Origin of the sequence: Gordonia jacobaea (assembly GCF_965344965.1) — a bacterium.
Taxonomy (GTDB): Bacteria; Actinomycetota; Actinomycetes; order Mycobacteriales; family Mycobacteriaceae; genus Gordonia; species Gordonia jacobaea.
In genome coordinates, this window is the sequence record NZ_CBDRLS010000009.1 from 1 (window position 1) to 57,671 (window position 57,671).

General features: G+C 65.5%; 48 protein-coding genes and 1 tRNA gene (1 of these 49 running past the window's edge). 10 read left to right on the top strand and 39 right to left on the bottom strand.

All coding sequences use genetic code 11. The annotated features are described in order from the left end of the window. The first annotated feature begins 645 nt into the window (after positions 1-645). Positions 646-1,536: a mycofactocin oligosaccharide methyltransferase MftM gene (gene mftM, locus ACRVY7_RS22270; protein WP_431818682.1), complete on the top strand. Its 891-nt coding sequence runs from the start codon at positions 646-648 to the stop codon at positions 1,534-1,536. Between the two features lie 63 nt (positions 1,537-1,599). On the opposite strand, the gene ACRVY7_RS22275 is transcribed toward mftM, so the two are convergent. The 12 genes from ACRVY7_RS22275 to murA all read right to left on the bottom strand — a co-directional run bounded on the left by ACRVY7_RS22275 (position 1,600) and on the right by murA (position 13,851). Continuing rightward, positions 1,600-2,220 (bottom strand): MadR family response regulator transcription factor, encoded by a 621-nt coding sequence (locus tag ACRVY7_RS22275; RefSeq protein WP_200903301.1) that lies wholly within the window; start codon positions 2,218-2,220, stop codon positions 1,600-1,602. Positions 2,221-2,255: 35 nt separating this feature from the next. Then, positions 2,256-3,668 (bottom strand): MadS family sensor histidine kinase, encoded by a 1,413-nt coding sequence (locus ACRVY7_RS22280; protein WP_235434482.1) that lies wholly within the window; start codon positions 3,666-3,668, stop codon positions 2,256-2,258. A gap of 65 nt (positions 3,669-3,733) precedes the next feature. Beyond that, positions 3,734-4,948, bottom strand: coding sequence for an iron-containing alcohol dehydrogenase (locus ACRVY7_RS22285; RefSeq protein ID WP_431818683.1), 1,215 nt, complete (start codon positions 4,946-4,948; stop codon positions 3,734-3,736). Positions 4,949-5,010: 62 nt separating this feature from the next. Beyond that, positions 5,011-6,534, bottom strand: a complete 1,524-nt coding sequence (locus tag ACRVY7_RS22290) for a VWA domain-containing protein (protein WP_431818684.1) — start codon at positions 6,532-6,534, stop codon at positions 5,011-5,013. Positions 6,535-6,549: 15 nt separating this feature from the next. Next, a complete protein-coding gene (locus ACRVY7_RS22295) occupies positions 6,550-7,815 on the bottom strand; it encodes an AAA family ATPase (RefSeq protein WP_049700964.1) in 1,266 nt (421 codons plus the stop codon). A 147-nt stretch (positions 7,816-7,962) separates the two neighbouring features. Then, complete coding sequence (gene mdo / locus ACRVY7_RS22300; protein ID WP_049700965.1) at positions 7,963-9,255, bottom strand: NDMA-dependent methanol dehydrogenase; 1,293 nt, start codon at positions 9,253-9,255, stop codon at positions 7,963-7,965. Between the two features lie 187 nt (positions 9,256-9,442). Further along, on the bottom strand, positions 9,443-10,201 hold the full coding sequence (locus tag ACRVY7_RS22305; RefSeq protein ID WP_431818685.1) for an energy-coupling factor ABC transporter ATP-binding protein: 759 nt from the start codon (positions 10,199-10,201) through the stop codon (positions 9,443-9,445). Next, entirely contained in the window at positions 10,198-10,974 is a 777-nt protein-coding gene (cbiQ, locus tag ACRVY7_RS22310) for a cobalt ECF transporter T component CbiQ (protein WP_431818686.1), read from the bottom strand. The genes ACRVY7_RS22305 and cbiQ overlap by 4 nt, the downstream gene beginning before the upstream one ends. Positions 10,975-10,976: 2 nt before the next feature. Continuing rightward, positions 10,977-11,372 carry a PDGLE domain-containing protein gene (locus ACRVY7_RS22315; RefSeq protein ID WP_049700968.1) on the bottom strand — a complete coding sequence of 132 codons (396 nt, stop codon included), beginning with the start codon at positions 11,370-11,372 and terminating at the stop codon, positions 10,977-10,979. Then, complete coding sequence (locus ACRVY7_RS22320; protein WP_049700969.1) at positions 11,369-12,079, bottom strand: energy-coupling factor ABC transporter permease; 711 nt, start codon at positions 12,077-12,079, stop codon at positions 11,369-11,371. Before ACRVY7_RS22320 ends, ACRVY7_RS22315 begins: the two co-directional genes overlap by 4 nt. A gap of 202 nt (positions 12,080-12,281) precedes the next feature. Beyond that, the gene (locus ACRVY7_RS22325) at positions 12,282-12,590 is read right to left on the bottom strand and encodes an ArsR/SmtB family transcription factor (RefSeq protein WP_049700970.1); all 309 of its coding nucleotides are present in this window, start codon (positions 12,588-12,590) and stop codon (positions 12,282-12,284) included. A gap of 4 nt (positions 12,591-12,594) precedes the next feature. Then, the gene (gene murA / locus ACRVY7_RS22330) at positions 12,595-13,851 is read right to left on the bottom strand and encodes a UDP-N-acetylglucosamine 1-carboxyvinyltransferase (protein WP_049700971.1); all 1,257 of its coding nucleotides are present in this window, start codon (positions 13,849-13,851) and stop codon (positions 12,595-12,597) included. Between the two features lie 70 nt (positions 13,852-13,921). Between murA and ACRVY7_RS22335 the strand changes: the two genes are divergently transcribed. Continuing rightward, the gene (locus ACRVY7_RS22335) at positions 13,922-14,518 is read left to right on the top strand and encodes a cob(I)yrinic acid a,c-diamide adenosyltransferase (RefSeq protein ID WP_431818687.1); all 597 of its coding nucleotides are present in this window, start codon (positions 13,922-13,924) and stop codon (positions 14,516-14,518) included. A gap of 57 nt (positions 14,519-14,575) precedes the next feature. On the opposite strand, the gene ACRVY7_RS22340 is transcribed toward ACRVY7_RS22335, so the two are convergent. The 15 genes from ACRVY7_RS22340 to rpmE form a co-directional block, all read right to left on the bottom strand. Beyond that, the gene (locus ACRVY7_RS22340) at positions 14,576-15,019 is read right to left on the bottom strand and encodes a DUF2550 domain-containing protein (RefSeq protein ID WP_431818688.1); all 444 of its coding nucleotides are present in this window, start codon (positions 15,017-15,019) and stop codon (positions 14,576-14,578) included. Between the two features lie 237 nt (positions 15,020-15,256). Continuing rightward, complete coding sequence (locus ACRVY7_RS22345) at positions 15,257-15,634, bottom strand: F0F1 ATP synthase subunit epsilon (RefSeq protein ID WP_049700974.1); 378 nt, start codon at positions 15,632-15,634, stop codon at positions 15,257-15,259. Positions 15,635-15,643: 9 nt separating this feature from the next. Beyond that, complete coding sequence (atpD, locus tag ACRVY7_RS22350; protein ID WP_049700975.1) at positions 15,644-17,092, bottom strand: F0F1 ATP synthase subunit beta; 1,449 nt, start codon at positions 17,090-17,092, stop codon at positions 15,644-15,646. A gap of 51 nt (positions 17,093-17,143) precedes the next feature. Beyond that, a complete protein-coding gene (locus ACRVY7_RS22355; RefSeq protein WP_049700976.1) occupies positions 17,144-18,079 on the bottom strand; it encodes a F0F1 ATP synthase subunit gamma in 936 nt (311 codons plus the stop codon). A gap of 62 nt (positions 18,080-18,141) precedes the next feature. Further along, positions 18,142-19,770, bottom strand: a complete 1,629-nt coding sequence (gene atpA / locus ACRVY7_RS22360; protein ID WP_431818689.1) for a F0F1 ATP synthase subunit alpha — start codon at positions 19,768-19,770, stop codon at positions 18,142-18,144. Between the two features lie 93 nt (positions 19,771-19,863). Then, positions 19,864-21,216, bottom strand: coding sequence for a F0F1 ATP synthase subunit B/delta (locus tag ACRVY7_RS22365; RefSeq protein WP_049700978.1), 1,353 nt, complete (start codon positions 21,214-21,216; stop codon positions 19,864-19,866). Between the two features lie 2 nt (positions 21,217-21,218). Beyond that, complete coding sequence (locus ACRVY7_RS22370; RefSeq protein ID WP_270486935.1) at positions 21,219-21,722, bottom strand: F0F1 ATP synthase subunit B; 504 nt, start codon at positions 21,720-21,722, stop codon at positions 21,219-21,221. A gap of 49 nt (positions 21,723-21,771) precedes the next feature. After that, positions 21,772-22,029: a F0F1 ATP synthase subunit C gene (locus tag ACRVY7_RS22375; RefSeq protein WP_005179417.1), complete on the bottom strand. Its 258-nt coding sequence runs from the start codon at positions 22,027-22,029 to the stop codon at positions 21,772-21,774. 86 nt (positions 22,030-22,115) lie between these two features. Beyond that, entirely contained in the window at positions 22,116-22,886 is a 771-nt protein-coding gene (gene atpB / locus ACRVY7_RS22380; protein ID WP_270486936.1) for a F0F1 ATP synthase subunit A, read from the bottom strand. Further along, positions 22,883-23,299: an ATP synthase subunit I gene (locus ACRVY7_RS22385; RefSeq protein ID WP_005205734.1), complete on the bottom strand. Its 417-nt coding sequence runs from the start codon at positions 23,297-23,299 to the stop codon at positions 22,883-22,885. The genes atpB and ACRVY7_RS22385 overlap by 4 nt, the downstream gene beginning before the upstream one ends. Before the next feature lie 339 nt (positions 23,300-23,638). Beyond that, complete coding sequence (locus tag ACRVY7_RS22390; protein WP_049700981.1) at positions 23,639-24,856, bottom strand: MraY family glycosyltransferase; 1,218 nt, start codon at positions 24,854-24,856, stop codon at positions 23,639-23,641. After that, entirely contained in the window at positions 24,856-25,509 is a 654-nt protein-coding gene (locus ACRVY7_RS22395) for an L-threonylcarbamoyladenylate synthase (protein ID WP_049700982.1), read from the bottom strand. The genes ACRVY7_RS22390 and ACRVY7_RS22395 overlap by 1 nt, the downstream gene beginning before the upstream one ends. A 35-nt stretch (positions 25,510-25,544) precedes the next feature. Continuing rightward, complete coding sequence (gene prmC / locus ACRVY7_RS22400; protein WP_431818710.1) at positions 25,545-26,402, bottom strand: peptide chain release factor N(5)-glutamine methyltransferase; 858 nt, start codon at positions 26,400-26,402, stop codon at positions 25,545-25,547. A gap of 26 nt (positions 26,403-26,428) precedes the next feature. Further along, positions 26,429-27,535, bottom strand: a complete 1,107-nt coding sequence (gene prfA, locus ACRVY7_RS22405) for a peptide chain release factor 1 (RefSeq protein WP_049700984.1) — start codon at positions 27,533-27,535, stop codon at positions 26,429-26,431. A gap of 99 nt (positions 27,536-27,634) precedes the next feature. Continuing rightward, positions 27,635-27,862, bottom strand: a complete 228-nt coding sequence (gene rpmE / locus ACRVY7_RS22410) for a 50S ribosomal protein L31 (protein ID WP_049700985.1) — start codon at positions 27,860-27,862, stop codon at positions 27,635-27,637. A gap of 399 nt (positions 27,863-28,261) precedes the next feature. Between rpmE and ACRVY7_RS22415 the strand changes: the two genes are divergently transcribed. The 4 genes from ACRVY7_RS22415 to ACRVY7_RS22430 all read left to right on the top strand — a co-directional run bounded on the left by ACRVY7_RS22415 (position 28,262) and on the right by ACRVY7_RS22430 (position 37,284). Beyond that, a complete protein-coding gene (locus ACRVY7_RS22415) occupies positions 28,262-33,682 on the top strand; it encodes a glutamate synthase-related protein (protein ID WP_431818690.1) in 5,421 nt (1,806 codons plus the stop codon). A 1-nt stretch (position 33,683) separates the two neighbouring features. After that, positions 33,684-35,534: a sulfite reductase subunit alpha gene (locus ACRVY7_RS22420; protein WP_431818691.1), complete on the top strand. Its 1,851-nt coding sequence runs from the start codon at positions 33,684-33,686 to the stop codon at positions 35,532-35,534. Between the two features lie 35 nt (positions 35,535-35,569). Beyond that, entirely contained in the window at positions 35,570-36,559 is a 990-nt protein-coding gene (locus ACRVY7_RS22425) for a ChuX/HutX family heme-like substrate-binding protein (protein ID WP_431818692.1), read from the top strand. 194 nt (positions 36,560-36,753) lie between these two features. Beyond that, positions 36,754-37,284 (top strand): CGNR zinc finger domain-containing protein, encoded by a 531-nt coding sequence (locus ACRVY7_RS22430; RefSeq protein ID WP_431818693.1) that lies wholly within the window; start codon positions 36,754-36,756, stop codon positions 37,282-37,284. 33 nt (positions 37,285-37,317) lie between these two features. Here ACRVY7_RS22430 and rho read toward each other — a convergent pair whose 3' ends face one another. The 7 genes from rho to ACRVY7_RS22465 all read right to left on the bottom strand — a co-directional run bounded on the left by rho (position 37,318) and on the right by ACRVY7_RS22465 (position 47,228). After that, the gene (rho, locus tag ACRVY7_RS22435; protein WP_431818694.1) at positions 37,318-39,354 is read right to left on the bottom strand and encodes a transcription termination factor Rho; all 2,037 of its coding nucleotides are present in this window, start codon (positions 39,352-39,354) and stop codon (positions 37,318-37,320) included. Between the two features lie 399 nt (positions 39,355-39,753). Then, positions 39,754-40,692 (bottom strand): homoserine kinase, encoded by a 939-nt coding sequence (gene thrB, locus ACRVY7_RS22440; protein ID WP_174273049.1) that lies wholly within the window; start codon positions 40,690-40,692, stop codon positions 39,754-39,756. 19 nt (positions 40,693-40,711) lie between these two features. Then, positions 40,712-41,806, bottom strand: coding sequence for a threonine synthase (gene thrC, locus ACRVY7_RS22445; RefSeq protein WP_005205757.1), 1,095 nt, complete (start codon positions 41,804-41,806; stop codon positions 40,712-40,714). Next, a complete protein-coding gene (locus tag ACRVY7_RS22450) occupies positions 41,799-43,106 on the bottom strand; it encodes a homoserine dehydrogenase (RefSeq protein ID WP_431818695.1) in 1,308 nt (435 codons plus the stop codon). The genes thrC and ACRVY7_RS22450 overlap by 8 nt, the downstream gene beginning before the upstream one ends. A gap of 78 nt (positions 43,107-43,184) precedes the next feature. Further along, positions 43,185-44,603 (bottom strand): diaminopimelate decarboxylase, encoded by a 1,419-nt coding sequence (lysA, locus tag ACRVY7_RS22455; RefSeq protein ID WP_431818696.1) that lies wholly within the window; start codon positions 44,601-44,603, stop codon positions 43,185-43,187. Further along, positions 44,600-46,252, bottom strand: a complete 1,653-nt coding sequence (gene argS, locus ACRVY7_RS22460) for an arginine--tRNA ligase (RefSeq protein ID WP_431818697.1) — start codon at positions 46,250-46,252, stop codon at positions 44,600-44,602. Before argS ends, lysA begins: the two co-directional genes overlap by 4 nt. Before the next feature lie 82 nt (positions 46,253-46,334). Further along, the gene (locus ACRVY7_RS22465; protein ID WP_331436525.1) at positions 46,335-47,228 is read right to left on the bottom strand and encodes a class II glutamine amidotransferase; all 894 of its coding nucleotides are present in this window, start codon (positions 47,226-47,228) and stop codon (positions 46,335-46,337) included. A gap of 69 nt (positions 47,229-47,297) precedes the next feature. On the opposite strand from ACRVY7_RS22465, the gene ACRVY7_RS22470 reads away from it, so the two are divergent. Beyond that, complete coding sequence (locus tag ACRVY7_RS22470) at positions 47,298-47,681, top strand: cupin domain-containing protein (RefSeq protein ID WP_331436524.1); 384 nt, start codon at positions 47,298-47,300, stop codon at positions 47,679-47,681. Between the two features lie 50 nt (positions 47,682-47,731). Here ACRVY7_RS22470 and ACRVY7_RS22475 read toward each other — a convergent pair. The 5 genes from ACRVY7_RS22475 to ACRVY7_RS22495 form a co-directional block, all read right to left on the bottom strand. Further along, a tRNA-Arg gene (locus ACRVY7_RS22475) sits at positions 47,732-47,804 on the bottom strand. 188 nt (positions 47,805-47,992) lie between these two features. Next, positions 47,993-50,974: an AAA family ATPase gene (locus ACRVY7_RS22480; protein WP_431818698.1), complete on the bottom strand. Its 2,982-nt coding sequence runs from the start codon at positions 50,972-50,974 to the stop codon at positions 47,993-47,995. Next, positions 50,971-52,182: an exonuclease SbcCD subunit D gene (locus ACRVY7_RS22485; RefSeq protein ID WP_431818699.1), complete on the bottom strand. Its 1,212-nt coding sequence runs from the start codon at positions 52,180-52,182 to the stop codon at positions 50,971-50,973. Before ACRVY7_RS22485 ends, ACRVY7_RS22480 begins: the two co-directional genes overlap by 4 nt. A 65-nt stretch (positions 52,183-52,247) precedes the next feature. Continuing rightward, on the bottom strand, positions 52,248-53,783 hold the full coding sequence (locus ACRVY7_RS22490; protein WP_431818700.1) for an MFS transporter: 1,536 nt from the start codon (positions 53,781-53,783) through the stop codon (positions 52,248-52,250). Next, the gene (locus ACRVY7_RS22495) at positions 53,780-54,469 is read right to left on the bottom strand and encodes a PadR family transcriptional regulator (RefSeq protein WP_431818701.1); all 690 of its coding nucleotides are present in this window, start codon (positions 54,467-54,469) and stop codon (positions 53,780-53,782) included. Before ACRVY7_RS22495 ends, ACRVY7_RS22490 begins: the two co-directional genes overlap by 4 nt. 97 nt (positions 54,470-54,566) lie before the next feature. Here ACRVY7_RS22495 and ACRVY7_RS22500 point away from each other — a divergent pair, with 97 nt between their 5' ends. The 3 genes in view from ACRVY7_RS22500 to ACRVY7_RS22510 are tightly spaced (each overlapping or abutting the next) and all read left to right on the top strand, a layout consistent with a single transcriptional unit that may run on beyond the window. Beyond that, entirely contained in the window at positions 54,567-55,694 is a 1,128-nt protein-coding gene (locus ACRVY7_RS22500) for a glutathione S-transferase family protein (RefSeq protein WP_431818702.1), read from the top strand. Then, complete coding sequence (locus ACRVY7_RS22505) at positions 55,691-56,431, top strand: hypothetical protein (protein ID WP_064869974.1); 741 nt, start codon at positions 55,691-55,693, stop codon at positions 56,429-56,431. Before ACRVY7_RS22500 ends, ACRVY7_RS22505 begins: the two co-directional genes overlap by 4 nt. Then, positions 56,428-57,671, top strand: the 5' portion of a protein-coding gene (locus ACRVY7_RS22510) for an ABC transporter ATP-binding protein (RefSeq protein WP_431818703.1). 2,662 nt of this gene lie beyond the right edge of the window; the window shows 1,244 of its 3,906 coding nt (coding positions 1-1,244); it begins with the start codon at positions 56,428-56,430; the stop codon falls past the right edge of the window. The genes ACRVY7_RS22505 and ACRVY7_RS22510 overlap by 4 nt, the downstream gene beginning before the upstream one ends.

Here is a 57,671-nt window from a genome sequence, read left to right on the forward strand (position 1 = left end):
AACAATTCATCACACACTATCGAGTTCTCAAAGAACGCACACCCACTGGCGCTACCCTTAAAAGGGCTTGACCAGCAAGCTTGTTCCGTTTGGAGGATGTTGACCCCGTCTCCGGAGCAACTCTTCCAGCCTACCAGATGATCTCTGCGATCCGCAACTCCGTGTTGTTTCTCGTTTGGGAGTCATCTGGTTCCCGCGATCTCGCTCCGGGCGCCGAGGCACCCGGTGTGATTTCTCGGGGGTTGGTCTGCGCTGAACCCGGTTTCCCTTCCCCGTTGCTCTCCCTCTCAGGAGGCCGTCCGGGGCGGCGCCGTGGCGCGCTGACTCGAAGAAAGTTACGCAATGCGTCGGCGAGGGTCAAATCGCCTGGTCAGCATGTGCGCCCATGGACGTTTCCGCAGGTGACGGGCGGTCAGGCCCTGCCCCGCAGCGTCGAAATCTCGCCTGAACCCCCGAAATCCACGAATGTGATCTGCGTCATTCTGCGCTGGTGGGCTGTCTCCTGGCGTCCTCGTGGACCTTGCGCGAGGCGCCTACCAGGGAGTTCATCGCTCGGCGTCCGAGACGGAAACCCATACTTTCGGTCAGTGACCTCGTCTGACAGGTCAGTTACGCGTGCGGGGGTCGGCTCCTACCGTTCGAGGTATGACCATCGCCCCAGAGATCAGGAGCGCAGCCACCAGGAGCGCGGGCACCCCGACGACCAGCACCATTACGGTGCGTCGGTCCGATCCGGCTACCGGGGAACTCACTGCTGAGGGCTTCCGACGATGCGGCTCGCTGTCGTGGCGTCGGACCACTACGCAGGACGGAACCACGACGGTCGACATCCGCCATCCGTTCACCAGCGACCTGATCTCCGACGATGTCATGGTCTCGGCCCTGGTCTGTCTCGTCGAAGACGGAGCGCTCGCGGGTCAGTGGGAGTTCGAGGAGGCCGCGGTCGGACTGATTCGCTCGTCCGCAGCTTCCGAGGACCTCGCGTGGTCGTCGTTCTATGACAACTCGCTGCGAGATCTCGTCACGGGTATCGCCTCGTTCAGTCCCGTTCATCGTCGAGCTCGCATCCTGGTGCAGGGCACCGAGGTGTTGGAGGTCGGCTGTTGCTTCGGGCTTTTCGCGCTGCAATGCGCCGAAGCTGGGCTCAGGGTCAGCGCGTGCGACATCTCGGCCGGCGCGATCAACCTTCTGCGGGCGGCAGCTGCGCGACGTCGGACTTCTGTCGACGCGATCGTCGCGAACGCGACCGATCTCCCCTGCGCCGACGACTCGGTCGACACCGTCACCCTCATTCACCTACTCGAACATTTGTCACGTGACGAAAGAGATCGTGCGCTTGCAGAAGCCCTACGGGTCGCTCGCAGGCGCGTGATCGTCGCCGTGCCCTACGAGGAGGAGCCGAGTCCACACTTCGGGCACCTGAGCTGCCTGCGTGAGCACGACCTGATCGACTGGGCGCAACACGTCGACCATGCGGGCGCGGAGATACTCGACGACCACGGCGGCTGGTTGATCCTGACACCTCGGGCCGGCTAGCGCCGACCACACAAATTCACGAGCGGCCATTCACAAGCGACCTCAACTCACGAGCGCCGCGATTCAGATGAGGCCTCGTTTGCTGGCGATGTAGACCGCGTCGGTGCGTTTGGTGACCCCGAGTTTGCGAATGATGTTGCGAATGTGGAACTTCACCGTCGACTCCGAGATGAACAGGGTCTCGCCGATCCGCTTGTTGCTCAGTCCGTCGGCCAGCAGTCGGAGTACCTCACGCTCACGCTCGGTCAGTGCCTCGGGACTCTCGCCACCGCCCGACACCGTCCGCAGCACGATTGCCGCGCTTCGCGGATCGAACGCACTGCCGCCACCCGACACCGCTTGGATAGCCCGCACGAGTTCTGTCGTGTCGACGTCCTTGACCACGTATCCGCGTGCTCCGGCTTTCACCGCGCGCACGACGAGATCATCGTCGAGGAAGGTGGTGAGCACCAGACTGGCCACATCGCTGTGCCGCTGCGCGATCTCGGTGATGAGTCGCAGCCCCTCGTACTCGGTGCCTGCCGTCAGCTTGAGATCGACGACGACCACGTCCGGGCGGCACCGAGCAACTTCTGCGAGCGCGTGATCGAACGAACCAGCTTCTCCGACAACGGATATCGTGTCCTCGCGTTCGAGCAGTGATCGTATGCCCGCCCGTAGTAGCGCGTGGTCGTCGACCAGCATGGTTCGTATCGAGCCGGCACTGACCTCTGTGGAATTCACCGCACAACCTCCTCGTGTCGAGGCCCTGACTCGCTCCTCGAGTAACTCGTCGACGCCGATCCGACGTCGGGCAATGTGGCCGCAATGCGTATCCCACCGAGTCGCGAACGACGTACCCGGACCTCGCCACCCAACTGATCCGCACGCGCGGCCATGTTGGCCAGTCCCCGGTGCCTGCCGGCGAGGTCGCCGAGCATCGCCGCACGCATCACCCGCCGAAGATGCCCTGGGTCTCCCCCGCCGTCGTCGTCGACAGCCAGGCCGACGTGGTCGTCGGCGTAGGTGAGGACCACGCGCGCAGTCTGTGCCCCAGCGTGCACCGCGGTGTTGAACAGCGCCTCGCCCGCGATCCGCAGTACCGCGTGTTGAACGTCGTCGGGGACGTCACGCGGGCGTCCGACGATGCGGACGTCGGTGTCGAGATCGGCGGGCATGTGCATCGAACACAGTTCGTCGAGCACCTCGCCGAGACTCAGCCCCTCGACCGACGGCGACTGGTTGAGCGCGTAGATGACCGACCGCAATTGTTCGACGGCGTCACGGGTCAGCTTCCCCGCGACCTCGAGGCGCGCAGCCGTCGCGGCGTCGGACTCCATCCGACACACCTCGATCTGGACGCCGGCCGACAGCACCGACTGCGTGACGGAGTCGTGGAGTTCGCGGGCGATGCGTTCGCGTTCCTCTGTGACGAGTCGCTGGCGCATCACGGCGGACAATTCTCGTTGTGTCCGTTGAAGTTCCGCGTTTCTGACGGCAAGATCGGTCGCCTGCTCGCGCGCCTTGGCGTAGGCATCCTCGGCACGCGCGAGCTGATGTCGGCTCTCCTCGAGCAGCGACGCGTTCAGGAGGGCGACCATCGCCTGTCTGGCAAGAATGCGCATCACGACGAGATCGGCGGAGTCGACGACGTGATGATCCGGGGTCCATGCCGAGAGTCCGCCGACGACGCGGCCGTCGAGGTGCACCGGCACGTGAAGGTGATGCTCGGCGACCACCGGTCGGCTCAGCTCGCCCATCTGATTGCGGAGGACGTCGTTGAGCCGGTTGAGCACCTCGTCGGGAAGGTGACTCGGTGTGCGCGCGGCCTGCACGCCCTCGAAGGCGTAGATGGTTCCGTCGCCGCTCATCATCAGATGTCGGGGCCCCGTGCGCTCGAGTTCGCCGTCGCTGAGGGCAAAGACCACCCAGTCGGCGTCGAGGTGTTCCCGCACGGCACGCACCACCGAGAGGACCAGGTTCTCGGGGCCCTCGGCGGTTTGCACGAGCGCGCGCGAGATCCTGTCGAGCGCGCCCACCACGCGCGTGAGCCGCTGCTCGACGCCCCGATACTGCGCATAGTGCGAGCCCTTGACGGAATGCAGCCCGACCAGCGAGTCCAGTTCAGGTCCGTACTGCCCAGACCCGTTCACCCCAGATCCGCTCACCCCCGGTACGTCGATCCCAGGCCCGTATCCCTCGGGCTGGGCGCCCCCGGTCACAGTGCCTCGCGATAGATGCGGGCGACGTCGTCTGCGGTCGGTTTTCGCGGGTTGGTCGTCATGCAGGCATCGAGCAGCGCGTTCGCGGTCAGCACCGCGACGTGCTCGTCGCGCACGCCGAGCGATCTGAGGTCGGCGGGCAATCCGACCCTGCGCGACAACGACGCGACCTCGTCGGCGAGTTGCTCGGCAACAGCATGGGGCGAGCCGCCCCGAACACCCACTGCGTCGGCGAGTTCGACATAGGGCGTCGGGTCGATCTCCGCGTTGAACCGGATGACATGCGGCAGGAGGACAGCGTTGATCGCACCGTGCGCGGCGTCGCACAGTCCGCCGACGGGGTGGCTCATGGCGTGGGTGGCCCCGAGGATCGCGTTCGTGAACGCCATGCCCGCCTCGAGCGCGGCGTACGCCATGTCGGTTCCGCTGTCGGGATCCGACGGGTCGTCGACAAACCTCTCGATGCTGCGCCACGCGGTGCCGATCGAGCTCAGCGCCGCACGATCGCTGAGCCGATTGTGCGCGAGCGATGCGTACGCCTCGAGGCAGTGGGTGATGGCGTCCATGCCCGACTGCGCGGCCACCTCGGCGGGAAGCGAGGCAAACGTACGCGGGTCGACCACGGAGACGTCCGGCACCAACCCGCGACCGATGATGGTCACCTTGGTCATGCGGTCGACGTCGTTGACGATGCAGAACTGCGAGACGTCCGAACCACTTCCGGCCGTGGTCGGTGCCGCGATCAACGGGGGCAGCGGCCGTCGGGCGCGATCGATCCCCTCGTACTCCAGGATGTGTCCACCGTTGGCGGCCAGAATCGCGATCCCCTTTGCCGCGTCGATCACCGAGCCACCGCCGAGGGCGACGATGCCATCGGCACCGCTCTCCTCATACCGCGCAAAGCCCGCAACGATCTCCGGAGCCCGCGGATTGACCGATATGTCGGTGAACGACGACACAGACAGTCGATCGGAGTGAAGTGCCTGTGCCAGTTGGGGATACCACGGAGTCGCCACCAGTCCGCGGTCGGAGACGATCAGCAGGCGACGCATGCCGAGACCCGCGGCCGCGCGCGGTACCTCGGCGAGCGACCCGGGCCCGATGATGATCTCCGGTGTGTGGAACTTGGCGATGTGCACGCCGCCGCCGCGCGCAGCCCGCGTATCCCGAACGGTGCTGGGCGCGCGGGTGTCGACGACGTCAGTCCCCACGCCTGTCACCTACCCATCGCAGCGTTGTCTTCCGGCCCGAATCCTACGCGCGATGCCACCACTCACGCGCCCGAAGCCGCAACCGAGACCTGCTCCAATTCGGCAAGATCGTGCACGACGTTCACACGGTCGCAGTAGGTGGCGTATGCGGGGAGATCGCACGAACCCAGGCCCCAGGAGTAGGCGGGCTCGGGTGTCAGCCAGATGGTTTCGCGCGCACGTCGACTGATCTCCTCGAACGCACCGAGGTTCGGATCCTTCCCGTTGTTGCGACCGTCGCCGAGCACGATGACCGTCGTCCGCCTGGTGATGGCGCCGCCGTACTCGTCGAGGAACGTCTGCAGCGCGTTGCCGTAGTCCGAATCGGCGTCGACGTCGAGCACGCCGCCCGCCGGCAGGCCCGACACGACCAGCGACAGCGCCTCCTCGGCAGGGTGCTCGGCGAAGAGGTCGGTGATCTCGACGAGGTCGGACACGAAGGCGAAAGATCGGACGTGCGCGACCATGCTCTGCAACCCATGGACGAGTTGCAGGGTGAACCTCGTCGTCGTACGCACCGACAGCGAGACGTCGGCGAGGATCAACAGGCTCGGTCGGTCCTCGACCTTGGCGACGGTGATCGGCCGGAACGGAACGCCGTCGAATCGAAGGTTGGCGCGCATCGTGCGCGCGGCGTCGACCGTGCCCCTCGCGGCCACCTTCCGTCGCGATCGTGGCGCGCCGTGCAGGCTGCGGATGAGTCGTCGCACGGACTCCTCGAGGCTTGCGCGCTCCTGCTCGCCGATTGCGTCACGAACACTCGCCTTGATCTCGCGGTCTTCGAGCTCGTGGTCGGTGGCCATCAGTTGCTCGAGGTGATCGCGAAGTTTCTCGGGCAGGCCGTCGAGCAGGCCCGCGAGCGCGCTGCGCAGTGCTGCGAGTTCCTCCGGGTCGGGCTGCGCTCCTTGCGCCTCGGTGTCGTCGAGCCAGTCGAGCAGCGCCATCTCCTGGGCAACCGACAGTTCGGCGTCGAGTTGTGTTGCGTTGCCGCTCACCAACTCTCCGGGCCGACCCGGATTGTGCAGCCGGGACACGGTGAGCTGGACACGCGCCGCCTGCTCCGAGTTCGGAACCGAGTCGGCCGACAGGACGATCTCGTCTGTTAAGGACGCCATGTCGAGTTTGTTGGCCTCCTGGTGGAGGTTGTACTGCTCGGCGAGGTCCTCGGGATCGAAGTACTGCCTGATGTTCGACGGCGGTCCGTGACTGTGTCCCTGCGCGGGAGTCTTGCTGACCTCGTCCGACAGCGTGTACTCCTCGAGGTCACCCTCGTCGGAGAGATCGTCGTGGGTGTGCGAATGACCGTGTCCCCCATCGTCTTCCACAACGGGGCGCAGTGCGAAGAACCTGTCGAAGACCCGCGCGAACGTGTCCTCGTCCCGACGATCCTTGATCAGACAGGCCTGCAGCGCAGAGCGGAGCAACTCGCGATCGGCGAGGATCTCCGCCGTGGCAACGGCAGCCATCGCGTCCATCGCCTCCGACACCCCGATCCGCACGCCGTGCAGGCGGAGCAGACGGATGAAGCGGTGTACGGCACCTTCCATCAGCGCACTCCCCCGCTAGACCGGCCGCTTGCGCGCACCGCGCGCGTTGAACGACCTGCTGCCCTGCGACGCGCTGACGGTGCGCGTTCCGGCGTCGCTCTTCGCCCCGGGCGACCCGTAGTACTCGTCGCCGTGGCGGCCGGGCTCGTCCTTCGCCGCGCGGCGTGCCTTTCCGGACCGGTCGGCGGACGCGTGGTCATGATCGTGGTCGTGATCATGATCGTCGTGACTGTGCGAATGCCCCGGCCCGTGGGAGTGGCCGTGCGAATGTCCGTGGGAGTGAAGGTGATCGGGCACCTGGGCGTTCGGGTCGACGAGTCGCGGTAACGCGTCGAGTGCGCGGGTCAGGTCTCTGTCGTACTTCACGACGACATTGGCCGTGGCCGACAGCAGGTCCGCACTGAGTTCGTCGGCGCCGAGCACGGCAAGGGTGCGCGCCCAGTCGATCGTCTCGGAGATGCTCGGCGCCTTGCGCAGATCGAGATCTCGTAGACCGCGGACGATCTCGACGAGTTTGGCCGCGAGGACGTCGGCGAGGCCGGTGTCCTTGGACTTGATGATGTCGAGTTCGCGTGCGGCGTCGGGGTAATCGAGCGACAGGTGCAGGCAGCGTCGTTTGAGTGCTGCGGACAGATCGCGAGTGTTGTTGGAGGTCAACACAATCATCGGCTGGTGAGTGGCCACGAAGGTACCGATCTCGGGAACCGACACCTGGTACTCGGCGAGGAGTTCGAGGAGCACCGCTTCGAGCGCCTCGTCGGCACGGTCGACCTCGTCGATCAGCAGCACGACGGGCTTTTCGGATCGCACCGCTTCCAGCAGCGGGCGGGGTGCGAGGAATCGCTCGGAGAAGAAGACGCTCTCCTCGGCACCGATCCGATCGACTGCCTCCGACAACGACGCGGCGTCGGCGACCACCTGACTGATCTTCTCGCGCAACACCTGCGTGTAGAGGAGCTGCTTGCCATAGTCCCACTCGTAGAGCGCCGTGGTCTCGTCCTGACCCTCATAACACTGCAGCCGCAACAGTTCTCGCCCCGTGACGTCCGCGAGAGTCTTGGCGAGCTGTGTCTTGCCCACTCCCGCGGGCCCCTCGAGCAGCACGGGCTTGCCGAGTCTGCTTTGCAGAAAGACCGTCGTCGCCAGGCGTTGGTCGGCGAGGTAGCCGGCGTCGGCGAATCGGGTCACCACGTCGTCGACGTCGGCGAAGTGTGAATGGTCAGCGGGGTCGGCCCCCGCGGCGGATGTGCTGTCGTCGGTTGCGGCGAAGTGCACGGACATCGGCGTCTCCTGTGCTCGGAAGGGAGGTGGTGCGGTGACGGGCTTGCGTAGGGGGTGGAGCCGGATGACGGATTCCGCTTTGGGGCAGCGGAATCCGTCATCCGGGGCCGTGCCCGCACGGTCGCGCCGTGCGGAGTTCTTCCCGACCTACGGCAGAAGCTCGTCGAGGTCGCCGTTGACGCAGTGCTCGACGACCGGCCGGACCGTCTCGAACGTGCACTCCTTGGGGTTGCCGGGCGTGCACGCATCACCGAGGACGTGGTTGGTCAGCGCGTCGATGGTCGCGGCATCGGTGGTGATGTCGGGACGACCCTCGTAGAACTTCGTCGGGCCCTGGCCGAGACGGTTCTTCGGGTACGAATCCTGCTTGACGTCGGCGAAACGCTCGACGATGCCCACGTCGCGGAGCAGTCGAATCGCAGCGCCGAGCGCGGCGTCTGCTGCCTGCACCTTGGTCATGCCGTGCGTGTCGACGCCCATGGCCTGTGCCATGTCTGCGAAACGCTCGTACATGGTGGGCATGTTGAACGCCCACACGCGCGGCAACGCGATGGCGTTGTTCAGGCCGTGGTGGGTGTCGAAGAACGCCGAGACCGCGTGGCTGATCGAGTGGATGATGCCGAGACCGCCGGAGTTGAAGGCCTGCGCCGCAATGTATTGCGCGTACATCATGCCCTCACGACCCTTGAGGTCCGTCGGGTTCCAGGTGGCCTCGCGCAGGTTCTCCGCAGTCATCTTCACCGCGTAGAGCGCGTTACCCATCGACGGCGGGAAGTTCAGCCGCGAGACGTAGGGCTCGGATGCGTGCGCGAGCACGTCGAAGCCGCACTGCGCGGTGTAGGCCACCGGGCAGTCGTAGTACAGCACCGGATCGTCGATCGCCAGCGTCGTGACGGCGGCGTCGTCGAACGCGACATACTTGTGCGGCTTGTCGGGGTCGGTCGTCGTGTCGGTGATGACGTATGCCCACGACGTCTCCGAACCTGTTCCGGCAGTGGTGGATACGGCGATGTGCGGCGGATTCTTGGGATTCTCGCTCTTGTTGAATCCCTCGAACTCGTTGACGCTGCGGCCGTCGTGCGCGACCGAGATGCGTGCACCCTTGCAGGCGTCATGCGCGGAGCCGCCGCCGATCGAGATGAACGAGTCGCACTGCTCGGAGTTGTAGAGCGAGACCGCGTCCATGACGTTGTAGTCCTTGGGGTTGGACTCGACCTTGTCGTAGAGCACAACCTCGAGTCCGTGGTACTTGCACGACTCGACGATCTTGTGGACCGTGTCGCTGCCACGCAGGCCGGTCGTCATGATGAGCGTCTTCTTGAAGCCCAGCTTGAGAGCCTCCGGCCCGATCATCTCGTGCGCACCGGGACCCATCATGGCGCGCGGGAACGGGTGGAACTCCTTGATGGGGAACGGCTTGAGTAGTTCGTCTACCTGCATTTCTGACCTGACCTTCTCGTGCTGCCGACACACGTGGCGTCGGGAGTGGGTGAGCGATCGAGACGTTACGCGCGTCACACCCGGCCTCAGAAGTGCTTTGCGACCGAACCGTCCGATACTGCCGCCAGTACTGACCCGCGGTCGGGTGAGCACCTGACCTTCCGGACAGGTACCCACCGCGGCGGTTTCAGCGTTGGCACACCCTCGCACGCCGCAGGGTCTCGGCGTCGAAACCCCACGGCAGCTCGAGCCGATGTGCGGCGAGCAGTGCGGTGTCGGCAAGGATCGCGTCGACGGAATCGTCGGCGACGACGCGCCCGTCATCGACGATCACCGCTCGGTCGCACAACTGGGCCGCATAAGGCAGGTCGTGCGTGACGACGAGCATCGTCGTGTCGAGGGTGAGCAGGGTGTCGGCGAGTTCGCGCCGTGCCACCGGGTCGAGGTTTGCCGATGGCTCGTCGAGCACGAGTATGTCTGGGCGGCAAGCCAATACAGTCGCGAGGGCACCTCGTCGGCGCTGTCCCCCGGACAGATGGTGTGGACTGGCACTCGCGTGCTGCGTCATCGACACCGCCTCGAGCGCCTCCGCGACCCGCTGCGCGAGTTCGGGGCCGTCGACACCGAAATTCGCGGGACCGAAGGCGACGTCCTCGGCGAGAGTCGGCATGAACAACTGGTCGTCGGGATCCTGGAACACCAGGCCGACGCGTCGTCGTACCTCGCGCAGCGTCGATTTCCCCACCGGTGAGTCGTAGATCGACACCGACCCCGAGGTCGGCAGAAGCACACCGTTGAGCGCGAGCATCAAGGTCGTCTTGCCCGCCCCGTTGGGACCGAGCACTGCCACCCGCTCACCCTCGGCGACCGACAGGTCGATGCCGTCGAGCGCGACATGGCCGTCGGGATAGGCGAATCGGAGTTCTCGGATGTCTATCGCGTTCATGACAGGCTCCACGCTGCGGCCGCAACGGCGACGGCAGCGGCCGCGGGAAGCAACACCAGCGTCCACTGTGCAGACGTCGCACGCGGCGACGTCGCCACGCCGGGCATGTCAGGGATCGTTCCGGTGAACCCCCGCGACATCATCGCGAGGTGCACCCGCTCACCACGTTCGTAGGAGCGCAGGAACACCGATCCGACGCTCACGGCAACAGCTTTCGCCTGATGCAGTGCGCGCGGAGAGTCACCGCGTGCGGTACGCGCGATCTGCATGCGCTTGACCTCCGCGGACAGCAGATCGACGTACCGCAGCATCATCACGAAGATCGGGGTGATGGTCCGGGGAACCCCGAGCCTGCTCAGTGCGACGGGCAACTCGCGGGCCGGGGTGGTTGCCGCGAAGGTCAACGACGCCGCGACACCCAATGTGCCCTTGACGACGATTCCCCATGCAGCGTAAAGCCCTGCCACGGAGAGGGATACGCCGACGACGTCGACGCGATGCCCACCTTCGGCGAACGGCAACAACACGGCGAGGACGACGAACGGAACCTCGATCAACATCCGCGGAACGATCCACCGAAGCGGAACGCGGGCGAGCTGCCACACGACGAGCACGATGACCGCGAAACCCAGGTAGGGCCAGAACATCTCGCGCGGCGTGGCGACCACGGCGAAGACGAACACCACGAGACAGACGAGTTTGACCTCGGTCGGCGCGCGGTGCACACGCGAGGTGACGTCGCGGTAGAGCGGATGTGCGTGCCCGGCGCCCATCGTCAGTCGTCTGCCTGAACTGCGGCGCCGCTCGTTCGACGTGCGCGGGCGATCAACCAGAACGCGCCGACCGCCACCGCGAGAGTGACGAGCACCCCGATGATCCCCGCGATGCCGTTGGTGTACTGGGCACCCTTCACCGCGTACTCGGCGAGCGGCGACGACGACATCGCGTGATCGGTGGCGTGCTGTGCGATGCAGGTGCCCTTCAGCTCCTCGACACCGTTGACCGTGACGGTCTGACAACCCTGCAGAGTGGCCGAATCGAGACCGTCTGGCGAACTGCTCGCGAAGTAGGACAGCAGTCCCGCGATCAGTAGCGCGACCACGGCGAACCCGATGAGGAAGTGTCGACGCCGCACTCGTGGCGGGCGCGACTCGGACGCGGCGATACTCATGCCGCCACCTCGATTCGCTCGGAGGCAACGCGTTCGCGCCGCAGCAGGTAAACGAGGTCGGGACGCGCTTTGGCAACGGCGACGACAGTCACCGCGGTGATCAGCCCCTCACCGATCCCGATCAGGATGTGTGTGCCCCACATATAGCCAGCGACCGTCGTCAGGGATGTCGTCGCTGCACCGCCGATTGCGTACTCGATGACGAAACCTGTTGCAGCGGAGACGGTTCCACACAACGCCGCAATGAACGAGATCGCGCCGAGCCGCGACACCCCGCGGCGTCGGGAGCGCAGGAGTCGCGACAACCCGACCGCGACGCCGTACCCGACGAACGTCGAGATCAGGGCCATGTTGGTGATGTTGGCACCGAGCGCGGTGACGCCGCCGTCGGCGAACAGCAGACACTGCACGACGAGGACGATCGCGATGCACAGCGCACCGGTGTACGGCCCGACCAGGATGGCGGCGAGTGCACCACCGAGCAGGTGTCCGCTGACGCCGGGCAATATCGGGAAGTTGATCATCTGGACGGCGAAGATGAACGCGGCAACGAGGCCGGCCATCGGTACGGCCTTCTCGTCCAGATCGGTCCGAGCGCGCCACGCACAGAATGCGAGTCCCACTGCGGCGACGACACCGAACAGGATCGACGTCTGTGCGTTGATGATTCCGTCGCTCATATGCATGGCGACGACGGTGGTGGACATTGAGCGGTGTCCCTTCAACGGGTGAGCACGTGCGTGCCGTCAGACCCCGGGATGCGCAGTCCGCACGAACACGATGCGACAGACGTTAGGTCCAGCGCCGACATCTGTCCACTTATTCAGATGTTGAAGCGGGCAGACTATCCAAAGGGTCAGGTGTGACACTGACCACACGATGCTCTGAGGTGGCCGGCCAGTCTGTTGCCTAGGAGGGCGGGTTGTGTCCTGCACCGATCCAGTGCAGAAGATCGTGCACCGTCTCGTCGTCGAGTCGATAGCTCACCGATCGTCCGACCCGCGTCGACGTGACCCATCCCTGATGACGCAGCACACGTAGCGCCTGCGAGACCGCTGTCTCGGTGCGTCCGACCTCAGCGGCGATATCGCCGACGATGATGCCCGGATGCCGGTGCAGCACCAGCAGGATCTCCAGGCGGTGCGGGTCCGACAGCAGGTCGAACCGGGTGGACCACTCGGCGATGTCGACGCCGCGAGCGTGCTCGATGTCGGCCATGCGCTTACCCTGTGCGGCGTTCGATCTCGCCACCGAGGCTCCGAAGATTCTCGACGAAGTGCGGATATCCCCGGTCGATGTGCTCGACGTCGTGCACCTCGGTCACTCCGTCGGCGACGAGCCCCGCGAGTACGAGACCCGCGCCCGCGCGAATGTCCGAGCACCACACGGGTGCGCTGGAGAGCTTCTCGATGCCACGGATGACCGCATGATGGCCGTCGGTACGTGCGTCGGCTCCGAGGCGAACCATCTCCTCGACGAAGCGGAATCGCGCCTCGAAGACGTTCTCAGTGATCACCGACATCCCCTCGGCAATCGACGCCCAGCCGATCGCCATCGGCTGCAGGTCCGTCGGGAATCCGGGGAACGGCAGCGTCGAGACGTTGACGGCGGTTGGTCTGCGGTCATGGCTGACGCGGAATCCGTTCGGATGCGTCTCCACGCGGGCTCCGGTGTCGACGAGCTTGTTCAACACCAACTGCAGATGATGAGGATTGACACCGTTGACCGTGACGTCGCCGCGGGTCATCACCGCGGCGATACCCCACGTCGCACCGACGATCCTGTCACCGACGACCCGGTGGGTGGTCGGATGCAGCCGCTCGACGCCGGTGACCGTCAACGTCGACGTCCCCGCGCCCTCGATCCGCGCGCCCATCTGTTGAAGCATCACGCACAGGTCGACGATCTCGGGCTCACGGGCAGCGTTGTCGATGACCGTCTCGCCCTCGGCGAGAACCGCGGCCATCAGGATGTTCTCGGTGGCGCCGACGGAGGGAAACTCGAGTGCGATCGGGGCGCCGACGAGCGCGTCGGCCTCGGCGACCACACAGCCGTGCTCGATCGAACTGTGAGCGCCGAGCGCCCGCAGCCCCGCCTGGTGCATGTCGAGGGGTCGGGAACCGATCGCATCGCCACCGGGGAGCGCGACCACAGCGCGTCGGCACCGCGCCATCAGCGGTCCCAGCACGCACACCGACGCGCGGAACTGCTTCACGGCGTCGAAATCGGCGTGGTACTTGGGTTCCGCGGGCGCTTCGATCGTGACCGTCTCACCGTTGATCTCGACGACAGCACCCAGACCGCGCAGGACGTCGGCCATCAGCGGAACGTCGGCGATCTCGGGCGAATTTGTCAACGTGGTCGTGCCCTCGGCGAGCAACGACGCAGCCATCAGTTTGAGGACGCTGTTCTTGGCCCCACCGACCGACACCTCGCCGTGCAGGCGTGCTCCCCCGGACACCAGAAACCGATCACTCACGTCAGATACCTTATCCGCCTCGCGGCAGTGCTCAACGCACAGCACTGGACCTGCGGTTACATTTGGGTCCATGGCCGTGCATCTGACTCGTATCTACACCCGTACCGGCGACGACGGCACCACAGGGCTCAGCGACTTCTCCCGCGTACCCAAGACAGATGCGCGCGTTGTCGCCTATGCCGACTGCGACGAGGCCAACACCTTCATCGGCACGGCCCTCGCGCTCGGTGGCGAGATCCCAGAAGCGATCACAACCGTGCTCACGACGGTCCAGAACGACCTCTTCGACGCCGGAGCGGACCTCTCGACGCCGGTCGTCGACGACCCCAAATATCCGCCGCTGCGCATCGAACAGAGCTACATCGACGCCCTGGAGTCATGGTGCGACGCCTTCGGTGCCGATCTCCCCGCGCTGAACTCCTTCGTCCTGCCCGGTGGCACACCATTCGCCGCACTTCTGCACCAAGCACGCGCGGTCACTCGTCGAGCGGAACGTTCGGCGTGGGCCGCGGTCGACGCCGACCCCGACCACACGTCTGTCCTGCCTGCCCGGTACCTGAATCGGCTGTCGGATCTGCTCTTCATTCTGTCCCGAGTAGCCAATCGGGGGCCGGGCGGAGATGGCGACGTGACCTGGGTTCCCGGAGGGGATCGTCACCGCCCCTGAGTACCGGCCTCAGGCGTGAACAGCTCCGGAGCGACGGGCTCCCGGGACGGAAGGATTTCAGGCGCTTCGACGCCGCTGTGACCGCTGCGGAGCGCCCGCCTCCAGCCACGCTTGGAAGGCCGTGACGCCGTCGGGTGTCAGGGCGAGCTCGTACTCGCTGGGCTCGTCGTCGTCGTGGTACTCGCGGACGTGCAGGATGGTCATCCCGTCGAGAATGACGCCCTCGCTGCCTGCCGCACATCGACGACCGACGATCTCGATGCTGTGGCGGGGGAAGCGACGTGACGGACCTGGCCGCAGCGAGCTGAGCCGGAAGTACCGCAGCGATTCATCGCCGTAGTGGACCGTGCCGTGGCGCCAGCCCTCGTCGACCTTCGCAGGCAGGTCGCGCAGTAGCGCGGGGGTCCCCGCGCTGCGTAGCTGTTGTAGTCGATATGCCAGCAGGCCGCAGACAACCAGCGCCACCACAAGCAGAATCAGCAGGACGACCACAACGGTCACGCGGCAAACCTCCCTCGCGCGGGTTGCATCACCGAGATGTCGGCGGGCTGTCGACGGGCTGATTCGGCGATGACGTACCCCCAGCATGCCAGTAGACCGTATGAAGCAGCCAGCCACCCGCGATACGCGGGTGGCTGGCTGACGACTATCGAGTCATCGTGACGACTCGTATTCAGTTGTGACGCAACGGTTTTCGTCCGGTTCAGGACTTCGCCGTGGGCGTCGACCTGTTCTCGATCAGGCGATCTGTTCTGCGGCGCGCAACCGTGCGTGAGCGCGGTTGTACTCCGGCGTATCGGGTTCTGCGGACTCGAGAGCGGACTTCTCGGCGTTGATGTCAACGCCGTCTGCCCACTCCGCGGCCTCGGCGAGAATCGTCACCGACTCACCGGTCACCGAGATGAAACCGCCTTCGACGGCGGCCGCCTTGCGGGTCCCGCTTTCCTCGACGATCACCACGAACCCGCCGGGCACGAGCTGTCCGAGCAGCGGTTCGTGGTTGGCCAGCACACCCATCTCGCCGACTGTGGTCTGCGCGATGACGAACGTGGCCTCGCCCGAGTACAGCTCGGCGTCGGCGGACACGACCTCGACGTGGAAGGACTTCTCAGCCATGGCGTACCGCTACTTTCCGGCGAGCTTGGCGGCGGCTGCCTCCACGTCGTCGAGGCCACCGCAACTGTTGAACGCCTGCTCCGGGTAAGCGTCGAACTCACCCTTGCAGATGCGGTCGAATGCCTCGATGGTGTCGGCGAGCGGCACGACCGATCCGGGCTGGCCGGTGAACTTCTCGGCGACGAGGAAGTTCTGACCAAGGAACTTCTGGATACGACGGGCACGCTGGACGGTCACCTTGTCCTCTTCGGACAGCTCGTCCATACCGAGGATCGCGATGATGTCCTGGAGCTCCTTGTACTTCTGCAGGATGCTCTTGACCTCGTTGGCGACGCGGAAGTGCTCGTCACCGACGATCGACGCCTCGAGGATGCGCGAGGTCGAGGTCAGCGGATCCACAGCCGGGTAGATACCGAGCTGCGAGATCGGGCGCGAGAGCTCGGTCGTCGCGTCGAGGTGCGCGAAGGTCGTCGCGGGTGCCGGGTCGGTGTAGTCGTCGGCAGGCACGTAGATCGCCTGCAGCGACGTGATCGAACGGCCCTTCGTCGAGGTGATGCGCTCCTGGAGCTCACCCATCTCGTCGGCAAGCGTCGGCTGGTAACCCACGGCGGAAGGCATACGGCCGAGCAGCGTCGACACCTCCGAACCCGCCTGGGTGAATCGGAAGATGTTGTCGATGAACAGCAGCACGTCCTGGTGCTTCACGTCACGGAAGTACTCGGCCATGGTCAGGGCCGAGAGAGCGACGCGCATACGCGTGCCCGGCGGCTCGTCCATCTGGCCGAAGACAAGGGCGGTGTCCTGCAGGACGCCCATCTCTTCCATTTCCATGATCAGGTCGGTGCCCTCACGGGTGCGCTCACCGACGCCCGCGAACACGGAGGTTCCGGAGAACTCACGCGCGATACGGGTGATCATCTCCTGGATCAGAACGGTCTTGCCGACGCCGGCGCCGCCGAACAGGCCGATCTTGCCGCCCTTGACGTACGGGGTCAGCAGGTCGATGACCTTGATGCCGGTCTCGAGGATCTCGGTCTTACCCTCGAGCTCGTCGAAGGCCGGGGGCTTGCGGTGGATGCCCCACTGCTCGCCATCGCGGCCGAGGCCGGGGCTGTCGAGGCAGTCGCCGAGTGCGTTGAACACGTGGCCCTTGACCTGGTCGCCGACCGGAACACGGATCGGGTAGCCCGAGTCGGTCACGACCGCGCCACGGACGAGGCCGTCGGTGGGCTGCATCGAAATGGTGCGGACCAGGTTGTCGCCGAGGTGCTGCGCGACCTCGAGGGTCAGCGTCTTGGCAACGGCCTCGAGCGTCACGTCGGTGTGCAGCGCGTTGAACAGATCTGGGATCGAGCCGCGGGGGAATTCGACGTCGACGACGGGGCCGATGATGCGGACCACGCGGCCCTCAGTGGTCCCCGCCGACTGCGACGAGGGTGTCTCTACAGTTGCGGTCATGATGCTTGGGTCACTTCCTTTTGATCGAAGTTTGGGGCGGGATCGGCGTCATTAGGCCAGCGCGCTCGATCCGCCGACGATCTCGCTGATTTCCTGGGTGATCTGAGCCTGGCGAAGCTGGTTGGCTTCACGCGACAACGACTTGGACAATTCCTCGGCGTTGTCGGTTGCCGCCTTCATGGCGGTGCGACGAGCGGCCGACTCAGATGCCGCAGAGTCCAACAGCGCCGCGTAGACGCGCGTGGCGACGTACTTCGGCAGCAGTGCCTCGAGAAGCGTCTCCGCACTGGGCTCGAAGCTGTAGTTACGCGACTCGTCGTCGACCTCGACCTCGCCGTGATCCGGGTTGTCGTTCTCGGTGACCACCAGCGGCGCCATCCGGCGAACCTCGGGGGTCTGGGTCAGCATGGAGACGAACCGGGTGTAGACGATGTGCAGCTCGTCGACGCCCTCGATGGTTCCCTCACCGTCGGGGAGGTCGATGTTCTCGCCCGACCCGGCCACGAACAGGTCGACCAGGAAGTTGCTCGCCTGCGCCGCATCTGCGTATTCCGGGGACTGCGAGAACCCGGTCCACGATGCCGCGACGTCCATGCCACGGAACGTGAAGTAGTTCACGCCCTTGGTGCCCATGACGAAGACCACCGGTTCCTTGCCCTCGTCGCGGATGAGCGAGATGAGCTCGCGCGACGACCGGAGCACGTTGGAGTTGTATCCACCGGCCATGCCGCGGTCACTGGTGATCACCAGGATCGCCGCACGCTTGGGATCCTCGCGCTCCTTGAGCAGCGGGTGGTCAAGCGACCCCGCACTGCTGGCCAGCTCCGAGAGCACCTTGGTCATCTCTTCCGAGTACGGCTTGGCTGCCGCAACCCTGGCCTGAGCCTTGGTGATACGCGAGGTCGCGATCAGCTCCTGTGCCTTGGTGATCTTCTTCGTCGACTGGACCGACCGGATGCGTGAGCGCAGCTCACGAATGCTGGCCATGAGCCCTCACCCCTTCTTCCTTCGCACGGATACGCCCGATGCGGGCACAGACAGTCACAAGGTCACTTCCGGATCTTGATCTGTTCTTGCTCGACGTCGTCGGCGTCCATAGCGGCTGCCTCGGCCTCGTTGACGACGCGCTTGCCGTCGTGGGTGAGGTAGCTGTTCTTGAACTTGTTGGTCTCGGCGACGAGCGCCTCGGCCTCATCGTCGCCGAGAACCTTGCCACCGGCGATGGAGTCGTAGACCCCGGTCGCGTTGTGGTGCAGGTGGCTGAGCAGCTGTGTCTCGAAGTTCCGGATGTCGTTAACCGGCACGGAGTCGTAGTGGCCCTCACCGCAGAGGTAGATCGAGACGATCTCGTCCTCGACCGAGTAGGGGCTGTACTGGTCCTGCTTGAGCATCTCGACCCAGCGGGCGCCGCGCTCGAGCTGAGCCTTCGAGGCCGCGTCGAGGTCGGAGGCGAAAGCGGCGAACGCTTCGAGCTCACGGAACTGTGCGAGCTCGAGACGCAGCGAGCCGGAGACCTTCTTGAGGCCCTTGGTCTGTGCTGCACCACCGACGCGCGACACCGAGGTACCGACGTTGATGGCCGGACGAACACCCTTGTTGAACAGGTCGGACTCGAGGAAGACCTGTCCGTCGGTGATCGAGATGACGTTGGTCGGGATGAACGCCGAGACGTCGTTGGCCTTGGTCTCGATGATCGGCAGTGCCGTCATCGAGCCGCCACCGAGTTCGTCGGAGAGCTTGGCAGCACGCTCGAGCAGGCGGGAGTGCAAGTAGAAGACGTCGCCGGGGTATGCCTCGCGGCCCGGCGGGCGACGCAGCAGCAGCGAGATCGCGCGGTAGGCCTCGGCCTGCTTGGTCAGATCGTCGAAGACCACCAGAACGTGCTTGCCCTGGTACATCCAGTGCTGGCCGAGGGCCGAGCCGGTGTAGGGGGCGAGCCACTTGAAGCCGGCCGAGTCGGACGCGGGAGCCGCGACGATGGTGGTGTACTCCATCGCGCCGGCCTCTTCGAGAGCCGTCTTCACGCCGGCGATCGTCGAGCCCTTCTGGCCGATCGCGACGTAGATGCAGCGAACCTGCTTGCTGGGGTCACCGGTTGCCCAGTTGTCCTTCTGGTTCAGGATCGCGTCGACGCAGACCGCGGTCTTACCGGTCTTGCGGTCGCCGATGATCAGCTGACGCTGTCCGCGACCGATCGCCGTCATGGCGTCGATGGCCTTGATGCCGGTGGCCAGCGACTCCTCGACGGGCTGACGCTCGAGCACGGTGGCTGCCTGCAGCTCGAGGACGCGGTTGTCCTCGGCCTCGATGTCGCCGAGTCCGTCGATCGGCGCGCCGAGCGGGTCGACGACGCGTCCGAGGAACTTGTCGCCGACGGGCACCGAGAGCACCTCGCCGGTACGGCTGACCTGAGCACCCTCTTCGAGATCCTCGTAGTCACCGAGGATGACGGCGCCGATCTCGTCCTCGTCGAGGTTCAGTGCAACACCCTGGATGCCGCCTGGGAACTGCAACAGCTCGTTGGCCATCGCGCCCGGAAGACCGCTGACGTGGGCGATACCGTCAGCCGTGTCGGTGATCGTGCCGACCTCGTCGCGCGAGGCTTCGGCTTCGAACGACGAGACGTACTGCTCGATCGCTCCCTTAATCTCGTCTGCTGAGATCGTCAACTCCGCCATGGGTTCTCGTCTTTCTTGATGTCGGTCGGTGTGAGTGAGTCGTGGTGGTGAGGCACGGTCGCCGTCGTGGTGGTGGCCAGTACGGCGAGGCGCTTACCTCGGCAGTGTCTCGGCGGCTTTCGCCAGGCGTGTCGCGATGTCGGCCTCGATGACCTCGTCGCCGACACCGATACGCAATCCGCCGATGATCGACGGGTCGACCTCGGTCTGCACCGAGATCGAACGGTGGTAGATCTCGGCGAGCACTCCACCGAGACGTTCCTTCTGAGCATCGCTCAATTCGGCCGCCGACACCACGTGGGCAACGGTTTCGCCGCGCAGCGCCGCTGCCAGCGCAGCGAGTTGGTCGACGGCAGACTCCGCGGGCTGTCCGTGGAGCAGGCTGATCGTCTGGGTGAGCAGATGCGAGGTGTAGTCGCCGATCTGATCCCCCACCAGCCCGGTGAGCAGGCCGTTACGCCTGTCGGCCGGCTTGGTGAAGTCGGTCAGCAACGACGCCAGGGTCGGATTCGCGTCGAGCAGGCGGCTCACCCGGAACAGTTCGTCCTCGACCTGTTCGATCTGACCGTCACGCTCGGCGGCGGTCAGCACGACAAGCGCGTTCTGCCTGCGCAGCGCGACGAGAATGTCGTTGGGCGCTGACCAGTGCTGTGCGACGGCTGATGCGACGATCTCGACCGCGATCGGCGATGCCTTGCCGTCGAAGAGGGTGTGCACCAGGTTCTTCTTGAGAGCCGGGAAATCCTCGTCCTCGGTGAACTTCTTGCGCAACACCGGATTCTGCTGGAGGAAGTCGATGATCTGAGTCAGATCCTCGCTTGCCGCAAGCAGGTCCTGGGGCGACTTGCCCTCAGTGTTGGTGGCGAACTCGCGAGCGACCGCACGCGCGGCCTCTCGGCTCGCGGCATGCATCGAATGCAGACCGATCAGTTCGCTCGAACTCGGCACACCGGTCGACGGCTGTCCGCCGCGCGACATGGCCGAGAGCTCGTCGATGACACGATCGACGGTCTCCGACTGATTGGCCGGGTCGGCGAGGTGATCGCGAACGATCTTGCCCGCCCCGTCGACCGCGGTGAGTCCGAGCTCGCTGCGCAACTGGCGAACCATGGACGTTCTGGTCAGTTCGCCCTGCGCCTTGCCGTGCTCGGAGATGCGCTTGACCTCGGCGTCTGCCTGCTTGTGCAGATCATCCGCGATGCCCTCGGCATCTTCGACCGCACCTTCGTGCAGTTGCTTTGCCTCGACCTTTGCCTGCTCGATCGAGCGCTCGTGCGCGACCTTGGCGTCCTCGAGGCGGGCCTTGGCCGCGTCACTCTCGGCCACCTGCTGATCGACGACGTCCTGCGCGTTCTTCACGACCTTCCGCAAGAACGGGACGACGAACTTCCACAACAGGAAGATGACGATCAGAAAGCCGATGAGCTGTCCGATAAAAATATCCACTGCTACTTCACCGTCTCAGTCTCTGCCGAGGCGGTCGACGCCCCTGCACTTTGCACGCCGGCACCCTGCTTGCCGAGAACTCGTTCGGCAAGCGTTCGCGACAACGAGTCGACGTCGCGCTTGGCCTCTGTCACGGCGCTGTCGGCCTCCACCTTGAGATCGGCGGAGATCTTCGCGAGAGCGGCGTCGGCTTCATCCGTCGCACGCCGCTTCGCATCCGACAGCTCCTCGTTACCCTTGGCCCGCGCTTCGTCCCGGATACCGGTCGCGTCAGCGCGGGCGTCCTTCATTCGAGCCTGGTACTCCCGATCGGCGTCCTCGTAGCTCGCCGCAGCGGCGTTGTTGTCCTCAGCGGTCTTCGCGACGCGCGCCTGCCGTTCGTCGAGCACCTTCACAATCGGTGGCACGACCCACGCGCGGATGACGACCAGCACGATGACGAAGATCAGCAGACACGCGAAGAACGTGCCGTTGGGGATCAAGAAGTTCTCTGCGGCGAGATTCATGGTTCAGATGTCCCTTGTTGTTCGAGGAACCCGACTAAGACCGGGAAGATCAGGACTGGCCGGAGATCGGGGTGGCGAACACGAACAGCGCCATGAACGCGAGGTTGATGAAGTACGCAGCCTCGACCAGACCAACGGTGATGAAGAACGGAGTGAACAGACGGCCCTGAGCCTCCGGCTGACGTGCGATGCCGGAGATCAACGCGGAACCGGCGATACCGTCACCGACACCGGCACCGATTGCGCCGCCACCCATGATGAGGCCGCCACCGATCAACGCGCCCAGACCAATCAGATTCGGATCCATTGAGAACTTTCCTTTCGGGTGATACTGGCAATCGGATTGCCAGGTCTAAGGTCCGACCGGCGCGGTGCCGGTCGGGGTCGGACTTGCTAGTGGTCTTCGTCCATCTCCATGGCCTGGCTGAAGTACAGCACGGTCAGCAGGGAGAAGATGAATGCCTGGATGAGGCCGACGAAGAGGTCGAAGGACTTCCAGATCGCGTTCGGCGCCCACATGATGTACGCCGGGAACAGCGAGATCAGCGCGACCATGATGCTGCCTGCGAACAGGTTGCCGAAAAGACGGAGGGAGAGCGAGACCGGCTTGGCGATCTCCTCGATGATGTTGATCGGCGCGAGGAATGCGACGTGGCCCTTGACGAGGCGGGTGAAGTGCCCGACCGGCCCGCGGCGCTTGATGCCCGCTGCGGTGTACCAGATGAACACGAACGCGGCGAGTGCGTAGCAGAAGTTGACGTCGCTGGCCGCAGGCGCGAAGACCTCAGCGCTCTTGCCCTCGGCATCGCCGTACTGCAGCGGCAGAACTGCCAGCCAGTTCGCGACGAGGATGAACGTGAACAGCGTTACCGCGAGCGGCAGAACGAATCCACCGACCTTCATGCCCATCGAGTTCTCGATCTGGCTGCGCATCTGCGTGGTCACTGCTTCGAAGAACAGCTGCACCGAATTGGGGCGCTTGGAAGTCATCCTCGACCGGACGAAGAATGCCAATGCGATCACGATCAAGCCCGCGATCGAAGTGGCCACAATCGTGTCGATGTTCCACGTCAGGCCCAGCCACTCCACCTGCTTGTGGTGGCCGACCTCGATTTGGGCTTCGGCCAGCACGAGGCTCTCGGCGCCGTAAGTCGATGCGATCATAGCTGCTTACGAAGTCCTTTCATTACCGGAATCACCGTGTTCAGCACCAGGACAACCTGGCCCAGAGCGAGTCCGAACATCACGCCCAGCCCTTCGGGCCGGAACAGGAACGCCGCCGCCAGCGCGAGCACAGTGATGGCTCCGAGGCGTGCGGCAGAGTTGACGGCGAGCAGTTTCTTGCGAGGATTCTCTTCTGCCGCAACACGTTCGACGGACATGATGACCATCTTGGTGTTGATGAAGACGGCGACCACACCGATTGCGAAGAACAGCGGGAACAACCAGCTCCCGAGGAACACCGCGATGATCGCGACGATGACCGTCAGTACGGCGGCGATGATCGCCGGTCGTCGGAGGCCGGTCGGCGCGGGCGGGTAATACACGGGAGCCGAGTCAGGGGCGGACGTCGCCATTGCCTCTCCTCACGTGAACACCTCATGCCAAAGGCATCAGGCGATGAGCGTGCGTCCTCGCGGCAGGTGCCGCCGAGCGTACGCTCTGCATTTGCAGTGACCTTATCAACACGGTTTGCCGCGGTCACCGGGGGGTGTCTTCGCAGTTTGTGTTGACTTACCGAGGTGGGGCACGTCGCGCCAGCGGCGCATCATATGCGTCCCCCTCAAGTACTACAGCAGATAGTACACGATTTTACTGTCCGGTTACCTAACCGGTGGGTCAACCGTCACCCACCCCGCCGAATCGGCCCCTACCTGGTCTTTCGATCACAGCCCTTGCCTCAGCGAGGGTGTCTGTCAGCGCAGCGCTCGCGCGGTCCGCAGCTCCGCGATGCGCCGCTGAAGCCGGGGCGCCATCGTCGCAAGCATCGCGACCACGAGACCGGCCGCGAACGCCGGCACGACCACCGACATCGGGAAGATCGTGCTCGCGGCCACCGAGAACGCGAGGATTCCCACCCAGAGATAGATGATCAGCGCGACGCGTCGCTGAGAATGCCCGAGTTCGAGCAGCCGATGATGCAGGTGCAGCTTGTCCGGTGTGTAGAACCCGACGCCTGCCCTGGTGCGTCGTACCACCGCCATCAGCATGTCGAGCATCGGGATGAAGACAACGGCCGCAACCAGGATCAGGGGTGAGAGCAGCGTGAACACGTCGGCCGGACCGTACGCGTTCACCGCTATACGTCCCGACGCGCTCGTCGACGCCGCTGCCAGCATCAAGCCGATGAGCATCGCACCCGAGTCGCCCATGAAGATCCTCGCGGGCGAGAAGTTGTGCGGAAGGAACCCGAGGCAAGCACCCGCGAGTGCGACCGAGATCAGTGCGGGTGGGTAGTAGCTGACGTCGCCACCCTGGTCACGGAGCAGGCCGAGCGAGAACATGCAGATGGCCGACGCCGAGATGAGTCCGAGCCCCGCGGCGAGACCGTCGAGTCCGTCGATGAAGTTGACGGCGTTGATGGTGGCGACGGTGATCACGACTGTCAGCAACCCCGACTGGAACGGGTCGAGAACGATGGTCCCGATGTTTCCGAACGGAACCGGCACCTGCAGCCAGCTCACGCCCATCACCACCATGACTCCCGCTGCCGTGAGTTGTCCGACGAACTTCGTCAACGCGTCGAGGCCCCATCGGTCGTCGATGATCCCGACGATGACGATGACCGCTCCGGCCGTCACCACCGCACCCATGTCGTTGGTGTAGGCGAATCCGCGGTTGAGCGCGGGGAGGTTGGCAGCCAACACGATCGCGGCGACAACTCCCGCGAACATGCCGACGCCGCCGAGCCTCGGTGTGGGAATGGTGTGTACGTCTCGCACACGGGGTACGGCCACAGCACCCACTCGGATCGCGATCACCCGAACCAGCGATGTCAGCAGGTACGTGATGGCAGCGGCGGTCAGGCCGACCAACAGCAATTCGCGCAGCGGGACACCGGCACCGCCCGAGCTCGAATCGGCCGACAGCATGTCGGCGACGACCATGCTGGTACCGGTGACGGGCTCGAGCATCAGTTGACCAGGCTGGCCGGATCGACGTCGAGCACCTCTGCCACCTCGGCCGTCGTCACAGCGCCCTCGCGCAGAACACGCGGACTCGGACCCGTGACGTCGACAATTGTCGACGGCTCCCCCTTGGGTGCTCTACCACCGTCGAGGTAGACCGACACCGAGTCGCCCAGTTGTTCGCGGGCCTCGTCGCATGTGATCGCAGGAGGCCTGCCGGAGACGTTGGCGCTCGAGACCGCCATCGGTCCGACCTCACGCAACACCTCGATGGCCACCGGGTGCAGCGGCATCCGCAACATCACGGTGCCCGACGTGTCGCCGAGGTCCCACGCGAGCGACGGAGCCTGCTCGACGACGAGACTCACACTGCCCGGCCAGAACGCCTCGACCAGGCTGCGCGCCGATGCCGACACCGACAAGACCAGACCGTCGATGGAATGCCAGGAACCGACCAGGACGGGTACGGGCATGTCGCGACCCCGGTGCTTTGCAGCCAGGAGGTCGGTGACGGCCTCGGCGTCGAACGCGTTGCACCCGATGCCGTAGACCGTGTCCGTGGGCGTGACGATCAGGCGCCCGGCCTTGGCGGCCCCCACGGCCGCCTGGATGCCCGCAGAACGGGTGTCCTCGTCAGTGCAATCGAAAACGGTGCTCACCCATCCATCCTTTCACGCGACACGTCTGCCCCGGATCAAGGTCGACGGCGCGCGGTCACGACCCGCGGTCGACCTGCGAGGTCGCGGCGCGCCACGACGTCGTCGAACCGTCCCGTCGCCTCGAAGGCCCCGATTACCTGCGACGACGTCGAATCGTCATGCTCGACGCCGGTGCGCCCGGCGGGTGCCAGCAGTCGCGCGGCGACGTCGGCGAGCGGCGTGATCACGCTCATCCCGTCGTGGCCGGCGAACACCGCCTCAGCCGGATCCGCCTCGACTTCGGGCGAGACGTCGGTGTCGGTCGGCACATACGGCGGGTTCGCCACAATGAGGTCGAGCGAGCCGTCCGGGATGTGATCGGACAGTTGTGCGTAATCGGTGACATCGGCACCGAGAACTGCCACGCGATCGCCGACGCCGAGGTTCTCGACATTCCGGCGCAGCCACAACAATGCCGACGGCGATTTCTCGACCGCCACCACACGGGCCGACGGCACCGACACGGCGATCGCGATGGCCAGTGCCCCACTGCCGCTACACAGATCGGCGACGAGCGGATGCGAAATGCCCCGCAGATTCTCGACGGCCCATTCGAGGATGAGCTCCGTCTCGGGCCGCGGCACGAAAACCCCTGGTCCGACGGCTAGATCAATGGGGCCGAAAGCGGCGCGACCAATGATGTGCTGCAACGGAATTCGACGTGCACGCTGCGCGACGAGCTCGCGAAAGCGCCTGCGCTCACCCGCGTCCGGTCCGTCGACGAAAGCCAACGAACCCCGATCGACGTCGAGGACATGCGCCATCAACCACTCGGCATCGCTGCGCGCCGAGTCGATTCCGGCTTCCGCGAGCAGCGATGCTGCCGAATGCAGCTCCGACACCGCCGACGTCATCTGGTCACTTGTCACGCAGGTCGACCTCACTCGGCCTCGAGCCGCGCCTGACGGTCTGCGGCGACGAGCGCGTCGAGCAGGGCGTCCATGTCGCCACTCAGCACGGCATCGAGATTGTTTGCCTTGTAACCGATCCGGTGATCGGTGATCCGGTTCTCCGGGAAGTTGTAGGTGCGGATGCGTTCGGAGCGATCAACCGTCCGGATCTGCGCAGCCCTGCCCTCCGCTGCGGCGGCGTCTGCCTCCTCCTCAGCAGCAGACTGCAACCGCGCAGCCAGCACCTGCATGGCACGGGCCTTGTTTTGGAGCTGCGATCGCTCGTTCTGGCAGGTCACGACGATCCCGGTGGGCAGGTGGGTGAGACGGACCGCCGAGTCGGTGGTGTTCACGCCCTGGCCGCCCTTGCCGGACGAGCGGTAGACGTCGATCCGTAGATCGGACTCGTCGATCTCGATCTCCTCGACCTCCTCGGGTTCCGGGTAGATCAGCACGCCTGCCGCCGACGTGTGGATACGACCCTGAGACTCGGTCACCGGGACACGCTGCACACGGTGAACGCCGCCCTCGAACTTCAGCCGCGACCACACACCGTCGCGCGACGGCTCGCGGCCCTTGATCGAGAGCGTGGCCTCCTTGTAGCCCCCGAGATCGGACTCGGTGACACCGAGGACCTGGGCCTTCCAGCCGTGCCGCTCGCAGTACTTGAGGTACATGCGGGCCAGATCGGAGGCGAACAGCGCCGATTCCTCGCCACCGGCACCTGATTTGATCTCCAGCACGACGTCGTCGGAATCGTGCGGGTCGCGTGGTGCGAGCAGATCGGTCAGCGTCGCATCCAGAGATTCGACCGCAGCTTCGAGAGCGGGAATCTCCTCGGCGAACGCCGCATCGTCTGCAGCGAGTTCCCTGGCCGCGGCGAGATCATCGCGCGAGGTCTGCAGCTTCGAATACGTCGCCATGATCGGCGCGAGCTCGGCAAATCGTTTGCCCACCCGCCGCGCATGCGACGGATCGTCGTGCAATGAGGGATCAGAGAGTTGCTGCTCGAGCCCCGCGTGCTCGGCAAGAATGTCGTCGATGGCACCGCCATTGGCACCGCCTCCGGCGTCGCGCGTGTGTGCGCTCTTATTCACCGCTCGTCCTCCTCATACTTGCTCGCCCAGATACTTGCTCGCCCAACGAAAACGACGCCCGACCCGGTCGGTGTGACCGGGCGGGCGTCGTCGGGATAGCTACTTGGCGTCTGCGTTCTTGGTGCGCTTGCCGTAGCGCTTCTCGAAGCGCGCGACGCGGCCGCCGGTGTCGAGGATCTTCTGCTTGCCCGTGTAGAACGGGTGGCACTGCGAGCAGACTTCGACGTTGATCCGACCGTTCTCGGCGGTGCTGCGGGTCTCGAAGGTGTTGCCACAGCCGCAAACGACCTCTGTGACGTGGTAATCGGGGTGAATTCCCTGCTTCATTCTGGTGTCCCTTTCTGTGGTCGCCGGGTCACCGCCGCGATTCGGCGGTGTGAACCGGTACCGGACTCGACCGATCAGTATGCCATCGCCCCAGGCCCAGACGGAAATCGCAACCTAGTGGCTGGCGACGACCGCGGGCGCCGGATTCGACTCGACTGCCTGTCACCCGCCTCAACACGGCTCCGCCCATATTCATTCCGACGCAGCTACGTCTCCGCGAAATGGGCTGCACGCTGCGTAAATGTGTAAAACCGCTCCGACGGCGACGTGCGTCGGTAGTTCCACCGAAGGTAAGCCTTAGTTTGCTGTGCCTTACCTAAGTTATAGTCGTGCGAGCCGCTTCATCGTCGCAGCGGGCTGCATTCGCATCTTGAACCCCATCCCTACGAGAGGACCTGCGTGCACGCGATCCGGAGTCCACACCTGGTGTGGGATCACAGCGACGAAAAGAGCAGCTGCGGCGTCGGCTTCATCACGCGCAAAGACGGCAGGGCGACGCATGACGTCATCGATATGGCGCGCGAGGCGCTGTGTTCGGTACCCCACCGCGGTGGCATCTCGGCGCTCGGCATCGGCGACGGCGGCGGCGTGTCCATGGATCTGTCCCGACGCTTCTTTCGCTCCGTGACCGGCCGACCCGATCTCGAGCTCGGCCGATTCTGCGTCGGCAACTTCTTTCTCCCGGAGTCCCCCGCAGCGGCAGCGAGGGCCACGCGACTCATCGAGCGCACGATGCACGACCGCGGATTCACCGACCTGTGCGTGCGCGACGTTCCTGTCGACCCCTCGGTGTTGCGGCCGGCCTCCGCGGCAGCGCAGCTTCCGATCCGGCAATGGGTGTTCGCGGCACCCGACCCGTGCCCGGATCCAGCCGACCTCGACCATCTCGTTCAGCAGGCACTGCTGCACATCGAGTCCATCGCCTACACGTCCGATGAGTTCGCGGGGCTCTATCCGCTGTCGCTGTCCGCGCGCACGCAGGTCCTCAAGGGCAGGCTCTCGTCGAACGAGGTCGTCGACTACTTCACCGACCTCGCCGATCCGGACCACCGCGTCCACACGCTGTATTTCCACACGCGCTTCTCCACCAACACCGACCCGCATCCCACGATGGCTCAGCCGTTCCGGCTCCTCGCGCACAACGGCGAGCTCAACACCGACAAGAAGAATCGCATCGCGCAGGTCACCGCAGCGGCCGCATCCGGCAGGACCATCTCGCGACCGCCCGGTCAATCCGACTCGAGCAGGCTTGACCAGACAGTCGCCGCGCGTGTCGTGTCCGAGCGCGTCGACCTCGTCACCGCGATCGTGTCGATGATGCCGCCCGCCTGGGAGAACGACACGACACTCGCCCCCGAGGTTCGGGCGATGTTCGAGTACTTCTCTCTCTACGAGGAGAAGAACGACGGCCCGGCGGCCGTGGTGTTCGGTGACGGCACGGTCATCGGTGCACGCCTCGATCGCCTCGGACTACGCCCCCTGCGCACCGTCGAGACCGCCGACTATCTGTGCGCCTTCTCCGAGGCGGGACAGATCTCGCTACCGCCGGAGCGTGTGATCGCGCGTGGGCGCGTGTCCGCCGGCGGGATGATCTACTACGACCATCGCGAGCACCGGAGCTACACCACCGAGCAGGCGTACGCGAAGCTCGCCGCGGCGCGCGACTATCCCTCACTGCTGAATGCCGCACGGGTCGAACTGAGCGCGCTTGCGCCACAACAGTCTTCAGACACTTCCGAAAGTGACGATTCGCCCACCCTTCCTTGCGACGATCCGACGCTGACGGACCATCAACGCTTCCGCGCATATCACCTCGACCAGGAAAGCCTGAGATACTTTGTCGACCCGATGATCGACGACGGCGTCGAACGCGTCTCCGCCATGGGTTTCGGCAACGCGATCAATGCGCTCACCAATCGGGAGCCCAGCGTCGCCCGGTACTTCTCACAGCGATTCGCGCAGGTCACCAACCCACCGTTGGACAGTATCCGTGAAGCGGACGGGATGTCGCTGCGCGTTGCGCTCGGTGCACGGCCTCGAATCAGTGAGATCGACACGGCCACAACACATCCGCATCGCCAGATCGTCATCCCGACGCCGATACTCGACGCCGCCGCGCTCGACGTGTTGCTCGCGCAGGCCGAATCCCCCGTCCGCGTCTTCGATGCCACGTTCGCGCTGCCGGAGGTATCCGACGGCTCCGATACGGCAAGCGCCGATAACACCGCGGCACAAGACGACGCCACGGCACTCGTCAGCGCAGTGGAGCGAGTGTGCACCCAGGTTGTCGAGTTCGCCTCCGCCACCGGCGGAATCGCGGTCCTCAGCGACCGTGCGATCCGGGCCGATCGTGCCGCTTTGCCTATGATCTTCCTCGTCTCTGCTGTCAACCAACGACTGATAGCTTCTGGTGCACGGCTGAGCGTGTCCCTGGTGGCTGACTCGGGCCAGATCGAGTCGTCGCATCACCTCGCCGCGGTACTCGGCTTCGGAGCCGCTGCGGCACATCCTCATTCGGTCGCGCGGCGCGCAACGCGCTCCAGTGACCAACAGAAGGCGACAGCAGGATTCGCTCGCTGGGCCGCTGCGGCCACGAAGTCGCTCATGAAGACGATGGGCCGGGTGGGGTTGTGCACGGTCGAGAGCTACATCGGTGGCGAGTTCTTCGAGCCGAACTTCCTCGATACCTCCGACCCCGTACTCGCAGAATGGTTTCCGACGATGCGCTCGCCAGCGGGTGGAGCTGCACTTGCCGACGTCGTCGACGCCATTGCCGGTGCTCACCGAGCTGCGATGGCCGCGCCTGCCGCGTCGTCGGACAAAGATCTTCCACTACTCGGGCTGTTCAAGGAACGTGCCGACGGAGCCGGTCACTCCTTTGGCGTCGCTGCCGTCCGCGGCTACGGCGAGATGGTCTCGGAGAGATTGCAGTTCGCCACGGCGACAGTCAACTCCGTACGTGCCGACGAGGCGGGGGCAGCGGATCTTCTGAGACTGCTCACGCTCGGCGACCTCGACGGCGCATTCGGCGAGACCGCGCAACTGTACTCATCGAGCAGCTATGACCGGCTCACCGATGCCGAGATCGACGCATTCACCGTCACCGACGCCTACCGCGCATTCGTCGACGACATTGCGCGGACCCGGGCGGAACGTCCGAGTACCGTCCGCGACGTCCTCAACCTTCGTCGTGCCGACACGTCACGCAGGTTGACCGATGTGCAACCCGCCCACGAGATCACCGCAACGTTCGCGTCCGGGGCCATGAGCCACGGCGCTCTCGTCGCACAGGCACACGAAGCCATCGCCCACGGCACCAACATGGTCGGCGCGTTGTCGAACAGCGGTGAAGGCGGCGAGCACTATTCGAGGTACGGCACGCTACGCGCGTCGAGGATCAAGCAGTTCGCCTCGGGCAGATTCGGGATCTGGGCGGGATACCTCGCCGACCCCATGCTCACCGAACTCGAGATCAAGATCGGCCAGGGCGCCAAACCCGGTGAGGGAGGCCAACTTCCGGCGCCGAAGGTCACCGTCGAGATCGCCGCGGCCCGCGGTGGCACTCCGGGAGTCGAACTCGTCTCTCCCCCACCGCATCACGACACGTACTCGATCGAAGACCTCGCTCAGCTCATCCACGACTGCAAAGCGGCGCGGGTGCGCGTGATCGTGAAGCTGGTGTCGTCCGAGGGCATCGGAACCATCGCCGTCGGAGTCGCCAAGGCAGGCGCCGACGTGATCAACGTCGCCGGAAACACCGGCGGCACCGGCGCGGCGTCGGTCACCAGCCTGCGCTATGCCGGGCGTGCCGCCGAGATCGGTCTCGCCGAGGTACACCAGGCACTCTGTGCGCACGGTCTCCGCGAGAAGGTCGTCCTCCGTGCGTCGGGAGCTCATCAGACAGGTCGCGACGTGGTGGTTTCGGCGCTGCTGGGTGCCGACAGCTTCGAGTTCGGTACCGCCGCCCTGATGATGATGGGCTGCGTGATGGCCAAGAACTGCAACATCAAATGTCCGGCGGGCCTCACGACGAATCCCGAACTGTTCGACGGGGATCCGCGTGCCATGGCGCAGTACCTGCTCAATGTCGCGCACGATGTGCGCAGGATTCTCGCCGACCTCGCGCTTCCCGATCTGAGCGCGGCACGCGGTCGCACCGACCTACTCGTCGGGATCGAGCATCCCGCGATCGTCGGCCGCCTCGACACCGCACCGCTTCTCGCGCGCGTCGACAGGGAGGCCATCACCGATCCGGTCTACCTCGAGGCCGACTTCTCCGTCGACAACTCACTGCTGAACCAGGTGCGCGACGCGCTGTTCGATGAGGGGGCCGAGAGTGTCGTAACCGTCCCGGCGGTGCTCGGCAACCGGAACAAGAGTGTCGGTGCGCAACTGGCCGTCGACATCGAGCGCATGCTCAACTACACCGCACCCGACCACCCCGATTCCGAACACCCCGCTTCCGAGAATATCGACCTGCTACCGGCCGTCTATGTCGACGAGCGCGGGCGTCGTTATCTCGCACCCGATTCCGTCACGATCCCCACGTCTGGCTCCGCGGGCTTGTCCTACGGCGCATTCTGCAACGACGGTCTGCGCCTCGAGCACACCGGCACGTGCAACGACGGCGTCGGAAAGTCGATGTCGGGTGGAACGGTCGTGGTGCGCTCTCCCGGAGGGGGTTCGCCCGCGGAGGGCGGCAACGTCCTGATCGGGAACTTCGCGCTGTTCGGGGCCACGGGCGGGCGCCTCTTCGTCGAAGGAGAGGCCGGAGACCGCTTCGCCGTACGCAATTCGGGTGCCACCGCAGTGGTCGAAGGCATCGGCGAGTTCGGTTGTGAATACATGACCAACGGAGCGGTCCTCAATATCGGCGGGTTCGGTCGAGGACTCGGCAACGGGATGAGCGGCGGCTTCCTCTATCAGTACGATCCGGCCTGTGTACTCGCCGACCGGATCAGTTCGGACTCGGTGCTTGTCGGGGCGATCACGGGAGTCGACGACCCACTCGCACCGATCCACCACCACGCGGTCCACCTACTCCTCGAGATGCACGCCGAGGCAACCGGTTCCGCGCTCGCGAACCGGCTCCTCGAGAACTGGGAGACCGAGCGGCACTACATCAGCTACGCGATGCCGCGCGCGCTCGTCAGTCACCAGGACGCCCCGACGCTGCTGGCCACGCTCGGTCACCGCGCACTCGTCGACGAACTGTCCACGTCGATCGCCACCGACCAGGTCAGGGCTCTCAAACGGCATGTCAGAAACCGCTCGCCGATCCTCGACGGCCTCGTACCGGCGTACGGTCACACCGACGACGCCACGATGTACCGACTCCTCAACGCGTTCACGGTGTTCCATCTCGCCCGAGAGGTCGCCCAGACGCGCATGCGTCGCTCGAGATCGACGGTCGTGGGCGCGGATTCGCGGTCGGAACAGCTCATCGCGCGAGCCGCACGCAATCTCGTCCTGACAGAAGACTTCGACCTCGTCACACGCGTGGGTACGTTCGTCCGTGACATCCTCGCCGAGTACGACGAACAACAGATTGCCGCGCTCATCTCCGCCAAACGGATCGACGACTACAAGCGGGCGCTTGCGGCCCGCAACGTACGCTCCGTCGATGCACCCGCGACGTACGGCTGGATCATGCACCAGGACAACCACATCCGTGACGTATTGGGTTCACTCCCCGACTTCGACGCCCTGTTCGCCTCACGCACAGTGCCGACCGTCGTCGAGGCGCTCGCGGCAGCGACGCCGCTCAGATCCGTCGCTGCCGACGACATCACACCTCTCTCACACCCGAAGGCGGGATGACATGCAATTGCCCTACATTCCCACCGATGTTCCCTTCACGGGCGACCAGAAGGCATGGCTCGCAGGCTTCCTCGCAGGCCTGAACACGAGAATGACGATGCCGCAGCCTGCGTCCGCGCCCGGCCTCGGACACACGTCGGCCGAATCGAGTACGGCCGACGTGTCGCAACCCTTGCTCATCGCCTACGGCACCCAGACCGGAAACGCGGAGATGCTTGCCGAGAAGGCGAAGGCGAAGGCCGCGGAGATCGGCATCGACGCACGGGTCTGCGACCTCGCCGACCTCGATCTCGCCGCATTCGGCACGACGACGCGGCTGCTCGTCGTCACGTCGACCTACGGTGAGGGCGACATGCCGGACGACGCCGAGGACTTCTGGCAGGCACTCGCGGCACCGGAGGTCGGGCGACTCGACGGACTGACATTCGGCGTCCTCGCGCTTGGGGATTCGATCTATGACGGCTTCTGTCAGGCGGGTAAGAACGTCGACGCACGGCTCGCGGAACTGGGAGCGACACGAGTCGTCGAACGTGTCGACTGCGATGTCGACTATCAGCAGACGGCCGACGAGTGGCTCGCACGGGCTCTCCCTCTGTTTGCCGCGGCCACACCGCAGCAGACGGGCTCCGAGCTTGCGGACGAGGCGCCCGCTCCCGCGGCGACAGTCGAGCTCTCCGAGGCCGGCAAGGACTTCACCGAGAAGGCCAGTAAGCCTGCGCGCCAACGCAAGTCGACGTGGGGCCGCAAGAATCCGTACCCGGCGACGGTGATCGCCAACACCGTTCTCTCCGGCTCCGGTTCGGCCAAAGAGGTTCGGCACCTGGTGATCTCGTTGGGCGACAGCGGCATCACCTACGAGCCCGGCGACGGGCTGAGCGTCGTGCCGCGCAACGACCCCGCGCTCGTCGACCGCATCATCGACAGGCTCGGCGTCTCGCCGCAGACACCGGTCGTCGATCGCAAGGAGCAACGTCCGCTGCGCGAGGCACTGCTGCACCGCTATGAGATCGCGACTGCCTCAAAGTATCTGGTCGACTACATTGCGGCCCGCAGCGGCGATGCCGAACTCACACACCTCGCCTCCACCGGCGACCGCGAAGCGCTCGACGCGTGGCTGTGGGGCAAGGACGTGCTCGACCTCCTCAACGTCGACGAGTCGCTCACCATCACCCCCGACGAACTCCTCGCGGAGTTGCAGCCGCTCGCCCACCGCGTCTATTCGATCTCGTCGAGCCCCCGCGCACATGCAGGAACCGTCCACCTGACGATGGCGACGGTCCGCTACCGTTCCGGCGAGCGCGACCGCGGAGGGGTGTGCTCGACGCACCTCGCAGACAGGATCGCCGACGACGAGACGATCGGTGTGTTCGTGACACCCAACAAGTCGTTCCGGCTGCCACCCGACGACGCGAAGGTCGTGATGGTCGGACCGGGTACCGGCATCGCTCCGTTTCGTGCGTTCCTCCACGAGCGAGCCGAACGCGGTGCGACGGGAGACAACTGGCTGTTCTTCGGCGACCAACACGAAACATGCGATCACATCTACCGCGACGAGATCGATCAGTTCGTGTCCGACGGGCTGCTCACCCGTCTCGACCTCGCGTTCTCACGCGATCAGGAACACAAGGTCTATGTGCAGGACAGGATGCGCGCTCGCGGAGCCGAACTCTTCCGCTGGCTCGACGACGGCGCGTACCTGTATGTGTGCGGCGATGCGACTCGAATGGCGCGCGACGTCGACGATGCGTTGCACGAGATCATCGCCGAGCACGGTGGACACAGTGCCTCCGCAGCGCAGGATGCGGTGTCACAGCTCAAAAAGGACAAGCGGTACATGCGTGACGTCTACTGACCTCACCCCGATCAGCAGTTGAAAGGATGGCAACGATGCCAGCCAACCCGCCGGATCCCGAGCAACCGACAACGCGACGTTGCGCACGCGAGGGCGCGTGTCGCTGCAGCAGGGCAACGCACACGAGCGACCTCGACGCGCTGCTCGCAGATCCACAGTTCTCCGGACATCTGCTGCGCGGCAACGCCTCTGCTCTCGGAGGACATCTACCACTGCTCGATCAGATCGTCGGCGTGACCGTTGCCGGACCTGTCATCCTCAACGACGTCGGTGTCCACGAGACCCCGACGATCATGGGCGGGCCGATTCGCTGTCGCGCCGGCAGGGTGTCGCTGCGTCTGCACCCCGATCGTCTCGGCTCCGCACTCGTCAGCGAACCCGCAGCCCAGGCGCCGCCCATGCTCCGACTGTTCGACACCGACGGAAACACCGCTCACGCAACCTATCTGACGGAGGCGTCGGACAGATTGGCATTCGAGGCCATCGGATTGTCTGCCGACACGTTCTCGTCCGACGGCCCGCCCGACGCCGATATCGCGAACGAGGCGCCGGAGGTCATCGTCTGTTGCGACGACGCGCTCGACGATCAGGTCGCGCAGCTCGACAGCATCCTCGTCGACGGCGGAGTCTCACGTCTCGCCTCGATGCCGGCGCGAGAAGGCTTCGCACGCATCGACTCTCGTCAGGCCATCGCCGCGCTCGAGCATGCGGCGCTGCACGGTGTGGAACTGACCATGGCCGCGACAGCACCCGGTTGTGTCCAGCTACACCACGACCAGCTCGACGGCGCCCGCGAACACGAGGGACAGATGCTGCTGGCATCCGGGCGCGGACGGGCGATGATCAACTTCAATCTCGTCACCGAGTGCTGGGTGACCTGGTCGCAGGGCGTGTGGGGTCCGACCGGGTCCATCGAGATCTACGACCGCCACGCGCGATGCGGAATGGTGATCACGCAGACCGGCGCGGTACCCGCCGCGATGTTCGACGCGTGGGATCACCTGATGACCGAACTGGCCGCCTGAGATCAGGTCCGACGACGTGTTCGGCTGCCGATTGCGTTGCCGTGAGGTCATGTTCGACGACGCGAAGAGCTCCGCACGAACACCGTTGGTAGACAACCACACCCGTCGAGGTGAGGTGGCGTGACCGAGCGGTCCAGTGGTGTGCGTGGTCGAGATGCGTGAGTGACATGCCTCCACTGTGATGTAATGGCATTATGCATTTCAACCATTACGGACGGGATGCCGTCGGGCTGGCCGTCGACTTGGCCAACAGCCCTCCGAGGGAGGCAGACGAACTCGTCACCCGATGCCGTGCAGCAGGTTTCGTATTCGACGCCGACGACATCGGTCCCGACGACCTGCGCAAGACCCTCGAATACCTCGAACTCTGGCGGGATGTCGCGCGCGCGACCGACGAGCAGGCGCGCGCTGACCTGTTGAACGACCTGCTGTTACAGCACGCCGCGGCTCCCCGACTCACCAATCACGCGAAGACCGGGTGGCATCTACACTTTCGCGACGACAACGTCGCGGGCTGGCAGCAGATCTGTGTGTTGATCTCTGCGGCAACGGCACTGCACCTCACCGGACGCGGGATCGACCGCATGGGTGCCTGCGAACTCGCCGAATGCACCCATGTCTTCGCCGACACCTCACGCAACGGGCGGCAGCGCTACTGCTCACCGGCCTGCGCCAACCGCGCAGCCGTGCGACGCCACCGTGCCGCACAGGCCACCGCAAGCTAGCGTCGGTCGACCTGCGTCAGTCGTCCTGCTGCGTCAGTCGTCTTTCATGGCGCCGGGGGCGTTCGACTGCACCTGCAGCAAGAACTCGTAATTGTTCTTGGTCTTCTTGAGCTGGCTGATCAGCAGGTCGATGGCCTGCTGCGAATCGAGTCCGCTCAGCACGCGACGAAGCTTGTGCATGATGGCGAACTCCTCGGGCGACATCAGCAGTTCGTCCTTACGGGTACTCGACTGGTTGACGTCGACAGCCGGGAACACACGACGATCGGCGATCTTGCGGTCGAGCTTGAGCTCGGCGTTACTGGTGCCCTTGAACTCCTCGAAGATCACCGTGTCGCCGGTCGAACCGGTCTCGACCAGTGCGGATGCGATGATCGTCAGAGATCCGCCGTTCTCGATGTTGCGAGCAGCGCCGAGGAATCGCTTCGGCGGGTAAAGCGCCGTCGAGTCGACACCACCGGACAGGATGCGTCCCGATGCGGGCGACGCATTGTTGTACGCGCGGCCGAGGCGGGTGATGGAGTCGAGCAGCACCACGACGTCTTTGCCCTGCTCGACGAGGCGCTTGGCGCGCTCGATCGCGAGCTCCGAGACCGACGTGTGGTCTGACGGCGGACGATCGAAGGTCGAGGCGATAACCTCGCCCTTGACCGACCGCTGCATGTCGGTGACCTCTTCGGGTCGCTCGTCGACGAGGACCACCATGAGGTGACATTCGGGGTTGTTGATGGCGATCGCGTTGGCGATGTCCTGCAGGATCGTCGTCTTGCCTGCCTTCGGAGGCGACACGATGAGTGCGCGCTGCCCCTTACCGATCGGCATGATGAGGTCGATGACGCGGGTGTCGAGTTGCTCTTTGGCCGTCTCGAGACGTAGTCGCTGGTTCGGGTACAGCGGTGTCAGCTTGTTGAAATCCGGTCGCTTACGGGCGGATTCGACATCTGACCCGTTGACCGAGTCGAGGCGCACCAACGGATTGAACTTCTGTCGCTGGTTCTGCTGCTCGCCATCACGCGGCACCTTCACGGCACCGGTGATCGCGTCGCCACGACGCAAACCGTTCTTGCGAACGAGATTCATCGAGACGTACACGTCGTTGGGACCGGCGAGGTAACCCGAGGTCCGCACGAAGGCGTAGTTGTCGAGAACGTCGAGAATGCCTGCGACAGGCTGCAACACGTCGTCTTCGGAGATCTGCGGCTCGCCGCCACCCGATCCGTCACGGTCACGTCCACGGCGACGTTCACGGAAGCGACGACCGCGGCGTCCGCGACCACCTTCGCCATCGTCGTCGCGATTGTTGTTGTCGCGATTGTTGTTGGGGCCCTGGTTCTTGCCGCTGTTCTGGCCGCCCTCGCTGCTTTGGTTGCCGCCACCCTGCTGAGCCGAGTTCGAGCCGTTCGAGTTCGAACCGCCCTGCCCACCGTTGCGGTTGCGGGTGCGGTTGCGATTGTTGCCGCCGCCCTGGTTCGACGCGTGGTCGGACTCGCCGCGCCCGTTGCCACCACGGTCGTTGTCACCGCGGTCGCTGTCGCCGCGCCCGTTGCCACCACGGTCGTTGTCACCGCGGTGATTGTTCGACTGGTCGCTGTCGGTCCGAGTGCTCTGCGCGCCCGACTCCACCGACGCGCCGTTAGCCGAGTCGGTAGCAGCACCGTCGGCATAGCCACTGCTGGCAGGAGTACTGTCGGCAGCCTTCTCCGACTGCGGGCTCGCAGTGGTCTCGGAGGTGATCGTCATCTGCTCCGGCGCAGCCTCGGCAGATGTCGCGGTCTTCGTACGGCGGGTCGCGCTGCGGACCGCCTTGGGAGCCTCACCGGCAACAGCCTCAGCCTTGGGTGCGGTTGCCTTCTGGGTGTCGGCGGCAGGTGATCCTGCGCCCTGGCGCTCCTTGATGGCGGCGATCAGATCGCCCTTGCGCATTCCGGACGTGCCCTTGATGCCCAGCTCACCTGCGAGTGAACGGAGTTCGGTCAGCACCATGCCGGAGAGGCCTGCGCGCGGCTTGGTCTTGGGTGCGCCTTGGTCGTCGGCGACGCTTGGCGCGGTGATCAGGTCCGTATCAGTCACGGATGTCCTTTCGTTCCTCCGCAGTCAGATGCTGCATGAGGTCGTGATGTCGCCTACTGAGGTGTCCGACGCCGCTCGATCGGCTCGACGCGTCGTCAACCTTCAGAGGAAATGACCGCCGTCCGTGGTGGACGGGCGGACAAGATTGTGGTCCGGCTGCGGTATGTCACTCCTGAACTGCTGTGCTCTCGACAAGAATCTGCTCTCGACAAGAAGTGCCGACTCGCGGATTGCGCGATGCCCCAGATCGGTGACTGCTCATGTGCACACCCGGGAGCCGACCGGATGTTGATCAGAGATCGGTGAGAAGCACGGCGGAACGAGCCTGCGCGGCTAGACCAGTTTATGATAACCCCCCAGGCATGGTACCGGCAACACGCCGAATCCGCATGAGGAGATTCAGCCGATCTGGACGCCGCCGGCAATCTCGAGTTGCTGCACGCGAAAGCCCTGTTCGCCTGCCAGTTCGCGGGTCGTCGAATCGACCGATCGCGTGTCGAGGACCAGCACACTCGGGCCTGCCCCGGAGACTGTTGCCGCGTATCCCCGCGCCCGGAGGGCGGCGACGAGCCGCGCGGTCTCGGGCATGGCGGCCGCGCGATAGGGCTGATGCAACCGGTCGTCGGTTGCTGCAAACAGACAACTCGGATCGGACGTCAGGGCTACGACGGCGAGCGCTGCACGACTGACATTGAAGATCGCGTCGGTACGCGGGACGTCGTCAGGCAGCAGCCCACGGGTGAACGACGTCGACGACTCGGTCGACGGAACGAAGGCTGTCGCTCGGATCGCGGGGTGGACATCGAGCCGCCGCGCGCCATAGCGGGCATGCTCACCGGGTTCGATCCAGGTCACAACCGCGGACCCCAGCACGCTTGCCGCGGCGTTGTCGGGGTGACCCTCGAAGGCACTGGCCAGTTGCACCAGGTCGGCGTCGGAGATGGGGTCGCCGAGGCCTGCGGCGACGACAAGTCCCGACGCTGCGGCGAGTCCTGAGACCGCGGCCGAGGCCGACGATCCGAGGCCACGCGAATGCGGGATGGCGTTGACCGTCTTCAGATGCAGCCCCGCGGCCGACACCCCCGCGTGCGCGAGTCCCGCGAGGAGCGCGCGGACCACGAGATGGTTGGCATCACGCGGCACGTCGTCGGCTGCCTCACCCACGACGTCGACGTCGATGCCCGCTGGTGTCGTCGACGCGACGACCTCGTCGTAGAGGCCGAGCGCGATGCCGAGCGAGTCGAACCCCGGACCGAGGTTCGCACTCGACGCAGGCACGCGCACCTTGGTCGAAAGACCTTCCGGCAGTTGCCTATACACCGTATCCGGGCTGACCATTCGTCGGGCCGTCCCAGCTTCAGGCGACGCCGAGTGCATCGGCAACTGCCACGGGATCGACGGGAATCGCCTCGACTTCCGGCATGCCGAGGAGCGCGGTGTCGGGGTCCTTCAGGCCGTTTCCGGTCACGGTGCACACAACCGTCTGGCCCGGAGTGATCCAGCCGTCGGCGTGGGCCGCGAGCAGGCCCGCCACGCTGGCAGCGGACGCGGGCTCGACGAAGACGCCCTCTTTGCCCGCCACGAGTCGGTACGCCTCGAGCAGCTTCTCGTCGGTGGCTGCGCGGAACTGGCCGCCCGACTCCTCCTTGGCCGCGACGGCCTGGTTCCAGCTTGCGGGCGACCCGATGCGGATCGCGGTGGCGATGGTCTCGGGATCTTTCACCGGCGCGCCGTTGACCAGCGGAGCAGCACCGGCGGCCTGCACACCGAGCATGCGCGGAAGATCGCTGATGCCGTCGGCGTGGTACTCGCGATAGCCCTTCCAGTACGCGGTGATGTTGCCCGCGTTGCCCACCGGGAGCACGTGCACGTCGGGTGCGCGACCCAAGACGTCGACGATCTCGAATGCCGCGGTCTTCTGCCCCTCGATACGCGCCGGATTGACCGAGTTGACCAGCTCGATCTCGGTGAACTCCGCGGTGGCCTTGCGAGCGAGTTCGAGACAGTCGTCGAAGTTGCCCTGCACCTGGATGATCTTGGCGCCGCTCATGACCGCCTGGGCGAGCTTGCCCATCGCGATCTTTCCTTCGGGAATCAAGACGGCGCAGGTGATACCGGCGCGGGTGGCGTAGGCAGCCGCCGACGCCGACGTATTGCCCGTCGACGCGCACAGAACCGCGGTCTTGCCGTTGTTGACCGCGTTGCTCACGGCCATGGTCATGCCGCGGTCCTTGAACGAGCCCGTCGGGTTGAGGCCCTCGACCTTGAGGTACACCTCGCAGCCGGTCAGCTCCGACAGGTATGGCGCCGGTACCAGCGGGGTCGCACCCTCGAGGAGGGTCACGACCTTCCAGTCGTCGCCGACGGGCAGTCGTGAACGATAGGCCTCGATCAGCCCCGGCCAGCCTGCGTGCACAGGCGCGTGCGCGGGTGCGTTGGTCGCGTCAGTCATCGGTTCCTTCCAATCGCAGAACGCTGGAAACCGTGGTCACGGAGTCCATGTCCTCAAGTGCTGCAACGCATTCCGACTGAGCTCGATCGGGTGCGCGGTGTGTGACGACGATCAGCCGGGCGTCGTCGCCCGCGCCTTCCTGACGGACTGCGGCGATACTCACCGATCGCTTCGAGAATTCGTTGGCGACCTGCGAGAGTACACCGGGCTTGTCGGCGACTCGCATGGAGACGTAGTAGCGGGTGGGCACTTCGTCGATCGACGCAATCGGCAACGACGCGTAGGTCGATTCGAGTGGTCCGCGACCACCGTGCACCTTGTTTCGCGCGGCCATCACCATGTCGCCGAGCACCGCCGATGCCGTCGGCGAACCGCCGGCACCCTGCCCGTAGAACATGAGCCTTCCCGCGTTTTCTGCCTCGACCACGACCGCGTTGAACGCCCCGTTGACCGTTGCGAGTGGGTGCGACAACGGGATCAGCGCCGGGTAGACACGCGCCGACACACGCTGCGCGCCATCGTCACCCCGCACACGCTCACAGATCGAGAGAAGTTTGACCGTGCAGTCGAACTTCTTCGCCGCAACCAGGTCGTCGGGCGTCACGTTGGTGATGCCCTCGCGGTAGACATCGGCCGCGGTCACACGAGTGTGGAACGCGATCGACGCGAGGATCGCGGCCTTGGCTGCCGCGTCGTAACCCTCGACATCGGCCGTCGGATCGGCCTCGGCGTAACCCAGACGTCCTGCCTCTGCGAGGGTTTCGGCGTAGTCGGCACCGGTCTCGGCCATTTCCGAGAGGATGAAGTTGGTGGTGCCGTTGACGATTCCGGCGACTCGCTCGACGGTGTCGCCCGCGAGGGACTGCATCAGCGGACGCACCACTGGAATCGCTCCGGCGACGGCCGCCTCGAAGTACAGATCCACTTTCGCGTCGGCGGCTGCGGTGGCGAGTTCGCCGGTGTACTCGGCGAGCAGCGCCTTGTTGGCCGTCACCACCGACTTGCCCGATTGCAGTGCGGTGCGGATCAATTCGCGTGCGGGGTCGATTCCGCCCATGAGTTCGACGACGATGTCGACATCGTCGCGTGCCACGAGTGCCGCGGGGTCGTCGGTGATCAGTTCCTGGGCGATCTTGCGCGGCCGAGTCAGATCACGCACCGCGACGCCGCGCAATTCGACGGGCGCACCAACCCGAGCGCGAAGGTCGGCGGCGTTGTCCTCGATGATCCGCACGACCTCGGAACCCACGTTGCCCATACCGAGGACCGCGACGCCGATCGTCTTGTCCTGCGCTGTCATGTCTCGTCCCGCCGATTGGTCTTGCCCTACCGAGTTGTCTTGTCCTGCTGATTCTTCTTGTCCTGCACCGTTGCCCATTCAGCTCACCTCCAGCCGCAGATAGTCGTCGAGTGTCTCGCGGCGAAGAATCACCCTCGCCGTACCGTCGGCCACCGCGACCACGGCCGGTCGCATCGCCATGTTGTATCGGCTCGACATCGAATAGCAGTACGCACCGGTCGCCGCGACTGCGATCAGATCGCCGGGTTCGAGGTCGCCGGGTAGCCAGCAGTCCTTGATGACGATGTCGCCACTCTCACAATGCTTTCCGACGACGCGGCTGACCACCGCGTCGGCGTCGGACACCCGTGAGACCAGCCGCACGTCGTACTCGGCCTGATACAGCACCGTTCGGATGTTGTCGCTCATGCCGCCGTCGACGGACACGTAGCGTCGCACCGACCCGCCGCCGAGTTCGACGTCTTTGATGGTTCCGACCCGGTAGAGCGTGATGGTGCCCGGCCCCGCGATCGCGCGACCGGGTTCGACGGCGATGGTCGGCATCGGCAGGCCAACCGCTTCCGATTCGCGGCGGACGATGGCGGCGAGTGTCTCGGCGACGTCGGCGATGGGCAGCGGACGTTCGTCGGGAAGGTACGAAATACCCAGTCCCCCACCGAGATCCACGATCGACATCTGCGAGGTCTTGTCGACGCCGAACTCGTCGACGACGTCGTGGAGCAATCCGAGCACCCGATGTGCCGCGAGCTCGAAACCGTCCATGTCGAAGATCTGGGAGCCGATGTGGCTGTGCAGCCCCACCAGTCGCAGGTTGTCGGTGGCGAAGACGCGTCGAACCGCTTCCATGGCGACGCCGCCCGACAGCGCGAATCCGAACTTCTGGTCCTCGTGCGCCGTGGCGATGAACTCGTGCGTGTGAGCCTCCACGCCGACGGTCACGCGAATCAGTACGTCGGCGACAACGCCACGCTCGCCCGCCAAGCGGTCGAGGCGCTCGATCTCCATCATCGAGTCCAACACGATGTGACCGACACCGGCCTCGAGTGCCGCGTCGAGTTCGTCGAGGCTCTTGTTGTTGCCGTGCAACGCGATTCGCTCGGCCGGGAAGCCCGCGTGAAGGGCGATCGCGAGCTCACCACCCGAACAGACGTCGAGTGACAGACCTTCCTGGTCGACCCAGCGCGCAACCTCGCTGCACAGGAACGCCTTCGACGCGTAGTGCACACGTCCGTAGGGCCCGAATGCGGTCATCATGTCGCGGCAGCGGGAGCGGAAATCATCCTCGTCGAGCACGAACAGCGGGGTGCCGAATGTCTCGGCCAGCTCGCCTACACCGACGCCCGCGATGGTCAGCTCACCGGACTCGGCACGAACAGCATTGCGGGGGAACACGTTTGCGGGGATCTGCGCCACCGCGGCAGGGTCGTTCGGCTGCTGGGCCAACTGCGGTGCCGCTTGGGTCTCGGCGTGGCGGGGTCCCGCCGGATGCGCGTTCACATCCGCTCCGGAGCGCTGACGCCGATGAGATCGAGCCCGTTGCGCAGCACCTGACGGGTTGCCGCGCTCAGCGCGAGCCTCGCGCCGTGGATGTCACCGGGTTCCTCATCGCCCTGTGGCAGCACTCGATTGTGGGCGTAGAACCGATGGTAGGCACCCGCGAGCGACTCCAGGTAGCGCGAAATGCGGTGCGGCTCACGCAGTTGCGCCGCCGTGGCCACCACCTCGTCGAAGTCGCCGATCGTGCGGATCAGATCGCCCTCGGTGTCGGAGTCGAGCAGATCGAGGTGCTCGAGTCGGGGCTTGAGGCCCAGTTCGTCGGCATTGCGAGCGATCGCCGACAACCGCGCGTGTGCGTACTGCACGTAGTACACCGGGTTGTCGTTGGACTGCTTGGCCAGCAGGTCGAGGTCGATGTCGATGTTGACGTCGATCGACGAGCGGATGAGAGCGTAGCGCGCGGCGTCGACTCCGACCGCGTCGACGAGATCGTCGAGCGTGATCACGGTGCCGGCACGCTTGCTCATCCGCACGGGCTTGCCGTCGCGGACGAGGTTGACCATCTGGCCGATGAGTACCTCGACGGTGTCGGGATCGTCCCCGAGTGACGCGGCCGCAGCCTTGAGTCGCTTGATGTAGCCGTGGTGGTCGGCGCCGAGCATGTACATGCACAGGTTGAAACCGCGGTTGCGCTTGTCGCGGTAGTAGGCGATGTCGCCCGCGATGTAGGCGGCCTCGCCGTCGCTCTTGATGACGACGCGATCTTTGTCGTCGCCGAAGTTCGTCGTGCGCAGCCACCACGCGCCGTCGGATTCGTAGAGGTTTCCGTTTGCGCGCAGTTCGGCGATGCACTCCTCCACGAGGCCCGAGGTGAACATCGAGTTCTCGTGGGTGAACACGTCGAAGTCGGTTCCGAACTCGTGCAGGCTCGACTTGATGTGGTCGAACATCAGCTCGACGCCCACCGAGCGGAAGGTCTCGCGACGCTGCTCCTGCGGCTGCTCGAGTACGCCCGGTACCGCCTCGACGACCTGATTCGCGATCTCGACGATGTACTCGCCCGCGTAACCGTCCTCGGGCGTCGGCTCACCGAGTGCCGACGCTTCGAGTGACCGTGCGAACTTGTCGATCTGCGAGCCGTGGTCGTTGAAGTAGTACTCGCGGGTGACCTTCGCCCCGCGTGCGGCGAGCACTCGTCCGAGCGCGTCGCCCACGGCGGCCCAGCGGGTGCCACCGAGGTGGATGGGGCCGGTCGGGTTGGCGGAGACGAACTCGAGGTTGATGGTCTTGTCGGAGAACTCGTCGCCCCTGCCGTAGTCGACGGTGTCGGTGAGGACGGTCTCGATCACGCTGTTCTGTGCTGCCGCTGCGAGCCAGATGTTGACGAATCCCGGGCCCGCGACCTCGGCTTTGTCGATTCCGTCAGCCGCGGAGAAGGCGTCGGCGAGCCAGCCGGCGAGCTCACGCGGGTTGACGCCGAGCTTCTTGCCGAGCTGGAGTGCGACGTTGGTCGAGTAGTCGCCGTGATCAGCGAGGCGCGGGCGCTCGACGACCACGGAGTCGGGCACCAGAGAAGCGTCGAGTCCGTGGTCGGACACGACGGTCCGGGTCACGGCACTCAGCAATGCAGCGAGGTCGGCGGGAGTCACAGGTCACCATCCTATTGGCCTGCATTCTTGAGGCGACAACGCCCCTGGTAGCTGACGTCGGTGTACGGGTAGCCGAAAGCCCCTAGGAGGCGTGCTCGTGAGGCAGCACGGTCGGAGTGAAGGGCTCGATCGTGGGTTCAACCCCCGAACGAACGGTCACGATCGACCACTCCGGAATCTCCACCCACTTGGTATCGCGATACTCGAGTTCCAACGGTTCGGACACCACGATGCGCCCGTCAGCGGGGAGTTCGATGTCTCCCCCGCGGTCGCCGGCGGTCAATCGCATCGTGCCCACCGAGTGATAGAGCGAGTTCGACGCCCGATTGCTCGAATAGCGCACGGCGTAGATCTCCTCGCCGTTGGCGGCGCAGATCGTGGCACTGAACGGGGCGTCGACGCCGTTGTCGGTGCGCGCCTGCTCCACACGCCCGACCAGGCGCGCCAACGCACCCTTGGGATCGGTGTCGAGTCCGTAGGTCAACGCGAGGTAGAAGCAGAGTTCGGTGTCGGCGTTGCCCTCGATGAACGGATACAGCTCGGGCGCCACGTCGAGGGTCAGGTCGCGCTTGAGCCGGAAGAAGTCGCCGATCTCGCCGTTGTACTGAAACAGCCACCGCCCGTACTGGAATGGGTGACAGTTCGCTCGATCGATCGTGCCTCCCAGCGCAGCCCGGACGTGGGCGAGGAACATCGGCGAGGAGACCTGTTCGGCCAGCCGATGCAGATTTGCGTCACTCCATGCGGGCCGTACGTCGCGGTATTGACCCGGGAAGCTGCGATCACCCCACCATCCGACACCGAATCCGTCGCCGTTGGTCGGCCAGGCGTGGTTGCGGAACATCGACGTCATCGGCGCTCCGGGAAGGTACAGCTGCCGCGCCTCGAAGCTCTGATCGACCAGCGAATGAGATGGCCTGGTGAGAAGGTCTTCGATACGAATCGGAGAACCAGCGTAGGCAAGCCAGCGGCACATGGTTTCGACGCTAACAGGGTGCGCCGTTGCGCGCGGGAATCACGGCGACGAGCTCGTAGAGTTCATGGCATGATCTCGGCGATTCGACTCTTCAACGACGACGACGGCCGCTCCCACGTCGAGTACGGCACGATCTCTCTCGACGCCGGCACATTGCGGTCGTCCGAGACAGCAACGACCACGGCGGCTTTTCAGGAGACAGCGGAGGGCGGGTCGCTCGCCTGGCACACCGCGCCGCGGCGGCAGTACGTGATCACCCTTGCCGGAGTCCTCGACTTCATCACCCGCGACGGCGAGCGCTTTCGGCTCGAACCCGGCGTCGTACTTGTTGCCGAGGACACCGACGGCAGCGGTCACCAGTGGGAGCTGATCGGCGACGATCCGTGGCGGCGCCTGTACGTCGGCCTCGCCGACGACGCCGCGTCGGGCTTCGTGGCGAAGGCTGAGGGCTAGGCCTGTCCGGGGAGCGATGCCCACGATGGGAGGCCGCGAGAATATAACTGTGCCCCCGGCAGGATTCGAACCTGCGGCCTTCTGCTCCGGAGGCAGACGCTCTATCCCCTGAGCTACGGGGGCTCAACGGGCGCAGCAAGCCTAACCCACGGCGACAACAGATCCCAACCCGGTCGGTACGCGTGTCAGAACCGTGGCGGACCGTCGGCGCTGGGATGGCCGGCTGGCGTGCGGGGCGGAGCGCTCTAGATGTGTGTCATATCGAAGGATGTGGGTGCTGCAGCGCCCACATCCTTCGATACGACACACATTTACGGCGCGGCCAGTGTCCGGACGGTGACGGTGGAGCCGGATTCGCCGCGCAGTACGTGCAACTGCGACGGAATACGGGCACGGAGTTCGTCGACGTGGCTGACCACGCCAACAACTCTGCCGCCCGAACGCAATTCGTCGAGCACGCCCATCACCAGGTCGAGGGACTCCGGGTCGAGGGTGCCGAACCCCTCGTCGATGAACATCGTGTCCAGCACACGGCCGCCTGCTTCGCTCGACACGACGTCGGCGAGTCCGAGTGCCAGCGCCAGGGACGCGAAGAACGTCTCGCCACCCGAGAGGGTTGTCGCCGCACGCGTGACACCCGTGTACTCGTCACGCACCTCGATGCCGAGACCGCCACGACGCCCCCGCGGCCCTCCGGCATCGGAGTGTGCGAATTCGTAACGGCCAGAGGACATCTGCCGAAGTCGATCCGACGCCGCGACCAAGACTTCTTCGAGGCGTGCCGCGAGGACGTACGAGCGCAGTGTCATTCGCTTCGCGTTCTGCCCTCGTCCGCTCACCAATTCGGCGAGATCGTGGATCTCCCTCTGCCGCAGACGAATCGGCTCGAAATCGGTCAGCGCCTCCCAATAGAGGGTGACGTGATCGGCCAGGCCGGTCGATCGCCGCGTGGAGACGGCCGCAGCGCCGGACGCGGCGTCGCAGCGGGCGCGCACCGCCTCGAGCGTGGTCTCGAGGTGAGCCAGGTCGACGGGCTCGGTCGCCAGCGCCGAACGCACGTCGTCATCGTCCAACGTGCCCTGCGCCTCGACTCTCAGGCCGTGCGCCTTGCGCAGCGACAACTCCCAGACCCCCATCTGCACGTCCGTCGCCGTCGCCGCTCGCACCGCGGTCTCGTCGGCGAACTGCGCTTCGTCGCACGCGGACGCGGCGCGCCTCGCCGCCTGTGTCGCCCACTCTCCGGCACGGCGCACCTCCGCACGCGCATCTCGCAAAGCCGTCGCGCAGCGACACAGTTCGGCCAGTTCAGCCCGGCGGCCGCTGACATCGCCCCGGCCTCCGGTTGCCGTCGAGACCTCCGCGTCGAGCGACTCGAGTTCGCCACGCAGGGAGTCCAGACGCACGGACGCCGCAGCCCGCCGCGCCTGAATCTGCGATCGTTCGGCCTGCCATGTGCTGGTCCGCCCGTCCAATTCGTCGACGACGCGCTGCAGCTTGTCGACCGACGCCGCGGCGTGTTCGGCTTGCGTGAGGCGCTTGACCGTATCGTCGCGATCGGAGCGTACGGATTCGCGCTCCGCATCACCGATCACCTTGTCCAGATTGGCTTTTCGCTCGCGATAGGTGTCCAGCGACGAGCGCGCACGCGTCAGCTCGGCGGAGGCCCGCTGTTCGATGTCAGCAGCCGCCGCCTCGTCGGCGTCGCCCACATGATCGCCCGGATCGCTCGTCGTGGGTGCGGGGTGCTCGCGCGAGCCGCAGACGGTGCACGGCTCCCCGTCGACGAGTTGGGACGCGAGTTCGGCCGCCATCCCGGCAAGGCGACGTTCGCGAAGGTCGAGCAGTCTGCTCCGTGCGTCATTGTGCGCCGAGTGTGCGTCGGCGACAGCGCGCTCGGCACGACTGAGGACAACCTCGAGTTTGTCGCGCTCATCGATGGCCTCGAGAATCGACGTCTGCTGTGCCTGCTGATTGCGCAGCGTCTCGATCCGGGCACGATGCTCATGAGCATCGTGCAGGGCAGCGATAGCTGCGGTCCGTTGCTCCGGCAGCGCCGCGAGCGCGTCGTCGAGTTCGACGGTGCGGGTGGCCGCCGCCGAGACCTCGGCCTCAGCTGCGCCGATCGCAGCGATCAGCGTGGGACGTTCGAGTGCCCTGCGCACCAGCGGTTCGAGCCGACCCGACTCCGCCGCCCAGGTGTCGATCGCGCGGGCCAACTCGGTGTCGTCGCACTCGCGCGCCCACGCCGCCTCCACATCTTCGGACACCGCATGCTTGGACACGGCCGATTCCGCTGCCGCACGGAGTGCATCGGCAGCGCGGGCGTTGGCGATCGCCTGCTCGTGATCGGCGAGCACGGGGACCACCGGCGCCGCGCGACGCGCAGCCGCGAGTGCCTTCTCGGCGACATCGAGTTCGGGCTTGGCGGCGTCGAGTTGTTCGATGCGTGAGCGCGCGGCGAGTCCACGCTGCCTGTCGTGCATCATCTTTCTGCCGCGGTCGTATGACTGCTGCGCGGCGTCGAGTACGTCGCGCGCCTCCGCCAACGCCGTGGCGTCGCGACGTTCTGCCTCGCGGGCGTCGTCGAGGCATTTCTGCGCCCAGGCCATGTCGGGCTCGATGGGTGCCTCGACGTCGGCCAGGGCCCCGATCTGTGCGGCGATGCGGTCGATCGACGCCGCCTTTGCGTCGAGCGCCGCTGCACTCTCTCGCGCGCGCTCGCGCAGCCACTCCTCGACATCGCCGAATCGCTCGGTGTCGAAAAGTCTCTCCAACAACGCTTCTCGCTCTTCGTTGGGTGCGCGCAAGAACCGCGAGAAGTCGCCCTGCGGGAGGAGCACGACCTGGAAGAACTGCTCGGCACTCATGCCGAGGAGCTCGCTCACGGTCTCGCCGATCTCGGGCAACCGGGTGAGTGCCACCCCCGACCCGTCGACCCACTCGAGCGTCGCCTTCGCCTGGACCTTTGTTGTCCCCGTCCCCCGCTTCTTGGGGCGCTGATACTCGGGCGAACGGATGATGCGGAAACGGCGGCCGTTGATCGTCGCTTCGACCTCGACCTGTGGAACCTGTTCTGCCGGAGCATGATCGGAATGCAGACGTTTGGCCTCGTTCCGGGCGCCGGGCACCCGGCCGAAGAGCGCGAACGCGACGGCGTCGAGCACCGTCGTCTTGCCTGCACCCGTCTGTCCGTGCAGCAGGAACAGGCCGTCGGCTCCGAGCGCGTCGAAATCGATCGCCGTATCGTCGGCGAACGGCCCGAATGCGCTCATGCGCAACCGATGAAGTCTCATGCCGACTCTGCCACCCGGTGGCCGTCTGCCGGCGCGTCGATCTCGAAGAGCGCCAACGGTTCGCAGGATGCGACCTGCTCCGGCTCGCCGACGACAGCGCGCAGCGCGCTTTCCACAAGCGCCCGCTCACGGGTGGTCGGCTTGTCGCGTACATCGGTGACGAAGGACGTGATGATCTCCGCATCGCTGCGACCGCGCACCCGAGAGCGGTAGTCGACGCTGTTCTCGGCGTCGGGACGCTGCCACTGCACGTGCACGGCATGCGGAAACCGTTGTCGCAGAGCACGCATCGCGTCGACTGGGCGGACCGCATCGGTGAGCGTCGCTTCGACGTAGTGGTCTTCGGCAATCGACAGCGACTCGTCGGTCAGCAACTCGTCGAGCGTGCCCCGCAGCGACGTGAGACCGCGCACGATCGGCAGGTCGTGGCGCCGGACGTCGGATACACCGTCGGCGTCGAGGTCGACGAGCCACACGGCTTTGTGGTGTGTGTTCTCGCCGAACGAGTACGGGATCGGCGACCCGCTGTAGCGGACTGTCGGCGTGAGTTCCTGCGGCGAGTGCAGGTGGCCGAGTGCGACGTAGTCGACCCCCGAGAACACTTCGGCTGCAACGGTTTCCACTCCCCCGACGCTGATCGAACGTTCGGATCCGATAGCGAGACCACCGACGACGAACGCGTGCGCGATGACTACCGAACGCGCATCGCGTGCGGTGAGATCGGCACGGATGCGTTCCATGGCCGCAGTGAGCACGTCGGAGTGTCCGCGCGCGTCGTCGACGCCGAGTTCGGTTCGCGTGACCTCGGGTTCGAGGTACGGGATTCCGTAGATCGCCACGTCTCCGTGTTCGTCGGAGAAGACGATGGGGTCGGCGATCGACGCCACCGAGGTGCGCAGATGCAGACCACCGGCTGCGGCGAAGCTCGATCCGACACCCAGTCGCGTCGGCGAATCATGATTGCCGGAGGTCACGACGATCGCGGCACCGGCGGCCGCAATCGCGGCAAGGCCGTCGTCGTAGACGCGGACGGCGTCGGCCGAGGGCACCGACCTGTCGAACACGTCGCCCGCCACGACGACGACATCGACCGATTCCGCGGCGACGACGTCTGCGAGGTGACGCAGCGACGCGCGCTGGTCATCGAGCAGGTCGGCGCCGTGGAAGGTTCGGCCGATATGCCAGTCGGAGGTGTGCAGGATTCGCATGGGAAACACCGTACGATCTGCCACCGACAGATCCGGGGAGGCGCGTCAGCCCGCCCCGGATGCCGTCACGCTGCCCCGGCCTCTTCCACCGCACCTTCGGCAGTCACTGCGGCCTTGGCTTCTGCCGCAGGCGGATACGAACGCTGCGTCGCCGGCCGCTTGAGGAAGAGCGTTGCGACGACGCCGATCAGCAATGCCGACGCGGGCAGATAGAGGGTCTGGCCCATTGCGAGCGCGAACGGCTCACGGACGGGGTGACCGAAGACCTCGATCGGCAACTGCTTGGCGCTGTCGTTGTTCGACGCGGTGTCCATGCCGGGCAGGTTTGCGGCCAGTCTCGTCTGCATCAGTGCGCCGACAGCAGCCGCGCCGATCACCGAGCCGATCATTCGCGTGGTGTTGTAGACGCCTGCTCCCGCACCTGCCTGGTACCAGGGAAGGTCGCGGGTTGCGGTCGCCGCGAGCGGCGCCCAGATACCCGCAGACGCGATGCCCATCAGCGCCAGCGGCAGGATCAGTTGCCACACAGGGGTCGCCGACCGCGCGATGCTGCCCATCCAGAACAGCGAGATCGATGCCAGGAACAGACCCGTGGAGATGATCAGGCTGGGATGCACGCGGTCGAGAACTCGCCCGACAATCGGTGCGAGGATGCCGGTGAAGATCGCCATCGGCACCATGACCAACGCCGATTGCGTGGGCGTCATGCCACCGACGAGCTGCAGGAAGAACATGGCCGGAATCATCTGACCGGAGATCGCGAAGCCCATCGAGGCGATACCGATGTTGGACAACGAGAAATTGCGCTGACGGAACAACGAGAGCGGAACGAGCGGTTCGGTCTTGACTCGCGACTCCCAGAAGATGAACAGCGCGAACACGACGACGCCCACGATGATGAGCGCCCAGATCCACGGCGCCCAGTCGTACTTCTCACCGTCTTGGATACCGAACACCAAGGCGGACAGACCGATTGCCGACAGTACGACTCCGACCCAGTCGAAGGAGTGGTCGTGCTTCTCGACCTCGGGCACGAGCACGGCCGCGAGGATCAGACCGACGATGCCGACGGGGAGGTTGACGAAGAAGATCCACTCCCAGCCGAGGTTGTCGGTCAGCACGCCGCCGAGCAGCGGGCCGACCAGCGTTGCCACACCGGCGACGGTGCCCCAGACACCCATTGCGGCACCACGCTTTTCGGGCGGGAAGATGCGCGTGATCATGGCCATCGTCTGCGGTGTGATGAGCGCGGCTCCGACGCCCTGCAGTCCGCGAGCTGCGATCAGTTCGCCGATCGAGCCGGAGAACCCGCACCAGACGCTCGCGGCGGTGAACACCACTAAGCCCACCTGGTAGACGGTCTTGGGTCCGTACTTGTCGCCCAGCCTGCCCGTGATCAGCAGCGGCACAGCGTAGGTCAACAGATACGCGCTGGTCACCCAGACGATGCCGTTGACATCGGTATCGAGCGCCGCACGGATCTGCGGCTGTGCGACGGCGACGATCGTCATGTCGACGAGGATCATGAAGAAGCCGACGCACAGGGACATGAGCGAAAGCCACGGTCGGTTGGTCACCGACTTGAATGCCGGAGCGGTCATGAGTTCTGCACTTTCTGAGGTGTGGACGAATCCTGTGCTGGGGACGAGTTCTGTGCTGGGGAGGATTGAGGTGGTGCCGGCGTGGTGGTGTGCTTTGTGCGCCACGTCGAGCCGGGGTCGTCGATCCACTCGATGTCGTTGTGACGCAGACGCCCGACGAGATCGACAAGCCAATCGATCTGCGTTTGCAGAGTTGCCAGGCGGCACCCGACGTCGAGATAGAACATCTCGACCGCTCCGCGTGCATGCGCTGCCTCTGCCGCCACCTCGACCCGTTGACGATCGGCGCGCATCGCATCGATACGTCGTTCGAGCAGTTCGACGACCCGCTGTCGCGGCAACGAATGTGCCTCGGACAAGGCGAGGTAGAGCTCGGGATATTCGACGGGGTGACGTTCGAGAATCGCCTCGAGGCTCCCAGCGAGCGCGGCCCTGCCCGCTTCGGTGATCGCGTAAACGGTCCGCTGCGGTCGGTTGCCCTCCTGACGGACCTCGACGACCTCGATGAGTCCGCCGGCGGCCAGGCGGTCGACGGTGTGATAGAGCGTGCCGGGACGAATCTTGGTGAGGCGGTCTTCTTCGCGCTCGATCGTGGTCTGGAACATCTCGTACGGGTGCATCGGCCGTTCGGCAACCAGGCCGAGCACCAGGATCGCCTGCGGAGCCAACGGTCGCTCAGCGGTCACGGCGTGGCCCCCTCTCTCGCTGCCAAATATTCCGGGTGGAATATACCGCGCCGAATAGCGGGTGCCAACCGTCGGTGGCGATCACTACTGTGGAGTCATGAGTCCCGCCCAGTCAGGCACACAAGCCCAGTCAGGCACACAAGCCCAGTCAGGCACACAAGCCCAGTCAGGCACACAAGCCCAGTCAGGCAAAGAAGCACAGTCAGGCACGCAGGCGTCCTATGTCACCAGCGGACAGGAGTTCGTCCGCGACACGCAGTACATCGAGACCCGCATCACGCGCGATGGTCGCGACGGCTATCCGGTCGAGGCAGGCCGGTATCGACTTGTGGCGGCGCGCGCGTGCCCGTGGGCCAACCGCACGCTGATCGTTCGACGACTCCTCGGTCTCGAGGATGCGATCTCGTTGGGGCTGTGCGGTCCCACTCATGACAAGGACTCGTGGACGTTCGACCTCGACCCCGGCGGCGTCGACCCTGTCCTGAAGATTCCACGTCTCAAGGATGCGTACGAGAAGCGGTTCCCCGGTTATCCGAAGGGCATCACCGTCCCGGCGATCGTCGACGTCCCCAGCGGTGAGGTCGTGACCAACGACTTCAAGCAGATCACCGTCGACTTCGAGGTCGAGTGGTCCGACTATCACCGCGAGGGGGCGCCCGACCTCTACCCCGAGCACCTACGCGACGAGATCGAATCCGTCAGCAAGGGTGTCTACACCGAGGTCAACAACGGCGTGTACCGCTGCGGATTCGCCGGCAGTCAGGACGCGTACGACAAGGCATACGACCGGCTCTTCACCAAACTCGACGAACTGACCGAACGCCTGGCATCGCAGCGTTACCTGGTGGGCGACACCATCACCGAGGCAGACGTCCGGCTGTTCACGACGCTTGCGCGATTCGATCCGGTCTATCACGGGCATTTCAAGTGCAATCGGAGCAAACTGTCGGAGATGCCTGTGTTGTGGGCGTACGCGCGAGATCTCTTCCAGACTCCGGGTTTCGGCGACACCGTCGACTTCACACAGATCAAGCAGCACTACTACCTGGTCCACCGCGACATCAATCCCACCGGGATCGTGCCCGACGGCCCGGACCTGAGGAATTGGCTCACTCCTCACCATCGCGACGAGCTCGGGGGCAGGCCCTTCGGAGACGGAACGCCACCACCCCCACCGCGGCCGAATGAGGTCGTGCCAGAACAGGATTGGGTACCACTGCCATGACCGAAGCCAAACGAACCGAACAGAAGCCTCCCGCGAAGGCGGTCGAGGTGACCGGGGGCCTGCTGGACAAGGCCCAGCGCCTCCAGGCTCCGGCGGTCAAGAAGTACGTGGACGCGCTGCGTAAGGCGCATCCAGACGAGTCGCCGGAGCAGATCATCCGGAGGCTGGAGAAGCAGTTCCTGCGGACCGTCATGGGTACGGGTAGCGCGGTCGGCGCAACCGCGGCGATCCCCGGGGTCGGCACCATGACGGCGCTGACCGCGATGACGGGCGAGACCGCCCTGTTCCTCGAAGCCTCGGCGTTGTTCGCACTGGCCGTCGCCGAGGTACACGGCATCGGCGTCGAGCAGTCCGAACGACGAAAGACGCTCGTCCTGGCGGTGGCTCTCGGTGAGGAGGGCGTCGCAGCGCTCGGCCGCCTCATCGGCACCCGAGGTGGCGCACTGCGTCGACTCGGAACCGCAGCCATCCCCGGTGGTGGCCTCGGGAAACTGAACACCACTTTGATGAACAAGATCGTCAAGAAGTATGCGATCAAGCGCGCGCCGCTCATCTTCGGGAAGCTGATGCCTGCAGGTATCGGAGCCGTTGTCGGCGGTGCCGGAAACCGCGCACTCGGACGTCGCGTCGTCGTCAACGCACGCGAGGCGTTCGGTCCGGCGCCGAAGTCGTGGCATGGCGATGTCGTCGACGGGAGCGTCGTCACCGAACCCGGCCTGCCCGCCGGGGATCGGTGACCGGCTCCCTCACGGACAGCCCGGCCCCGATCCGAGATGCCCCACCCACCAACAATCCGACTCCCGCGCAGCACACCGGCTGGATTCGTCGACTCTCCACTGAATGCTGGCGACATCGCAGATTGGTGGTCGTCACTCTTGCGGTGACCCTGGTTGCCGTTGCCGTCGACCTCGTCGCGCCCCTGCTGGCCAAGGCTGCGATTGATCACGCGACCGGAGCGCAACGCGGCGGCGCGACGATCTCGGTGATCGTCGCGGCGCTGCTCGTGTTGGCGGTCGTGCGTTACGCCTGTCAGTTCGGGCGCAGGCTCACCGCGGGACAACTGTCGATCAGCGTGCAGAATGCGTTGCGGCTGCGCCTGATGCACACTTTGCTGCATCTCGACGGCGCCGCTCAGTCACGCATCAGCACGGGACAGGTTGTCTCGCGGTCGATTTCGGACCTGCAGATCGTGCAGGGACTGCTGGCCGTTGTCCCGTTGTCGGCGGGTGCCGCGGTTCAGGTGGTGATCGCGATCGGGATCATGGCCTATCTGTCGCCGCTGCTGACGGTCGTCGCGTTGAGTATCATTCCCGTCGTCGGAATCGTCGTCTTCACCACGCGCAGAAAGCTTTTCGCCGCCACGTGGTCGGCGCAGCAATCTGCGGCCAACGTCGCACAGCACGTCGAGGAGACCGTGACCGGCGTGCGGGTGGTCAAGGGATTCGGTCAGGAGTCGCGCGCCGTCGACGAACTCGTCGGCCTCGCGCGCGACCTCTATTCAAAACGCTTGCGCGCAGCCAAGATCAACGCGCGGTTTGCCCCGACGATGGCGGCAATACCCCAGTTGGGCATGGTCGCGGTCATCGCTCTCGGCGGGTGGCTGACGTTGCGCGGCACCATCACCGCGGGCACCTTCCTCGCATTCGCGACCTACGTCGCCACCATGACGTCACTGGCACGCCTGCTGACCAACGTCGTGGTCAGTGGCCAGTTGGCCCGCGCGGCCGTCGACCGTGTCTACGACGTCATCGACGAACCCACCGACCCCGGCGACCGACAGACCGGCACACTGCCCGACGGCGCTCTCGGACTTCGCTTCGACGACGTCGACTTCGCGTTCGGCGACAAGGCCGTCCTGCACGAGATCGACCTCGACATCGCTCCCGGCGAGTGCGTCGCGATCGTCGGACCACCCGGCTCCGGAAAGTCGACCATCGCGGAACTGACCAGCCGCTACCTCTCCCCGACCGCCGGCAC

Coding starts and splice junctions, on each gene's coding strand:
- ACRVY7_RS22375 (WP_005179417.1), bottom strand. CDS start 22,029: ATGGATCCGAATCTGATTGGTCTGGGCGCGTTGATCGGTGGCGGCCTC.
- ACRVY7_RS22505 (WP_064869974.1), top strand. CDS start 55,691: ATGACCGAAGCCAAACGAACCGAACAGAAGCCTCCCGCGAAGGCGGTC.
- ACRVY7_RS22370 (WP_270486935.1), bottom strand. CDS start 21,722: ATGAATCTCGCCGCAGAGAACTTCTTGATCCCCAACGGCACGTTCTTC.
- ACRVY7_RS22335 (WP_431818687.1), top strand. CDS start 13,922: ATGGCCGTGCATCTGACTCGTATCTACACCCGTACCGGCGACGACGGC.
- ACRVY7_RS22420 (WP_431818691.1), top strand. CDS start 33,684: ATGCAATTGCCCTACATTCCCACCGATGTTCCCTTCACGGGCGACCAG.
- prmC (WP_431818710.1), bottom strand. CDS start 26,402: ATGACGTCGGCGGTGTCGGAGCTGCATTCGGCAGCATCGCTGCTCGCG.
- ACRVY7_RS22490 (WP_431818700.1), bottom strand. CDS start 53,783: ATGACCGCTCCGGCATTCAAGTCGGTGACCAACCGACCGTGGCTTTCG.
- ACRVY7_RS22345 (WP_049700974.1), bottom strand. CDS start 15,634: ATGGCTGAGAAGTCCTTCCACGTCGAGGTCGTGTCCGCCGACGCCGAG.
- atpA (WP_431818689.1), bottom strand. CDS start 19,770: ATGGCGGAGTTGACGATCTCAGCAGACGAGATTAAGGGAGCGATCGAG.
- ACRVY7_RS22390 (WP_049700981.1), bottom strand. CDS start 24,856: ATGCTCGAGCCCGTCACCGGTACCAGCATGGTCGTCGCCGACATGCTG.
- cbiQ (WP_431818686.1), bottom strand. CDS start 10,974: ATGGGCGCCGGGCACGCACATCCGCTCTACCGCGACGTCACCTCGCGT.
- thrB (WP_174273049.1), bottom strand. CDS start 40,692: ATGGTCAGCCCGGATACGGTGTATAGGCAACTGCCGGAAGGTCTTTCG.
- ACRVY7_RS22355 (WP_049700976.1), bottom strand. CDS start 18,079: ATGGCCAGCATTCGTGAGCTGCGCTCACGCATCCGGTCGGTCCAGTCG.
- ACRVY7_RS22485 (WP_431818699.1), bottom strand. CDS start 52,182: ATGCGAATCCTGCACACCTCCGACTGGCATATCGGCCGAACCTTCCAC.
- ACRVY7_RS22500 (WP_431818702.1), top strand. CDS start 54,567: ATGAGTCCCGCCCAGTCAGGCACACAAGCCCAGTCAGGCACACAAGCC.
- ACRVY7_RS22290 (WP_431818684.1), bottom strand. CDS start 6,534: ATGGAAGGTGCCGTACACCGCTTCATCCGTCTGCTCCGCCTGCACGGC.
- ACRVY7_RS22320 (WP_049700969.1), bottom strand. CDS start 12,079: ATGTCCACCACCGTCGTCGCCATGCATATGAGCGACGGAATCATCAAC.
- ACRVY7_RS22430 (WP_431818693.1), top strand. CDS start 36,754: ATGCATTTCAACCATTACGGACGGGATGCCGTCGGGCTGGCCGTCGAC.
- mftM (WP_431818682.1), top strand. CDS start 646: ATGACCATCGCCCCAGAGATCAGGAGCGCAGCCACCAGGAGCGCGGGC.
- ACRVY7_RS22305 (WP_431818685.1), bottom strand. CDS start 10,201: ATGAACGCGATAGACATCCGAGAACTCCGATTCGCCTATCCCGACGGC.
- ACRVY7_RS22385 (WP_005205734.1), bottom strand. CDS start 23,299: ATGGCGACGTCCGCCCCTGACTCGGCTCCCGTGTATTACCCGCCCGCG.
- thrC (WP_005205757.1), bottom strand. CDS start 41,806: ATGACTGACGCGACCAACGCACCCGCGCACGCGCCTGTGCACGCAGGC.
- atpD (WP_049700975.1), bottom strand. CDS start 17,092: ATGACCGCAACTGTAGAGACACCCTCGTCGCAGTCGGCGGGGACCACT.
- ACRVY7_RS22480 (WP_431818698.1), bottom strand. CDS start 50,974: ATGAGACTTCATCGGTTGCGCATGAGCGCATTCGGGCCGTTCGCCGAC.
- ACRVY7_RS22465 (WP_331436525.1), bottom strand. CDS start 47,228: ATGTGCCGCTGGCTTGCCTACGCTGGTTCTCCGATTCGTATCGAAGAC.
- ACRVY7_RS22315 (WP_049700968.1), bottom strand. CDS start 11,372: ATGAGTATCGCCGCGTCCGAGTCGCGCCCGCCACGAGTGCGGCGTCGA.
- ACRVY7_RS22275 (WP_200903301.1), bottom strand. CDS start 2,220: ATGCTGGTCGACGACCACGCGCTACTACGGGCGGGCATACGATCACTG.
- ACRVY7_RS22295 (WP_049700964.1), bottom strand. CDS start 7,815: ATGTCCGTGCACTTCGCCGCAACCGACGACAGCACATCCGCCGCGGGG.
- ACRVY7_RS22450 (WP_431818695.1), bottom strand. CDS start 43,106: ATGACAGCGCAGGACAAGACGATCGGCGTCGCGGTCCTCGGTATGGGC.
- atpB (WP_270486936.1), bottom strand. CDS start 22,886: ATGATCGCATCGACTTACGGCGCCGAGAGCCTCGTGCTGGCCGAAGCC.
- ACRVY7_RS22470 (WP_331436524.1), top strand. CDS start 47,298: ATGATCTCGGCGATTCGACTCTTCAACGACGACGACGGCCGCTCCCAC.
- rpmE (WP_049700985.1), bottom strand. CDS start 27,862: ATGAAGCAGGGAATTCACCCCGATTACCACGTCACAGAGGTCGTTTGC.
- mdo (WP_049700965.1), bottom strand. CDS start 9,255: ATGCAGGTAGACGAACTACTCAAGCCGTTCCCCATCAAGGAGTTCCAC.
- ACRVY7_RS22425 (WP_431818692.1), top strand. CDS start 35,570: ATGCCAGCCAACCCGCCGGATCCCGAGCAACCGACAACGCGACGTTGC.
- ACRVY7_RS22325 (WP_049700970.1), bottom strand. CDS start 12,590: ATGGCCGACATCGAGCACGCTCGCGGCGTCGACATCGCCGAGTGGTCC.